The 57,364-nt window shown below is 71.9% G+C and carries 51 protein-coding genes and 1 tRNA gene (1 of these 52 cut by a window edge); 16 read left to right on the forward strand and 36 right to left on the reverse strand.

The genetic code is table 11. The features are described 5' to 3' along the window. Positions 1-144: 144 nt before the first annotated feature. Complete coding sequence (locus tag DEJ09_RS08410; protein ID WP_110864494.1) at positions 145-711, forward strand: TIGR03086 family metal-binding protein; 567 nt, start codon at positions 145-147, stop codon at positions 709-711. After that, the gene (locus DEJ09_RS08415) at positions 708-1,697 is read left to right on the forward strand and encodes an aldo/keto reductase (protein WP_110864493.1); all 990 of its coding nucleotides are present in this window, start codon (positions 708-710) and stop codon (positions 1,695-1,697) included. The genes DEJ09_RS08410 and DEJ09_RS08415 overlap by 4 nt, the downstream gene beginning before the upstream one ends. Positions 1,698-1,779: 82 nt before the next feature. Here DEJ09_RS08415 and DEJ09_RS08420 read toward each other — a convergent pair whose 3' ends face one another. Further along, positions 1,780-2,706: an oxygenase MpaB family protein gene (locus tag DEJ09_RS08420; protein WP_111088182.1), complete on the reverse strand. Its 927-nt coding sequence runs from the start codon at positions 2,704-2,706 to the stop codon at positions 1,780-1,782. Positions 2,707-2,801: 95 nt separating this feature from the next. On the opposite strand from DEJ09_RS08420, the gene DEJ09_RS08425 reads away from it, so the two are divergent. Next, entirely contained in the window at positions 2,802-4,484 is a 1,683-nt protein-coding gene (locus DEJ09_RS08425) for a long-chain-fatty-acid--CoA ligase (RefSeq protein WP_111022668.1), read from the forward strand. Positions 4,485-4,557: 73 nt separating this feature from the next. On the opposite strand, the gene DEJ09_RS08430 is transcribed toward DEJ09_RS08425, so the two are convergent. The 4 genes from DEJ09_RS08430 to DEJ09_RS08445 form a co-directional block, all read right to left on the reverse strand. After that, positions 4,558-5,565 carry a DMT family transporter gene (locus tag DEJ09_RS08430; protein WP_111046350.1) on the reverse strand — a complete coding sequence of 336 codons (1,008 nt, stop codon included), beginning with the start codon at positions 5,563-5,565 and terminating at the stop codon, positions 4,558-4,560. After that, complete coding sequence (locus DEJ09_RS08435) at positions 5,562-7,463, reverse strand: amino acid transporter (RefSeq protein WP_250897460.1); 1,902 nt, start codon at positions 7,461-7,463, stop codon at positions 5,562-5,564. Before DEJ09_RS08435 ends, DEJ09_RS08430 begins: the two co-directional genes overlap by 4 nt. A gap of 154 nt (positions 7,464-7,617) precedes the next feature. Continuing rightward, the gene (locus tag DEJ09_RS08440) at positions 7,618-7,896 is read right to left on the reverse strand and encodes a hypothetical protein (protein ID WP_111031136.1); all 279 of its coding nucleotides are present in this window, start codon (positions 7,894-7,896) and stop codon (positions 7,618-7,620) included. A gap of 11 nt (positions 7,897-7,907) precedes the next feature. Further along, positions 7,908-9,302, reverse strand: coding sequence for a PspC domain-containing protein (locus DEJ09_RS08445; RefSeq protein WP_181433312.1), 1,395 nt, complete (start codon positions 9,300-9,302; stop codon positions 7,908-7,910). 114 nt (positions 9,303-9,416) lie between these two features. On the opposite strand from DEJ09_RS08445, the gene DEJ09_RS08450 reads away from it, so the two are divergent. Both DEJ09_RS08450 and DEJ09_RS08455 read left to right on the forward strand, forming a co-directional pair. Continuing rightward, positions 9,417-10,652, forward strand: coding sequence for an ATP-binding protein (locus DEJ09_RS08450; protein WP_111088184.1), 1,236 nt, complete (start codon positions 9,417-9,419; stop codon positions 10,650-10,652). Beyond that, positions 10,649-11,311, forward strand: a complete 663-nt coding sequence (locus DEJ09_RS08455) for a response regulator transcription factor (protein ID WP_110864486.1) — start codon at positions 10,649-10,651, stop codon at positions 11,309-11,311. The genes DEJ09_RS08450 and DEJ09_RS08455 overlap by 4 nt, the downstream gene beginning before the upstream one ends. 15 nt (positions 11,312-11,326) lie before the next feature. Here the strand turns inward: DEJ09_RS08455 and DEJ09_RS08460 are convergent, their stop codons facing one another. The 9 genes from DEJ09_RS08460 to DEJ09_RS08500 form a co-directional block, all read right to left on the reverse strand. Further along, positions 11,327-12,175: an ABC transporter permease gene (locus DEJ09_RS08460; protein ID WP_051596514.1), complete on the reverse strand. Its 849-nt coding sequence runs from the start codon at positions 12,173-12,175 to the stop codon at positions 11,327-11,329. Then, complete coding sequence (locus DEJ09_RS08465; protein ID WP_111088185.1) at positions 12,172-13,173, reverse strand: ATP-binding cassette domain-containing protein; 1,002 nt, start codon at positions 13,171-13,173, stop codon at positions 12,172-12,174. The genes DEJ09_RS08460 and DEJ09_RS08465 overlap by 4 nt, the downstream gene beginning before the upstream one ends. A gap of 59 nt (positions 13,174-13,232) precedes the next feature. Further along, on the reverse strand, positions 13,233-14,030 hold the full coding sequence (locus tag DEJ09_RS08470; protein ID WP_258373834.1) for a hypothetical protein: 798 nt from the start codon (positions 14,028-14,030) through the stop codon (positions 13,233-13,235). A gap of 801 nt (positions 14,031-14,831) precedes the next feature. Further along, complete coding sequence (locus DEJ09_RS08475; protein ID WP_111088186.1) at positions 14,832-16,451, reverse strand: inositol monophosphatase family protein; 1,620 nt, start codon at positions 16,449-16,451, stop codon at positions 14,832-14,834. Next, the gene (locus DEJ09_RS08480) at positions 16,448-17,521 is read right to left on the reverse strand and encodes an ABC transporter ATP-binding protein (RefSeq protein WP_258373835.1); all 1,074 of its coding nucleotides are present in this window, start codon (positions 17,519-17,521) and stop codon (positions 16,448-16,450) included. The genes DEJ09_RS08475 and DEJ09_RS08480 overlap by 4 nt, the downstream gene beginning before the upstream one ends. An 83-nt stretch (positions 17,522-17,604) precedes the next feature. Next, positions 17,605-18,417 (reverse strand): ABC transporter permease, encoded by an 813-nt coding sequence (locus tag DEJ09_RS08485; protein ID WP_017886992.1) that lies wholly within the window; start codon positions 18,415-18,417, stop codon positions 17,605-17,607. Next, the gene (locus DEJ09_RS08490; protein ID WP_111088188.1) at positions 18,414-19,448 is read right to left on the reverse strand and encodes an ABC transporter permease; all 1,035 of its coding nucleotides are present in this window, start codon (positions 19,446-19,448) and stop codon (positions 18,414-18,416) included. Before DEJ09_RS08490 ends, DEJ09_RS08485 begins: the two co-directional genes overlap by 4 nt. Further along, a complete protein-coding gene (locus DEJ09_RS08495) occupies positions 19,445-20,599 on the reverse strand; it encodes an extracellular solute-binding protein (RefSeq protein ID WP_111088189.1) in 1,155 nt (384 codons plus the stop codon). The genes DEJ09_RS08490 and DEJ09_RS08495 overlap by 4 nt, the downstream gene beginning before the upstream one ends. A gap of 494 nt (positions 20,600-21,093) precedes the next feature. Continuing rightward, complete coding sequence (locus DEJ09_RS08500) at positions 21,094-22,044, reverse strand: hypothetical protein (RefSeq protein ID WP_111088190.1); 951 nt, start codon at positions 22,042-22,044, stop codon at positions 21,094-21,096. Between the two features lie 126 nt (positions 22,045-22,170). Between DEJ09_RS08500 and DEJ09_RS08505 the strand changes: the two genes are divergently transcribed. Together DEJ09_RS08505 and DEJ09_RS08510 are read left to right on the forward strand one after the other, a co-directional pair. Continuing rightward, positions 22,171-22,593 carry a DUF3054 domain-containing protein gene (locus DEJ09_RS08505; RefSeq protein WP_111088191.1) on the forward strand — a complete coding sequence of 141 codons (423 nt, stop codon included), beginning with the start codon at positions 22,171-22,173 and terminating at the stop codon, positions 22,591-22,593. Beyond that, complete coding sequence (locus DEJ09_RS08510) at positions 22,590-23,603, forward strand: LacI family DNA-binding transcriptional regulator (protein ID WP_111022654.1); 1,014 nt, start codon at positions 22,590-22,592, stop codon at positions 23,601-23,603. Before DEJ09_RS08505 ends, DEJ09_RS08510 begins: the two co-directional genes overlap by 4 nt. A 298-nt stretch (positions 23,604-23,901) precedes the next feature. Here DEJ09_RS08510 and DEJ09_RS08515 read toward each other — a convergent pair whose 3' ends face one another. After that, positions 23,902-24,555 carry a hypothetical protein gene (locus tag DEJ09_RS08515; protein ID WP_017886998.1) on the reverse strand — a complete coding sequence of 218 codons (654 nt, stop codon included), beginning with the start codon at positions 24,553-24,555 and terminating at the stop codon, positions 23,902-23,904. 70 nt (positions 24,556-24,625) lie between these two features. Then, complete coding sequence (locus DEJ09_RS08520; RefSeq protein WP_111088192.1) at positions 24,626-25,570, reverse strand: DUF3097 domain-containing protein; 945 nt, start codon at positions 25,568-25,570, stop codon at positions 24,626-24,628. Between the two features lie 80 nt (positions 25,571-25,650). On the opposite strand from DEJ09_RS08520, the gene DEJ09_RS08525 reads away from it, so the two are divergent. Continuing rightward, positions 25,651-26,700 (forward strand): zinc-dependent alcohol dehydrogenase family protein, encoded by a 1,050-nt coding sequence (locus DEJ09_RS08525; RefSeq protein WP_111088193.1) that lies wholly within the window; start codon positions 25,651-25,653, stop codon positions 26,698-26,700. Between the two features lie 108 nt (positions 26,701-26,808). Here the strand turns inward: DEJ09_RS08525 and DEJ09_RS08530 are convergent, their stop codons facing one another. The 9 genes from DEJ09_RS08530 to mnmA form a co-directional block, all read right to left on the reverse strand. Further along, on the reverse strand, positions 26,809-27,531 hold the full coding sequence (locus DEJ09_RS08530; protein WP_111038782.1) for a methyltransferase domain-containing protein: 723 nt from the start codon (positions 27,529-27,531) through the stop codon (positions 26,809-26,811). Beyond that, positions 27,528-28,715, reverse strand: coding sequence for a type III polyketide synthase (locus DEJ09_RS08535; protein ID WP_111088194.1), 1,188 nt, complete (start codon positions 28,713-28,715; stop codon positions 27,528-27,530). The genes DEJ09_RS08530 and DEJ09_RS08535 overlap by 4 nt, the downstream gene beginning before the upstream one ends. Before the next feature lie 123 nt (positions 28,716-28,838). After that, complete coding sequence (gene gatB, locus DEJ09_RS08540) at positions 28,839-30,344, reverse strand: Asp-tRNA(Asn)/Glu-tRNA(Gln) amidotransferase subunit GatB (protein WP_035807593.1); 1,506 nt, start codon at positions 30,342-30,344, stop codon at positions 28,839-28,841. Beyond that, positions 30,344-31,891, reverse strand: coding sequence for an Asp-tRNA(Asn)/Glu-tRNA(Gln) amidotransferase subunit GatA (gatA, locus tag DEJ09_RS08545; protein WP_027464607.1), 1,548 nt, complete (start codon positions 31,889-31,891; stop codon positions 30,344-30,346). The genes gatB and gatA overlap by 1 nt, the downstream gene beginning before the upstream one ends. A gap of 11 nt (positions 31,892-31,902) precedes the next feature. Beyond that, positions 31,903-32,202, reverse strand: a complete 300-nt coding sequence (gene gatC / locus DEJ09_RS08550) for an Asp-tRNA(Asn)/Glu-tRNA(Gln) amidotransferase subunit GatC (RefSeq protein WP_017887005.1) — start codon at positions 32,200-32,202, stop codon at positions 31,903-31,905. Between the two features lie 138 nt (positions 32,203-32,340). Beyond that, positions 32,341-34,701, reverse strand: coding sequence for a transglycosylase domain-containing protein (locus DEJ09_RS08555; protein ID WP_111088195.1), 2,361 nt, complete (start codon positions 34,699-34,701; stop codon positions 32,341-32,343). A gap of 260 nt (positions 34,702-34,961) precedes the next feature. Continuing rightward, positions 34,962-36,386, reverse strand: a complete 1,425-nt coding sequence (locus DEJ09_RS08560; RefSeq protein WP_111088196.1) for an alpha/beta hydrolase — start codon at positions 36,384-36,386, stop codon at positions 34,962-34,964. 192 nt (positions 36,387-36,578) lie between these two features. Continuing rightward, positions 36,579-38,909, reverse strand: coding sequence for an NAD-dependent DNA ligase LigA (ligA, locus tag DEJ09_RS08565; protein WP_111088197.1), 2,331 nt, complete (start codon positions 38,907-38,909; stop codon positions 36,579-36,581). A 66-nt stretch (positions 38,910-38,975) separates the two neighbouring features. After that, positions 38,976-40,082 carry a tRNA 2-thiouridine(34) synthase MnmA gene (gene mnmA, locus DEJ09_RS08570; protein WP_031259645.1) on the reverse strand — a complete coding sequence of 369 codons (1,107 nt, stop codon included), beginning with the start codon at positions 40,080-40,082 and terminating at the stop codon, positions 38,976-38,978. A 56-nt stretch (positions 40,083-40,138) separates the two neighbouring features. Here mnmA and DEJ09_RS08575 point away from each other — a divergent pair, with 56 nt between their 5' ends. From DEJ09_RS08575 to DEJ09_RS08585, 3 genes are all read left to right on the forward strand, one after another. Beyond that, positions 40,139-41,446 carry an MFS transporter gene (locus tag DEJ09_RS08575; RefSeq protein WP_111088198.1) on the forward strand — a complete coding sequence of 436 codons (1,308 nt, stop codon included), beginning with the start codon at positions 40,139-40,141 and terminating at the stop codon, positions 41,444-41,446. Positions 41,447-41,620: 174 nt separating this feature from the next. After that, a tRNA-Leu gene (locus DEJ09_RS08580) sits at positions 41,621-41,701 on the forward strand. Positions 41,702-41,845: 144 nt separating this feature from the next. Next, positions 41,846-42,553, forward strand: a complete 708-nt coding sequence (locus DEJ09_RS08585; protein ID WP_111088199.1) for a DedA family protein — start codon at positions 41,846-41,848, stop codon at positions 42,551-42,553. 88 nt (positions 42,554-42,641) lie between these two features. On the opposite strand, the gene rdgB is transcribed toward DEJ09_RS08585, so the two are convergent. The 3 genes from rdgB to murI are packed head-to-tail and all read right to left on the reverse strand — an operon-like array spanning position 42,642 to position 44,811. Continuing rightward, entirely contained in the window at positions 42,642-43,235 is a 594-nt protein-coding gene (gene rdgB / locus DEJ09_RS08590; protein WP_027464602.1) for an RdgB/HAM1 family non-canonical purine NTP pyrophosphatase, read from the reverse strand. Next, positions 43,232-43,969 (reverse strand): ribonuclease PH, encoded by a 738-nt coding sequence (gene rph / locus DEJ09_RS08595; RefSeq protein WP_027464601.1) that lies wholly within the window; start codon positions 43,967-43,969, stop codon positions 43,232-43,234. The genes rdgB and rph overlap by 4 nt, the downstream gene beginning before the upstream one ends. After that, positions 43,966-44,811, reverse strand: coding sequence for a glutamate racemase (murI, locus tag DEJ09_RS08600; RefSeq protein WP_027464600.1), 846 nt, complete (start codon positions 44,809-44,811; stop codon positions 43,966-43,968). Before murI ends, rph begins: the two co-directional genes overlap by 4 nt. A gap of 111 nt (positions 44,812-44,922) precedes the next feature. Here murI and DEJ09_RS08605 point away from each other — a divergent pair, with 111 nt between their 5' ends. Then, positions 44,923-46,212: a nicotinate phosphoribosyltransferase gene (locus tag DEJ09_RS08605; RefSeq protein ID WP_111088200.1), complete on the forward strand. Its 1,290-nt coding sequence runs from the start codon at positions 44,923-44,925 to the stop codon at positions 46,210-46,212. Between the two features lie 156 nt (positions 46,213-46,368). Here DEJ09_RS08605 and DEJ09_RS08610 read toward each other — a convergent pair whose 3' ends face one another. The 3 genes from DEJ09_RS08610 to DEJ09_RS08620 form a co-directional block, all read right to left on the reverse strand. Continuing rightward, the gene (locus DEJ09_RS08610) at positions 46,369-46,629 is read right to left on the reverse strand and encodes a DUF3039 domain-containing protein (RefSeq protein ID WP_111033217.1); all 261 of its coding nucleotides are present in this window, start codon (positions 46,627-46,629) and stop codon (positions 46,369-46,371) included. Between the two features lie 129 nt (positions 46,630-46,758). Further along, complete coding sequence (locus DEJ09_RS08615) at positions 46,759-48,330, reverse strand: ABC transporter permease (protein WP_111088201.1); 1,572 nt, start codon at positions 48,328-48,330, stop codon at positions 46,759-46,761. Continuing rightward, entirely contained in the window at positions 48,306-49,595 is a 1,290-nt protein-coding gene (locus DEJ09_RS08620) for an ABC transporter ATP-binding protein (RefSeq protein WP_246552106.1), read from the reverse strand. Before DEJ09_RS08620 ends, DEJ09_RS08615 begins: the two co-directional genes overlap by 25 nt. Before the next feature lie 297 nt (positions 49,596-49,892). Here DEJ09_RS08620 and DEJ09_RS08625 point away from each other — a divergent pair, with 297 nt between their 5' ends. The 4 genes from DEJ09_RS08625 (at position 49,893) to DEJ09_RS08640 (ending at position 52,646) form a co-directional block, all read left to right on the forward strand. After that, positions 49,893-50,588, forward strand: coding sequence for an NTP transferase domain-containing protein (locus DEJ09_RS08625; protein WP_110862735.1), 696 nt, complete (start codon positions 49,893-49,895; stop codon positions 50,586-50,588). 44 nt (positions 50,589-50,632) lie between these two features. Continuing rightward, positions 50,633-51,457: an ABC transporter permease gene (locus DEJ09_RS08630; protein WP_375537953.1), complete on the forward strand. Its 825-nt coding sequence runs from the start codon at positions 50,633-50,635 to the stop codon at positions 51,455-51,457. Then, the gene (locus DEJ09_RS08635) at positions 51,457-52,227 is read left to right on the forward strand and encodes an ABC transporter ATP-binding protein (protein ID WP_111029535.1); all 771 of its coding nucleotides are present in this window, start codon (positions 51,457-51,459) and stop codon (positions 52,225-52,227) included. The genes DEJ09_RS08630 and DEJ09_RS08635 overlap by 1 nt, the downstream gene beginning before the upstream one ends. A gap of 116 nt (positions 52,228-52,343) precedes the next feature. Then, positions 52,344-52,646 carry a hypothetical protein gene (locus tag DEJ09_RS08640; RefSeq protein WP_071405447.1) on the forward strand — a complete coding sequence of 101 codons (303 nt, stop codon included), beginning with the start codon at positions 52,344-52,346 and terminating at the stop codon, positions 52,644-52,646. A 47-nt stretch (positions 52,647-52,693) separates the two neighbouring features. Here the strand turns inward: DEJ09_RS08640 and DEJ09_RS08645 are convergent, their stop codons facing one another. The 5 genes from DEJ09_RS08645 to DEJ09_RS08665 form a co-directional block, all read right to left on the reverse strand. Next, the gene (locus DEJ09_RS08645; RefSeq protein ID WP_111088203.1) at positions 52,694-53,926 is read right to left on the reverse strand and encodes a CDP-glycerol glycerophosphotransferase family protein; all 1,233 of its coding nucleotides are present in this window, start codon (positions 53,924-53,926) and stop codon (positions 52,694-52,696) included. A gap of 42 nt (positions 53,927-53,968) precedes the next feature. Continuing rightward, positions 53,969-54,844: a glycosyltransferase family 2 protein gene (locus tag DEJ09_RS08650; RefSeq protein ID WP_111088257.1), complete on the reverse strand. Its 876-nt coding sequence runs from the start codon at positions 54,842-54,844 to the stop codon at positions 53,969-53,971. Between the two features lie 44 nt (positions 54,845-54,888). Continuing rightward, positions 54,889-55,710 (reverse strand): CDP-alcohol phosphatidyltransferase family protein, encoded by an 822-nt coding sequence (locus DEJ09_RS08655; RefSeq protein ID WP_110864465.1) that lies wholly within the window; start codon positions 55,708-55,710, stop codon positions 54,889-54,891. 4 nt (positions 55,711-55,714) lie between these two features. Continuing rightward, positions 55,715-56,758 carry a glycosyltransferase family 2 protein gene (locus DEJ09_RS08660; RefSeq protein ID WP_071405450.1) on the reverse strand — a complete coding sequence of 348 codons (1,044 nt, stop codon included), beginning with the start codon at positions 56,756-56,758 and terminating at the stop codon, positions 55,715-55,717. Positions 56,759-56,940: 182 nt separating this feature from the next. Next, positions 56,941-57,364: the final stretch of a S1C family serine protease gene (locus tag DEJ09_RS08665; protein ID WP_258373836.1), read on the reverse strand. 1,541 nt of this gene lie beyond the right edge of the window; only the last 424 of its 1,965 coding nucleotides appear in the window; its start codon lies beyond the right edge, outside the window — the gene reads right to left on this strand; the stop codon is at positions 56,941-56,943.

Here is a 57,364-nt window from a genome sequence, read left to right on the forward strand (position 1 = left end):
GTCAGATGTGTATAAGAGACAGCCCCCGCGCCCGCGTAGCGTTGGCACGTGCGACGGCACCGAGGGGAATCCGCACGCCGGACCCCGAGTTGCACGAGAAGCACCGACCACGAGCACGCCCGCACGACGAACAGGAGCACCACCATGGCCACCGACTGGATCGCGATGCAGGCCCTCGCGGCAGCCGAGTTCGGCCGCCGCGTCGCCGCCGTCGCCGACTGGGACGCCCCCACCCCCGACTCCGAGTGGACCACCCGCGACCTCGTCGCCCACGTCGTCGACGAGCAGCGCTGGATCCCGAAGCTCCTGACCGGGTGCGACTACGCCCAGGCCCAGGCCGACCTCGAGCCGATCGGCGACGACCTGGTGGCCGAGTGGCACCGGTTCGCCACCGCGGCGACCGACGCCTGGCGGAACGCCCCGCAGGACACCCCCGTGCACCTCAGCACCGACGTCGTCCCCGCCGCGCAGTACCTCACCGAGCAGACGAGCGACATCACGATCCACACGTGGGACCTCGCCCGGGCGACCGGCACCGAGGAGTCCCTGCCCGACGAGCTCGTCCGCGCCGTGTGGGAGTACTTCGAGCCGCAGATCGAGGACCTCGCCGCCACCGGCCTGTACGCGCCCCCGGTGGACGTCACCGAGGACTCCCCGCTCCAGGTCCGCCTGCTCGCCGTCACAGGTCGCGATGCCAGAGTGACGGCATGACCACCGACACGAAGCGCCTCGGCAACTCGGGGCTCGAGATCAGCAGCGTCGTCCTCGGCATGATGTCGTACGGCGACCCGGACCGCGGCTCGCACGCCTGGAGCGTCGGCATCGACGAGGCCCGCCCGTTCGTCCGCCGCGCGTTCGAGGCCGGCATCACGACCTTCGACACCGCGAACGTCTACTCGGACGGCAGCAGCGAGGAGATCACCGGCACGCTCCTCGCCGAGCTGGCTCCGCGCGAGGACGTCCAGGTCTTCACGAAGGTCTTCAACCGGATGCGTCCCGGCCGGAACGGCGCCGGGCTGTCCCGCGCGGCGATCATGCACGAGATCGACGCGTCCCTGACCCGCCTGGGCACGGACTACGTCGACCTGTACCAGATCCACCGCTTCGACCCGGTGACGCCGATCGAGGAGACCATGGAGGCCCTCCACGACGTCGTCAAGGCCGGCAAGGCGCGCTACATCGGCGCGAGCAGCATGTGGGCGTGGCAGTTCGCCGAGATGCAGCACACCGCCGAGCGCCACGGCTGGACGAAGTTCGTGAGCATGCAGGACCAGTACAACCTGCTCGAACGCGAGGAGGAGCGCGAGATGCTCCCCTTCTGCGAGCACACCGGCGTCGGCGTGATCCCGTGGAGCCCCCTCGCCCGCGGCCGCGTCACCCGCCCCTGGGACGCCTCCGGGTCCGGCTCGCGCGCGCAGACCGACGAGTTCGGCAAGACCCTGTACAAGCAGGACGAGGACGCCAACCGTGCGATCGTCGACGCGGTCGAGGCCGTCGCCACCGAGCGCGGCGTCCCGATGGCGCAGGTCGCCCTGGCCTGGGTCGCCGGCAAGCCCGCGGTCTCCGCGCCCATCGTCGGCGCGACGAAGGAGCACCACATCGACGACGCGGTGGCCGCAGCGTCGCTGACGCTCACCGACGACGAGGTCACGCGACTCGAGTCCGCCTACACGCCCCGGGTGCCGTCGGGTTTCTGACGCCCCCACGAGCGGACGGGAGGCACGGTGCCAGCTGGCACCGTGCCTCCCGTCCGTCAGGTGGTCACGGTGACCGCCGTGGTCAGGCGACCGCGCTGCCGTCGGCGCGCTGCAGGCGCGCGATGCGCCGCCGCGCGGCCCGTTCGGAACCGGTCTGGTCGTCGAGCACCGCACCGATCCCGTCGAGCACGAGCTTCGTGGTGCGGACCACCGGCAGCTCGACCGGGCCGACGATCGGCGCACGGAGGCCGAGGAGCGAGCGGTGCCGCGGGTCGAGCGTGGACACCGCTCCCTGGAACACCGCGCGGTAGCCGGGCCGCAGCAGACGGGAGAGCGGCGGGTCCTTGATGAACCGCACGACGTCACGGGTGCGCGAGTCGACCAGGAGTTCGCCGCGGTCGAGGTACCCGTTCATCTGGGCACGGAGCTCCGCCTCGGACTCGGGCGGGTCGACGATGCGCATGAGCCGCCCGGCCTCGGCCCACTCGCGGACGTAGGCGTCGGCGCCGCCGGGGATCGGGCCTCCCCAGCGCTGGGCGGCGCGGAGGAACGCATCCGTGAAGGCGAGGTGCACCCACCGCGCCAGGTCCGGGTCGTTCGCCGCGTAGGGGCGGGCGGTGCCGTGCGCGTCGACGTACTGCCCGCGGACCCGCTCGTGCAGCCGGAGCACCCAGTCGCTGCCGCTGCGGGCGGTCTGCCGGTCGCCGTACGTGACCGTCGCGATCCACCGGCTGGTGCCCGCCAGGCGACCGAACGGGTCCTCGCGGTACCGGGAGTGGTCGGCGACGCCGGCGAGCGCGCCGGGGTGCAGCGCCTGGACGAGCAGTGCCCGTACACCGGCGACGATGCCGTGGCTGCCGCCGTGCACCGCCCACGTGGCCGAGCCCGGACCGAAGAAGCCCGCGTCGGTGCCGTGTTCCAGGTCGTCCATCCAGGCTTCCGTGCCGGTCGAACCACCCGTGAACGTCCGGTTGAGGCGGGATCGGAAGACGTCGGAGACAGTGGACATGTCGTCATGTTCCGTCCGTCACCTGGGCGCGGGGGTGGCATCGCGCAAAGTGGCCCTCCCAGCGTGCACGGGGGTGGCCCACTAGGTTGGGTCGGGTGAGCATCGACACGCCTCGTCCCTGGCTTGCCTCGTACGCCCCGGGGGTCCCGCACGACATCGAGGAACAGAGTGGTTCCCTGTACGACCTGGTCGAGCAGTCGGCCCGGAAGTTCCCCAGGCAGGTCGCCCTCGAGTTCTTCAAGCGCACCACGAGCTACGCCGACCTCGAGGAGCAGATCCTCCGTGCGGCGAACGGCCTGCGGAAGCTGGGCGTGGGCGCGGGCGACCGCGTGGCCATCGTCCTGCCGAACTGCCCGCAGCACATCGTGGCGTTCTACGCGGTGCTGCGGCTCGGCGCGATCGTGGTCGAGCACAACCCGCTGTACACGCCGCGGGAACTCCGCCACCAGTTCGAGGACCACGGCGCCAAGGTCGCCATCGCGTGGGACAAGTCCGTCGCGACGCTGCAGGACTTCCCGGCCGACGTGCACCTCGACGCGATCGTCTCGGTCGACATCACCCGGGCCATGCCCCGGAGCACCCGGCTCGCCCTGTCGCTGCCGGTCGCGAAGGCCCGCGAGTCCCGCGCGAAGCTGACGGCGAAGGTCCGCGGCACGGTCAAGTGGGACGACCTCGCCGACACCCGCAAGCTGTCGAAGCGGCACCCGCGGCCGGCCACCGACGACGTCGCGCTGATCCAGTACACGTCCGGCACCACCGGGACGCCGAAGGGCGCGGTGCTGAGCCACCGGAACCTGCTGGCGAACGCCGCGCAGGCCCGGGCGTGGGTGCCGCAGATCCGCCGCGGCGACAACGTCGTGTACGCGGTGCTGCCGATGTTCCACGCCTACGGCCTGACGCTCTGCCTGACCTTCGCGATGAGCATGGCCTCGCGGCTCGTGCTCTTCCCCGCGTTCGACCCCGCCCTCGTCCTGACGGCGATCAAGCGCCACCCGCCGACGTTCCTGCCGGCCGTGCCGCCGATCTACGCCCGGCTGCAGCACGCGGCCGACTCGGCGAAGGTGTCGCTCAAGGGCATCGAGATCGGCATCTCCGGTGCCATGCCGCTGTCGCAGGACATCGTCGAACCGTGGGAGGCCCGGACCGACGGCTACCTGGTCGAGGGCTACGGCCTGTCCGAGTGCTCCCCGGTCCTGATGGCCAACCCGGTCTCCCCCGAGCGTCGACTCGGGTCGATCGGCCTGCCGCTGTCCTCCACCGAGGCGCGCGTGGTCGACCCCGACGACGACACGAAGGTGCTCGGCATCGACGAGCCCGGCGAGCTGCAGGTCCGTGGCCCGCAGGTGTTCCGCGGCTACTGGGGCAAGGCCGAGGCCACCGACGAGGTCTTCACGCCCGACGGCTGGTTCCGCACCGGTGACATCGTGGCCATCGACGCCGACGGGTACGTCCGGATCGTCGACCGCCTCAAGGAACTCATCATCACCGGCGGCTTCAACGTGTCACCGTCCGAGGTCGAGGACACCCTGCTCAAGCACCCCAGCGTCAAGGAGGTCGCAGTCGTCGGCATCACGCAGGGCGGCAACGAGCAGGTCGTCGCGGCCGTCGTGCCGAAGGACCCCTCGACGTTCGACGCGGCCGCGCTCCGGGCCTGGTCACGCGAGCACCTGGCGGCGTACAAGGTGCCGCGCCGGGTCGTCGTGGTCGAGGACCTGCCGCGCTCGATGATCGGCAAGGTGCTGCGGCGGAAGGTGCGGGACCAGATCCTGGACGGCTGACGGGCGCTCCCGGGGCGGCGGCGCTCCGGCTGACGCGCGGGCGCCGCTGCATATCAGCGGGCGCCGCCGCTGATCAGCGGGCGCGCCGCGCGGGCAGCGCCAGCACGGACAGCCCGGCGACCACCAGCACGATGCCGGCCCATCCGCCGACGCCCAGGCGCTCCCCCACCACGAGCACCGCGAGCACCGCGGCCACGACGGGCTCGAGCAGCGACAGCAGCGTCGCGACCGACGCCGTCACCGTCCGGAGGCCGAGCGCGTACAGCGAGTGCCCGATCACCGTCGGCACCAGCGCCAGGTACAGGAACACCGGCCAGTTGCCGGCGTCGGTCAGGAACGGCCCGCCCGCCACCACGGCGAGCACGACGAGCGGCACCGCGGCCACCCCGAACACCGCGCCGACGAGCCCGCGTTCGTTCGGCCCGCGGGCAGCCCGCGCGGCTGCGACCCCGACGTCCCCACCGACCGGCATGCTGTCGGACTCCGCGCGACCGACGGCGATCGGCATCCGGCTCGTCGCGGCGTGCATCCCCCGCGCCACCGCCCACGAGTACAGCGCGTACGTCAGACCGGCGACCAGGGCGCTGCCGACGCCGACCGCGAGTGACCGCCCGCCACCGTCGTGCTCGGAGCGCGCGAGGGTGACGACGACCATGCCGACCACGCTCACCAGGGTGGCGACGACCCACCGCCGGGTGACGCGCCTCCGGTCGGCGACCCACTCGACCAGGCCGGCGAAGACGGGCGACGAGCCGATGGCCAGGGTCGTGCCGAGCGCGACCCCGGCGTCGGCGAGGGCCGCGTAGAACGCGACCGCGTAGACCACGAGCGACGCGGCGCCGAGCAGTGCCCAGCCGCGGGTCCGGCGCTGGGCGACGGCACGCAGCGTGCCCCGACCAGCGGTCGCGGCGAGCACGAGGCCGCCGAGCCCGAAGGTGACCGCACCGAACACGAACGCCGGCACACCGGGCGCGAAGTGCGTCGCGGTCCCGGTGGTGCCCCAGACCGCCGCGGCGACCGCGATCGCCGCCAGGCCGCCGACGGGCCTGGAGGCACGCCCCGCGCCCGGTCCGTGGCTCACGAGACGTGGACGCTCGGCCGTCGGTTCACTTCGGGTTCCGCTTCGCGCAGGACCTCGCGCGTGACGGGGGCGACGTCGCCGGCACCGGTGAACACGAAGCGCAGGGCGTTGCGGATGGGGCTGCCCTCGTTCCACTCGAAGTAGATGCTCGGCACCACCCCGGCGAGGTCGCGGATGGCGAGGAGCGTCGACGCGATGGTGTTCGGGACGTTGCCGGAACGGACCTTGAGCACGCGGAACCCGTGGATGACGTGGCCTTCGACCACCAGGTCCTCTTCGAAGTCGGAGGAGTCGGCGGGCAGGACCTCGAGGAACATCGTCGGCACGCGGGCCGGGATGCCGGAGTCGCGGCGTTCCTCGCGCCCCTTCGCCCGGTACGCCTCGGCCGTTCCGGCGCCGGGTTCGTTGGCGATGATGCAGACGGAGCTGAACTGGTCGGCGTCGGCCTCGACGAACTGGCGCGCGGTCGCGTCGAGCTCGATCGACGATGCCCGGAGCTCGAACGAACGCCGCACGCGCGAGATGAGCGACACCACGACGATCGCGATGATGAAGATCGCCGCGATCCGCACGCCGTCGGGCCGCTCGATCACGTTGGCGACGGTGGTGTAGACGAACACGACCGAGATCACGCCGAACGCGATGGTGCGCTTGCGCTGCTGCTTGCGGCGCGCGGACAGCGTCACCGCGACCGCGGCGCTCGTGATGAGCACGAGCACGCCGGTGGCGTAGGCGCCGCCCTGCGCGTCGACGTCGGCCTGGAAGATGATCGTGATGACGAACGCGATGAGCGTGAAGATGATCACGAGCGGACGCACCGCACGCGCCCACTGCGGTGCCATGCCGTAGCGCGGCAGGAACCGCGGCACCAGGTTGAGGAGCCCCGCCATCGCACTCGCGCCGGCGAACCACAGGATGGCGACGGTCGAGAAGTCGTAGATCGACCCGAACACGCCGCCCATGTACTCGTGCGCCAGGTACGCCAGGGCGCGCCCGTTCGCACCGCCGCCCGGCTGGAACTCGCGCTGCGGGATGAGGAACGTCGTCACGATCGACGACGTGATGAGGAACGAGCTCATGATGAGCGCCGCGACGGTCAGCAGGCGCTTGGTGCCACGGATCCGGCCCTCGGGTCGGTCGCTGGTGTCGTCGGTGGCGTCGCCGCGGACCTGCGGCATCACCGCGACACCGGTCTCGAACCCGGAGAGCCCGAGCGCGAGCTTCGGGAACACGATCAGGGCGATGCCGACCATCACGAGCGGGTTGCCGTGCTGTGCCGTCAGCCCGGACCACCAGTCGCTCGCCACCATCGGGTTCTCGAACACGTGCCAGAGGGCGACGATGATGACGACGGCGTTCAGGGCGAGGAACACCGCGACGAGGCCGACCGCGATGCCGATGGCCTCCTTGAACCCGCGCAGGAACACGATGCCGAGCAGGAGCAGCAGCGCCAGGGTGAGCGGCACCGGGATCTCGGTGAACCAGTGCGGCGTGTACGGGTTCTCGGCGATGTGCGCCGTGGCGTCGGCCGCCGACAGGGTCATCGTGATCATGAAGTCCGTCACGGCGAACCCGAGCAGCACCAGCACGAGCAGCTTGCCGGCCCACCACGGCAGGAGCTTCTCGAGCATCATGATCGACCCGGCGCCCCGGAAGCTGTCGTGCGCGATCCGGCGGTAGACCGGCAGCGCCCCGAACAGCGTGACGAGCACGAGGACGATCGTCGCGATGGGCGACAGCAGCCCCGCGGCGAGCGCGGCGATGGCGGGCTGGTACCCGAGGGTCGAGAAGTAGTCGACACCGGTCAGGCACATGACCCGCCACCACGGATGGGTCTTCTCGACCTCGACCTGGTGCGGGCCCTGGTGGGAGGCTCCCTGGTCGGCCCCGTGCAGCATCCACCGGCGCAGGCGGGTGCTGCGGTCGAGGGGCTGCTCGGTGGCGTCGCGCTGGGCGGCCCGCTCGGCGTCTGTCGCGGTCACGTGGATGATGCTAAGCCGTCCGGGTGACCCCCGTGCACACCCGGACGGTCCTGTGGACGGGGTGCTCCCCCTACCGCCGTGTGCGGGACAGTGTCGCCACGATCCCGGCCACGACCAGCAGCACGCCGGCGGCGATGCAGGCGGCGAGCAGCAGGGTCGTGGTGTCCACTGAGAACATCGGCAGCGCACTCACGGCCATCGCCCCGGCGAACACGAGCATCAGGACACCCCACAGGATCGTGCCGAAGCGCGCGCCACGGCGGGCGGGCCGCCGGACGGGCTCGTCGGGAGCCGCCGGTGGAGCCATCGGCGCAGTCGTCTCGTCGTTGGTCGTTCCGTCGTTCGTCATCGTCCCGTTCCTCACTCGCCGACCGTGATCGCCCGCGGCACGTCGACGCCGCCGCCGAGGATCCACAGGTGCACCGTCGTCGTCTCGTCCGCATCGGCCGTGCGTGCCGCACGGTTCTCGAGCGTGGTGGTCCGGAGCACTCCACCGGCGCCGTCGTCGTCGCCTCCGCCGGTGTCGACGCCGTAGCCGACGCCGCTCACCTCGACCCGCACCGGCACGTCGGTCGGCAGCAGCACGTCGGCCCCGCCGGCGCCCAGCCAGAGGTTCACGTCGCCCCCGACCGCCGACGGTTCGAGCTCGCGGAGGTCCAGCGTCGGACCGCCGGCCAGCATCGCGAAGTTCCGTTCGGTCCCCGGGGCGGCCCGTTCCACCTGCCACGTGGTGCCGCCGATCAGCGAGACCTGGGTGCCGGCGGGCAGGACCCCGGTGACCACCAGGGCCACCGCTGCGACCGTCGAGAACAGTCCGAGCACGTCGTCATCGCGGCCGCGGATCCCGGCGACGATCGTGGCGATCGCCAGCACCGCGAGCGCCGCGGCGATCCCGAGGACCGGGACGGACCACCCGGCCTGCTGCGCCCAGAACGCGACCCCGGCTCCGGCGACGAGCGCGAGTCCGAGGGACACGGCGACGTACGCCGCCCCGGGTCGCCGCTCCACCCGCTCGGCCCGCCGTTCGGCCGCCCGCTCGCGTTCGGCGCGCATCCGCTCCTCGTGCTGCCGTCGCCGGTCCTCGGGGCTCGCGGGTGCACCCCACTGCCAGGAGGCCCGTCCCGCGTCCGTCGCGCTGGTCGCCTCCGCGGTCCACGCGTTCCGGGCGGGGTGCGGCTCCTCGGGGCTGGTCCAGAAGTCCCCCCGCGGTGCAGCGGTCGGGTCATTGCCGGTGCCGGTGCTCGCTGTCCGATCGCCGTCCACCCCGCGTCGGGCCAGGACCACGATGAGCCAGACGATCCCGCCGACGAGCACGATGCTCCACGCGGTGGCCAGGGTCGCCTCGAGCCAGCCGGGCATCCCCCAGGCGTCCGGGACCCCCTGCCACCAGAGGCCGCGGGCGGCGGGCACGAAGGTGAGCGCCACGAAGGCGCCGATCGCGATGAGCGCCGGGTCCAGGACCCCGCGGATCATCCGCTCGACGTGGATGCGTCCGGCGGTGTCGGGCAGCAGCGCCCAGCCGACGGCGTAGGCGAGGAAGACCGGCCCGCCCAGCAGCGCGACGACGATCGTCACGCCGCGGACCACGAGCGGGTCGAGCCCGGCGCGGCGGGCGACGGCACCGCACACGCCGGCGAGCCAGCGGTCGTCGGTGCGCGCGATGCCGAGGCCGCGGACCCAGTCGAAGAACCGGGTCGTCGAGTCGGCGCTGCCGGCGGCGGTGCCGGGAGCGGAGTCGTGCTGGTGATCGGTCATGGCCACCAGCATCCCGGCAGCGGTGCGTCGGCACCATCGGGGTTCCCCCTGACCGGTCCCTGATCCCGGCCCCGAACACTGCTGCGGGGGCCGTCCGGATGCCAGGATTGCCCCATGGCCACCGCGACGATGACGCGCCCGACCCCCAGGGTCGTCGGCGGGGTCTGCAGCGGGTTCGCGGCGCACACCGGGTTGCCGGTCGGGGCCGTCCGGCTCGCGACCGCGGTCCTGGTGGTCTGCGGTGGCGCCGGGCTGCTGCTCTACGCCTGGCTCTGGGCGACCGTGCCGAGCGCCGCCGCCGGGGCAACCGCCGGACGTGCACCGCTCAAGTCCGTGCTGACCCCGGCCGCCGTCGTCGACCAGGACGAGACCACCGCGTCCGCCCAGCGTGCCCCGGTCGTCGAGATCCTGCTCGGCCTGGCCCTGCTCGCCGCCGCCGGCGCGGTGGTCGCAGCGCGGATGGGGGTGGACGTCCCCCTCGAGGTCATCGTCCCCGCCGTCGTGGTCGTCACCGGCGCCGCACTCGCCTGGCGGCAGTTCGACGCACTCCGCAACGTCCGCACGGCCGGGTCCTCCGCCCTCGTCGTCCGGGCGCTCGGGGCCCTGGTGCTCGTCGTCCTCGGCATCCTGCTGTTCTTCACGACGAGCAGCCGCCCGAACGTCTGGACCGTGCTCACCGCGGCGGTGGCCGTCCTGGTCGGGGTCGCCGTCGTGGTCGCCCCGTGGGTGGTCCGACTCGTCCGCGACCTCGCCGAGGAACGCGCCGCCCGCGTCCGCGACCTCGAGCGCGCCGAGTTCGCGGCGCACCTGCACGACTCGGTGCTGCAGACCCTCGCCCTCATCCAGCAGAAGGCCGAGCCGGGTTCGGACGCGGCACGGCTGGCGCGGGCGCAGGAGCGCGAACTGCGGTCCTGGCTCTTCACCGAGCGGGCGGAACCGGCGCGCGACCTCGGCGCGCAGCTGCAGGACGCCGCCGTGGACATCGAGGCCGAGTACCCCGCCCGCATCGAGGTCATCGCGGTCGGACCCGCCCGCAGCGACCTGCCGGACGGGCTCGTCGCCGCCGCCCGCGAGGCGATGCTCAACGCCGCCCGCCACGCCGGTGGGACCGTGAGCGTGTACGCGGAGACCGCCGGTGACCGGGTCGAACTCAGCATCCGCGACCGCGGCCCGGGCTTCGACGTCGACTCCGTGCCCGCGGGCCGGTACGGCGTCCGCGAGTCGATCATCGGCCGGATGCAGCGCCTCGGCGGCCACGCGACCATCGCGCCGGGGCCGGGGCACACCGGCACCGAGGTCCGGCTGACCCTGCCGCTCGCACCCGCGGCCCAGGACGAGGAGCACGCATGACCGAGCCCGCCCCGTTGACCGTCGCGATCGTCGACGACCACTCCATCTTCCGAGCCGGCGTGCGCGCCGGACTGCCACCGGGCCTCCAGGTCGTGGGTGAGGCGGCGACCGTCGACGAAGCCGTGACGCTCGTCGCGGCCACCCGCCCACGCGTCGTCCTGCTCGACGTGCACCTGCCGGGCGGCGCCGGCGGCGGCGGTGCCGAGGTCATCACGCGCTCTGCGCCGGAGAACCCGGACACCCGGTTCCTCGCGTTGAGCGTGTCGGACGCCGCCGACGACGTGGTGCGGGTCATCCGAGCCGGCGCCCGCGGGTACATCACGAAGAGCTCGTCGAGTGCCGAGGTCGCCGAGGCCGTGACCCGTGTGGCGGACGGGGACGCGGTGTTCTCGCCGCGCCTGGCGGGCTTCGTGCTCGACGCGTTCGGAGCGGTCAGCGGCGAGACGGCGCAGCACGACGCCGAGCTGGACCGCCTGTCCGCGCGCGAGCAGGAGGTCATGCGGCTCATCGCGCGGGGGTACGCCTACAAGGAGGTCGCGACGGAGCTGTTCATCTCGGTGAAGACCGTCGAGACACACGTGTCGAAGGTCCTGCGGAAGCTCCAGCTGTCGAACCGGCACGAGCTGACGGCGTGGGCGCTGCAGCGCAAGCTGCTCTGAGCGCCCACGCCGGCGTCACTTCGCGCTGATCCTGGTGTACTTGTTGACCGCCCACGGCACGAAGACCACGAGCATCACGGCGATCCCGATCAGCACGGTCAGCACGGGGTGCTGCATCGTCCAGATGTCCGGCACCGGGGCGGATCCGACGTTGCCGAAGAGCTCTCGCGCGGCCTGCACGAGCGACGACACCGGGTTCCACTCCGCGAACACGCGCAGCACCAGCGGCAGGGTGTCGCTCGGCACGAACGCGTTCGAGATGAACGTCAGCGGGAACAGGATCATGAACGAGGCGTTGTTGATGACCTCCGGCGTCTTGACGCTCATGCCGAGCAGCGCCATGACCCAGCTGAACGCGTAGCTGAACAGCAGCAGCAGGGCGATGCCGGCCAGGAACTCGAGCGGCGACGAGTTCACCCGCCACCCGACCGCGAGCCCGGTGAGCATCATGATCGCCATCGAGATCGAGTTCAGCACGAGGTCGGAGTTGGTCCGCCCGACCAGGACCGCGGACGCCGACATCGGCAGCGTCCGGAACCGGTCGATCAGCCCTTCCTTCAGGTCCTGCGCCATCGCCGACCCGGAGAACGTCGCACCGAACACCACGGTCTGCGCGAAGATCCCCGCCATCAGGAACTGCGTGTAGTCGGTCCCCTGCACCTGGATGGCACCGCCGTAGACCTGGCTGAACAGCAGCACGAACATGATCGGCTGCAGCACGGCGAACACGAGCATGTCCGGCGACCGCTTGAGCTTGATGAGGTTCCGCTTGGTGACGGTCCAGCCGTCCTCGACCCAGACGGCGAGCGGCGAGGTGACGACGACGGGCAGCTGGCGGCCCGGCGCGAGGGACGTGGTGGTCATCGTGCCGTCTCCTTCTGCTTGGTGGCCGCGGGTGCGGCGGCGTCGTCGTCCGTCGCGGCGTGTCCGGTCAGGCGGAGGAAGACGTCGTCGAGGGTCGGGCGTCGCATGCCGGCGTCGTGGAGTTCGATGCCGGCCTCGCCGAGGTCGGCGAGCACGCGCTGCAGGGCGGCCGGACCGGCCTCCACCGCGATGGCACGGGTGCGGCCGTCGCCCGAGGTCTCGACCTCGCCGACCCCGTAGCGGCGCAGCACCGTGGTCGCCGCGTCGCCGTCGGCCTCGTCGACCAGGGTCACGACCACGCGGTGCCCGCCGACCTGCGCCTTGAGATGGTCCGCGGTGCCCTCGGCGATGACGGCCCCGTCGTCGATGACCGCGATGTCGTCGGCGAGCCGATCGGCTTCTTCCAGGTACTGGGTGGTGAGGAGCACCGTCGCCCCCTCGGCCACGAGGTCCTCGATGATGCCCCAGAGCGCCAGACGGCTCCGGGGGTCGAGGCCCGTCGTCGGCTCGTCGAGGAACAGCACGCGCGGGTTCATCACCAGCGCCCCGGCGAGGTCGATGCGTCGCCGCATGCCGCCGGAGAAGCCCTTCACCGGACGGTCCCCCGCCTCGGACAGGTCGAAGACGTCGATGAGCTCCCGGGCACGATCGCGCGCTGTCCTGCGGCCCAGGTGGTAGAGCCGCCCGATCATCTCGAGGTTCTCGAACCCGGTCAGGTTCTCGTCCACCGCGGCGTACTGCCCGGACACCCCGATCGACCGCCGGGTGGCCTGCGGGTCGGCGATCACGTCGATGCCGTCGATCGTCGCGGTGCCCGAGTCGGGCGTGATGAGGGTGGTCAGCACCTTCACCACCGTGGTCTTGCCCGCGCCGTTCGGCCCGAGCAGCGCCTTCACGGTGCCCTGCGGCACCGACAGGTCGAGTCCGGCCAGCGCGTGCACCGGCCCGGACTTCGACTTGTAGGTCTTGGTCAGCCCGGAGGCTTCGATGATGGCCATGTCGCTCCTTCGTCGGACACGGTGGGTACCCGGGGGTCCGGTGGAGCGACGGACGTCACTCAGACGTCGAAGTCACCACCACCGAAGTCGCTGAAGCCACCGCCGAAGTCGGATCCGCTGTCGCCCCAGCCCGCATTGTCGAAGCCGCCGCCGTCGGATGCGCCGCCGTCGGACGCCCCGGCATCGCCGGATTCAGCACCAGTGTCCTCCGAACCACCGTCACCCGCAGCGTCGGTACCGCCATCGAACGAACCGGGGTCCGGCAGGAACGCGCTCATGATCGCCGAACCGATGACGTAGCCGGCCACCGTCCCGAGGATCGAGGCGCCGATCATGCTGCCGAACGACGGACCGCCGCGCTGGCCGCCGAAGCGTCCGCCGCCACCGCCGACGCCGCCGAGCGAGCGCTCCATGAAGCCCGGCTGGCGGATCTCGGAGCGGGTCGCCGACTGGGCGAGCGAGCGCGGGTCGTCACCACGGGGCGCCTCACCGGGAGGCGCGGTCCGGGTGAACTCGTCGTAGACCATGCGGCGCTGCTCGTCGGTCAGCTTGGCGAAGGCCTCGGCGTGGACCTCTTCGATGCGCTCCGGCGGTGCCGTGCGGAGCAGGTAGCGGTAGCGCTCGACCGCACGTTCGTCGTCGGTCGTCGCACCCTGCTGCTGCGTCGGCGCACCGCCCCACTGCGGGACGCCGTACTGGTCGTCTGCGCCCTGCGGTGCGGACGGCGCCGGCTGCTGGTAGGACTGCTGGCCGTACCGGTAGCCCTGCTGCTGCGGCGGCTGCCCCCACTGGTTCTGCTGTGCGTCAGCGGATCGGTCACGCTCCGGACGTCCGAGCAGGCGGTCGAGGAATCCCATGGTCGATGCTCCTTCGGGTGCACGGTGGGCCCGGTCGGACCCGTCGTGGACTGCAACACTACGAACCCCCGGCGTCGACTGACTGAGCGCCCGCTCAGAGTCGGCCGGGAGGCATGTGCCGGTCTGACACCGCGCCTCCAGTCCGCACCGTGCGCACTTCCGCACCCCGTGCGCGGTTCCCAGCCCCGTGCGCGCTTGCAGCGCCGCACCCAGCAGCCAACCCCGCACCGTGCGCACCACCCACCGGCCGGGAGGCGCGTGCCGGGCTGGCACCGCGCCTCCAGCCCGCACCGTGCGCACCTGCGCACCCCGTGCCCGCTTGCAGCGCCGCACCCGGCAGCCAACCCCGCACCGGATCGCCGACCCCGCACCGTGCGCACCACCCGCCGGCCGGGAGGCGCGTGCCGGGCTGGCACCGCGCATCCAGCCCGCACCGTGCGCACCTGCACACCCCGTGCCCGCTTGCAGCGCCGCACCCGGCAGCCAGCACCGCACCCAGCAGCCAACCCCGCACCGGATCGCCATCCCCGCACCGTGCCCACCACCCACCGGCCGGGAGGCGCGTGCCGGGCTGGCACCGCGCCTCCAGCCCGCACCGCATCGCCAACCCCGCACCGTGCCCACCACCCACCGGCCGGGAGGCGCGTGCCGGTCTGACACCGCGCCTCCAGTCCGCACCGTGCCCACCTACGCACCCCGTGCGCGGTTCCCAGCCCCGTGCGCGCTTGCAGCACCGCACCCAGCAGCCAACCCCGCACCGGATTGCAGACCCCGCACCGTGCCTCCGGTCTGCGCCGCGGCTCACCCCGCGACGAGCGCCGCCGTCCACACCGCGTGCAGCTCGTCCGCGGCACCCGGGTGCGCCACGAGGAACGGCTCCCCCGCGGGTGGGAAGCCCTCGACGGGGCCGGACCGCGTCAGCACGACGCCCCCGGCCTCGTGCACGAGCAGCACCGCGGCGCCGTGGTCGACCGGGTTGAACGCCGAGACGCAGCCGCCGATGCCCCGCCCGGCCGCGACCTGGGCGATCGTCAACGTGCCCGATCCCTGCACCCGGAGCGTGCACGACCGGTCGGCCAGGGCGTCGAGGAACGCCCCGAACCCCGGCCACGGGCGGTGCCCGTCGAGCTCGGTGCCGACGACGGCACCGGCGAGCGGCCGGGGTGTGTCGTCGAGTCGGAGCTGGCGGTCGCGCAGGGTGGCGCCGCGGCCACGTCGGGCCTCGAGCACCTCACCGCGCCAGGGGTCAGCGACGACGCCGACGAGCGGACGGCCGCCACGGGTCAGGCAGAGCGACATCGAGGTCCACGGCACGCCGTTGGCAAGGTTGGTGGTGCCGTCGACGGGGTCGAGGAACCAGCGGTGCCGGTCGCCGGGGGCCTCGCCGTACTCCTCACCGGTGAACCCGTGCGTCGGGAACACCATCCGCACGCGGGAGCGGACGTGCTGCTCCACCAGGCGGTCGACGTCGGTGACCAGGTCGGCGGGGTTCGCCTTGGTGTGGACCTCGCTGACCGGGTGTTCACGCGTGTAGGCGATGACCTCGTGGGCGATGCGGTGGGCCAGGGCCTGGGCGCGCGAGGCGACCTCGGTCTCGGTGGGCTCGCGGTCGCGCTCGGGCCAGCCGTCGCGCTCGGCCGCCGACAGGGCCGCGCCGATGGACCCGACGTCGTTCGTGGTGATCGAGTCGACGCCGAGCCGGGCCGCCCAGATCGCGGGCTCGACGTCGTCGATGGTCCAGACGGCGACGCGCAGGCCCAGGGCGTGCGCGACCTCGACGGTGCGCGGGGTGAGGAACGCGACGTCGAGGTTGAGCGTCGACGGGTCGAGCGCCTCGAGGTCCGCAGCGACGGGCGGTTCGAGCGACTCCCACGCCAGCCAGACGTCGGCATCGGGCAGCACGGAGCGGACGGCCGCCATCGCCGCCGGCGCCCCGCACCAGGCCACCGCGGTGGAGCCGGTGAAGCCCGCGACGGTGCGGGCGGCGACCAGGGCGTCCTCGGCGTCGGTCAGGTCGACGAGCAGGGTCGACCGGCAGCCGTCGAGGCGTTCGAGCGCGCCGTCGAGCCGCGGGATCCGGTCGAGGCCGTTGCCGAGCCGGGCGACGTCGCACCAGTCGACGTCGGACACCCGGCGGGCGTCGCCCCACATCCGGCCGAGGGTCTCGTCGTGCAGCAGGACGGCGACGCCGTCGGCGGTGCGGCGGACGTCGACCTCGATCACCTCGGCGCCGAGCGCCTCCGCGACCGCGATGGCGGGCAGGGTGTTCTCACGCCGGACGCGCGGCGCACCGCGGTGGGCGACGAGGCGTGGCGGACGCACACCGGGCCTCCCGTCCGGGCTGGTGGCGACCACACGGTCGACCGCAGCCGCAGCGGACTGCGCAGTCGAGACCGTCGACGTCGGGACCCCCGCGCTCATCGGGCGACCTCGAGCAGCACGCCGTCGCGGTGGACGAGCACCTCGCCCAGGCGCACCCCGGTCTCGGTGCCGACTGCCGGCGGTGGCCCGGTGACGTAGGCGCGGAGCTCCGCGCCGTCGGTGCTGAGCACGACCTCGGCGAAGTGCCCCCGCATGAGCACCCGCGCGACCGTCGCGCGGATCGGCGAGTCCTCGGTGAGCACGACCTGCTCGGGGCGGATCACCACCGTGTCGGCCGCCGTCGGGCTGACCGAGGTGCCGGCGAGGAACCGGCCGGTGACGACGCTCGTCGACCCGATGAACGACGCGACGAAGCCCGTGGCGGGGCGGGCGTAGAGCTCGGTCGGGGTCGCGATCTGCTCGATGCGGCCGTCGTGCATCACGGCGATCCGGTCCGAGATGCTGAGCGCTTCGTCCTGGTCGTGCGTGACGATCACGGTCGTGATGCCGAGGCGCTGCTGGATGCGGCGGATCTCGTCGCGGACGCTCACGCGGAGCTTCGCGTCGAGGTTCGACAGCGGCTCGTCGAGGAGCAGGACGTCCGGCTCCTGCACGATGGCGCGGGCCAGGGCCACGCGCTGCTGCTCACCGCCCGAGATCGCGGTCGGCTTCGAGCCGGCGTGGTGGCTCAGGCCGACGAGCTCGAGCGCGTCGCGCACCCGCTCGGCGACCCACGCCTTCGGCACCCGTCGGGTCCGCAGCGGGAACGCGACGTTCTGCGTCACCGTCATGTGCGGCCAGAGCGCGTAGTTCTGGAACACCATCGCGCTCGGCCGGCGCTCCGGACCGAGCGACGTGACGTCGCGGTCCCCCATGGTCACGACGCCGCCGTCGGCGGGCAGGAACCCCGCCACCATCCGGAGCGTCGTGGTCTTGCCGCAGCCGGACGGCCCGAGGAGCGAGACGAGCTCGCCCTTCGCGACGTCGAGGTCGATGCCGGCGACGACGTCGCGCCCGCCGAGCGTCTTGCGCAGTCCGCGGATGGTGAGGCCGCCGGATCGGGTCCGGTCCGTCGTGCTGCCGGCCTGGAGGCCCGGTGCGCGTTCCGCGACGAGCGTTGCGTCCGTCATCTGGTCGCCTTTCGTGCTGGTGTGGGTCATCGGTGTCGGTCCGGGTGTCTGTCCGGGTGTCGGCCCGGTCGGTTGCGGCCGGGTCATCGGATCTGGAAGCCGTCCGCCAGTCGGCCGCCCATGATGTGCTTCCGGGCGAGCAGCAGCAGGACCACGGACGGGATGCTCAGCGCGATCGCGAACACCGCCGAGACCTGGCGCGGGGAGTTCAGGACGAGCGAGTACATCGCCGTCGGCATCGTCATGTACGTCGGGGCGCCGACCAGGTACGTGCCCTGCGCCTCGTCGAAGGACGCCAGGAACGACATCACCATCGCGACGAGGATCCCGGGCCAGGCGATCGGGAACGTCACCTTCCAGAAGGTGCGCCAGCGGCTGGCCCCGGCGTCGCGGGCGGCTTCCTCGAGGGACCGCGGCACGGCCGAGAACGCTGCGGCGGGCAGCCACGTCATGAACACGACGCAGCCCAGGACGTGGACGATCAGGATGCCGGTGACCGTGTTCATGAGGTTCAGCGCGGTGAACATCGCCGACATCGTGACGAAGAGGCCCATCTTCGGGAACGCGTTCGTGGCGAACAGCCCGACGAGCACGAGGCGCCGCCCCGGGAACTCGATGCGGCTGATCGCCCACGCGGCGGGCAGGCAGACCACCGCGGCGATGAGGACCGTGAGCGGGGCGAGGACGAGCGAGTTCTGCACGGCGACGGCCAGACTGCGGTCCTCGAACACGGTGCCCCACCACTGCAGGGTCCAGCCGTCGGGCAGCAGGTTCGGGTAGGTCCACGTCGTCGCGAAGGCCCGGGCGGCCAGCCAGACGAGCGGCCCGAGGATGAACACGGCCAGCACGATCGCGGTCGCCCAGACGAGGGCGTTGCCGGTCAGACGCTTGATCACTGCTGCTCCTGACGCTTCTTGTCGAGCTCGCCCGCGTTCGAGCGGACCGTCGAGCGGAGGTAGAAGACACTCGCGGCCGCGGCGAACGCGAACACGATGAACGCCATCGCCGTCGACTGCTGTGGACGGTTGTAGGCCTGGAAGTACTTCGAGATGTCGACGCCGAGCATCGTCGGCGCGTTCGGACCGGTGAAGTACGGCACGGTGAACGAACCGAGCACCCCGATCACGGTGAACGTCGTCGCGATGACGAGCGGGGTCGCGGCCATCGGCAGGAGCACCTGCCAGACGACGCGCCAGGTGCTCGCCCCGGCGTCCTTCGCGGCCTCGACCAGGGCGTCCGGAGTGCCCTGCAGCGCCCCGGCGATCATCAGCACCGCGAACGGCAGGCTGGTCCAGACGCTGCCGAACACCACGGCGACGAGGGTGTAGCCCCACACCGGGACGTCGAGGCCGAACTGCGCACCGAGGCTCCGGAGGAACCCCTGCGCGTCGGTGAAGGTCAGGATCGACCAGCTCGCGATGACCACCGGCACGAAGATCGGCACCACGGCCAGGACGCTGAGGGTCTTGCCGAGGAAGCCGCCGCGGAGCCGCAGGATCACCGCGACGACGACGGCGAGCCCCACCGTCAGGCCGGTCGACAGTGCCGTCACCCCGAGGGTCGCGACCAGGTCACGCAGGAACGTGGCGTTGCCGAGCAGGGTCGCGTAGACCGCGAACGAGAAGCCGCGCACGGTGTCGCCACCGATGTCGGCGAGCGCCTCGTTCAGGCCGCCGGTGAACCCGAGGCTGAACAGCGCGGCGTTCACCACCGGGACGCCGACGAACAGGACGACGACCAGCACCGGGGCGGCGACGAGGGCGAGGCCCTGCCACCGGCGGCGGCGGGCCAGTCGCTCCTGCGCCGTGCGCCCGCTGGCGGGGTGCGCCGGGCCCTGGGCGTGGGGCGGGACGGGCGGGAGGCCCCTGGCGGAGTCGCCACGGGCCTCCCGGCCGGTTGCCGGGCCGTCCTGGACGGTCTGGGTCACTGCGGGACCTTCGCGTCCCACGCCGCGTTCATGTCGGCGGCGAAGTCGCTCTGGAACCCGAGGCGGAGCTGCGAGGGGTTCGCGTCGGCGAACTGCTCGGCGACCGACTTGGGCAGGCTGTCGAGCGGGATCACCGGGTAGCCGGAGACGGCGCTCGCGACGAGCTGCTGCCCCTTCGCGCTGAGCACGAAGTCGGCGAGCTTCTCGGCCGCCGCCTTCTTGGCCTTCGGCTCGGTCTTGGGGATGCCGAGGAAGCTCGCGCTGCCGGTGAACGACGGGTCCTCGATCTGCACGGCCTTGGTGGTCTTCGGGATGATGCCGGTCTTCTGCGAGGTGATGAACTGGTCGCTCCAGACCGGGGCCATCGCGATCTGGCCACTGCCGAGCAGCTGCACGACCTGGTCGTTGCCGTTCGGGTAGACGCCCTTCTGGTACGTCGACGGACCGAGGTCCTTCAGGGCCGCGAAGCCCTTGTCCCACTTCGACTCGAGCGCCTTGTCGTACTTCGTCTGCATCGTCTCCTGCTCGGCGGGCGTCAGGTACTTCGCGAGCACCGTGGCCACGAACGAACCACCCGAACCGCCGGACGACGGGGAGTTGTAGGCGAACTCGCCCGGGTTGGCCTTGATCCAGGCGAGCAGGTCGTCGAGGGTCTTCGGCGGGTCCGTGACCTTCTTCGCGTCGTACGCCAGGAGCACGCTCGAGGCGCGGTACGGGATGGCGCTGTCGCCGCCCTGCTGCTTCGTGGCGTCCGGGACGTCCTTCAGGTTCGGGATCGAGCTGTCGCTGACCGGTGCCATCAACCCGGCCTTGCCGGCGGTGGTGACGAAGCCGGCGTCGACGAGGTCGTACGCGACGGACTTGCCGGCCTTGACCGCGGTGGCGAGGTTCGCCTGGGTCTGGGCGTCGTGCTCGCCGTGCAGGTCGATGCTCGTGCTGACGTGGATCTTCGGGTTCGCCTTCTCGAAGGCGGGGATGAGCGACTTGTCCCAGAGGTCCTGGACGTTGGTGTCGCCGCTGATGAACACGGTGAGGTCGGTGGTGCCGTCGGTGTCGGAGGCGTTCGAGGCGTTGGCGCTCTGGACGCAGCCGGAGAGTGCGACGGTCGCGGCTGCCGCGATGGCGAGGCCGGCGAGGACTCGGGTCTTCACGTGGGTTCTCCCTGTTCCGTGGTGCGTGGGGTGTGCGGGGTGGGGGCGTGCGGGGTCGTGCGGGTGTGTGGGGGCGTGCGGGGGTTGTGCGGGCGGGACGTGTGGGAACGTTCCCGCGCCGGGGTCGAGTGTGGCGCTGCCGGGTGAACTCCGGGTGCCTCCGGCGTCGCCGCCGGGTGAACTCCGGGTGCGGTGGGGCGCGGTGCAGGGGCGGCGGGGGCGGGCGCGGTGCTGCGGTGCTGCGCGTCGGATGCGGTGACGGCGCACGGTGCGAGTTCCGCTGACCCGTGCGAGGTTGACCGCTTCGTGCCCGGCTACAACCCTGCACGGAGCGGTCTGCTCGCCCCAGACCGGCGAAGGATGCACCGTGCGCAGCCCCGTTCGCTGCCGACGACCCCGCACCGAGCAGCCAGGTCGGCCCTGGGCGACGAACCGCGCACCGTGCGCACCGGCAAGAGGCCGAACAATCTCGCACGGTGCGTGGCTGAAGCCCCTCAGCGCGACATGCGGACTCCGGCCTGGCGGAGCTTCGCGCGGAGGACCCACTCGTTGCGCAGGTCCGACCAGGTGAGCCGCACCACGGTTCGTACCTCGGGGAACGCGCGGAGTCGGTCTTCTCGGATCTTCTCGTCGAACAGCGCTTCCTCCGGCGTCCGTCCCCGCAGGTACGCACTGCTCCGGTACTTCACGGCTCCGTCGAACTCGACCACGACCCCGGCGTCCGGGAACCAGAAGTCCACGACGATGTCCGGCTCGCCGGGCGCTCGGAAGCGGTGCTGGAGGACCGGCGGCGGTGTCCCGAACTGGTCGAACCGCGCTCGTGCGTACGACTCCCCCGGTGAGTCCGATGCGGGATCGGCGAACCCGATCGCCCGGAGCGCCCGACGTCGTCCCTTCTGCCCGCGCCGCTCGATCGCCGACCGGACGTCTTCGCGCTCGACCTCGCGACGGAGGAGCGCATCGAGGGACACGACTGCGTCGGTGAACGGCAGCGTGAGTGCGAGATCAGTCGCCAGCCGATCGAGTCCACACACCAGCAACCCGTCGGGCGTGGCGACCGGACGCTCGTTCCGTTCGGCGTCGAGGTCGGCATGCACCACGAAGGTCGCGTTCGTGGTGCGCCGGTCGGCACCGCGTGAGGTCACGTGGATCCGTGTCGGTGGTGGGGTGAGCAGGGGCACACCGAAGACGACGGCGGCCGAGACGTGTGAGATCAGGTCTCCGGGGCGGATCCGGTCGGCGAACGAGCGCAGCCGAACGTGGTGCTGCTCGCTGGGGCGGAGTGCGGCCCATCCCGCGGACTCCGCGTACAGTCCGCGTGCTACCCGTGTGAGCTCCCCCGCAGCGGCCCGACGTCTGATGACATCGGACTCGTCGGGGCGCTGGGCGGACGTTCGGAAGGTGAGGACTTCGGGGACCGGTGCGAGCTTGAGGTTCATCGACATACTCGTGATGCTCCGGATCCTCCGCCTTCAGAGCAGCACCGCATGGGAGTGCTGTGGAGGACCAGCCCCGTCGACCACCTTGTGGAGGAATGAGCGGGCAGCCCGGGGGCCTGCGAGAATGAGCGGGTGAACGCACGCACCTGGGGTTGGCTCGCAGCCGTCATCGACGTCGTCCTCATCGTCGTCTTCGCGCTCATCGGGCGCTCGTCGCACGGTGAGGCCAACACGGCACTCGCGCTCTGGACCACCGCCTACCCGTTCCTGGCCGGTTGGGCGATCGGGTACGTGACGAGCGGTGCCTGGGCTCGACCGCTGCGCTTCTGGCCGACCGGTGTCGTGGTCTGGGTCCTCACGGTCTTCGTCGGTCTGGCCATCCGCGTCGCCACCGGGCAGGGGGACGTCGACGGCAACCCGCTGCCGATCTCGTTCGTCATCGTCGCGACCATCGTGCTCGGGGTGTTCCTGCTCGGCTGGCGTGCGATCGCCCGCGGTGTGATCCGGTTCACCGCGTCGCGGTCGGGACGGGACGCCGCAGCGTCCGACGCGTGAACGGCAGCCGCGGTTCCCAACCGACGATCCTCGACGTCGCCGCACGTGCGGGGGTCTCGAAGTCGGCGGTGAGCCGCGTGCTCTCCGGGACCGGACGGTTCTCGGACGAGACCCGCGAACGCGTCGAACGAGCGGCAGCCGAGCTCGGGTACGTCGCGAACGCGATGGCTCGCGGGCTGGTCAGCGGTCGCACGAACACGATCGGGATGCTCGTCCGGGATGCATCGTCGATGGTCTACACCGCACTGCACGCCGTGATGGAGCGCCGCGCATCGGAGCTCGGCTACCGCGTCGTCACCACGACGGGCGTCGGTCGGGTCGAGGACGAGAAGTCCGCCCTCGCCGCACTCGTGTCCATGCGCGTCGACGGGCTCGTCGTGTGCAGCGGCCTGATGCCGTCCGCCGACATCGCCGAGTTCGCGCCCCGCATCGCCACCGTCGTCGCGGGTCGGCCCGAGCTGCACCCGGCGCTCTCGAGCGTCTACTGCGACGAGGTCGACGGTGGGGCCTCCATCGCGGACGCCGTCGCCGATGCCGGCCACACCACCGCCGTGGTGTTCACCGTCCCGCTCGACAACGCGATCACGCAGCACGCGCGGTCGTCGGCGATGCTCGAGCGACTCCGAGCACGTGGCATCCGGGTGATCGACATCGACGCGAGCTTCGTGCGGCCACCCGACGACCTCGCCGCCGACCTGGTGGACGCCGTGCAGGAGTCGGGCGTGACCGCGGTGATGTGCCCGACCGACCGGCTCATGCTCGACGTGTGCGAGGCGCTGGCCCGCCGCGGTGTGGAGGTCCCGCGCGACCTCTCCGTCACCGGGTTCGACGGCGTCTACCCGCTGGCGAGCGACTGGATCGGCTTCACGACCCTCGAGCAACCGATCGAGCGCATCGGCCGCGAGGCCATCGACCTGGTCATCGGCCGCATCGACGACCCCACGCGCCCGGTCGAGCACCGCTCACTGCGCGGCACCGTGATCCCCGGCCGCACCCTGCTCCCCCGCTGACGCCGATCCCCCGACCCGCCGACCTCGCACGGTGCGCGTCGACTCGACCCGTGCAGGCTCCGGGCCTGGCGCACGGTGCGAGGTCGCTCAAACCGCGCACGGTTCGTGTTGCGGTGCGAGGCTCGAGAAGCACGCACGGTGCGAGGTTCGTCAAGCAGTACCACCGTGGTGGCTCGGTGCGGCGCTACAAGCGTGCACCGAGCGGACAACCTCGCACGGGCCGACACAGACAGCACCGTGCGGCTTCGGCCCACGGCCGCAGCCACCCGCAGCCGCGCACGCGCACCCGCGCCCGCACCTAGAACAGCCCGCTGCGCGGCCCGTCCTCCGGCCCGTCGAACCCGCGGAACATGTCCGACACCAGCGCCTCGATCTGCGGCTCCACCAGGCGTTCCACGGCCTCGGCGATCCGCGGCCGGTGGTCGATGAGCGCCAGGCACACCGCGGTGCCGGTCGACCGCGCACACTCGTCGGACAGCGCGATCTCGTGCCGGAGCGCGGCCTTCGCCTCGTCGGACAGCGGCTCGCGCGGCGTCTGCTCCCCCGCACCGGTGCCGGCCAGCTCGCCGAGGGTGAACAGGAACGGCGATCCCGGCGACGGCTCGGGGTCCACGTCGAGGCCCTGGAACTCCGGCGACAACCCCTCGGCCGGCTGGTACCCGGCATGCCGCTTCCGCGCCGCCGCCCGCTCGAGTTCGCGCTGCAGCAGCGGCAGGTTCTTCGCCGTGTAGTCGTCGACGGCGTCCTCGACGATCGTCGAGATCCGCCCGATCAGCGCGTGCTGGACGGCGTGCGGCACGTCGGGTCCGAACCCCGCGGCCGCGGCGATCGGGGACCCGGTGCACTTCCGGCAGATGCGCGTGCGCGGGCGGGCGGTCCCGATCTGCCAGCGTGGCAGCCAGCGCAGCCACAGGTCGACCGCGCCCCGCACGCGACCGTCGATGCCGTCCATCCCTCAACAGTAGGCCTGGAGGCGCGGATCACCCCCGGCACACCGCGCCGGCCGGGCAATCCGCCGGTTCTCAGCCCTGTGGTTCCGTCACGAAGTCGATCAGCTCCTCGACACGGCCGAGCAGCTCCGGCTCGAGGTCGGCGAAGGTGCGCACCTGCCCGAGGATCCGCTGCCATGCCCGGGCGATGTCGGCCTGCTCGGCGTGCGGCCAGCCGAGTGCCTGGCAGATGCCCGCCTTCCACTCGATCGAGCGCGGGATCGTCGGCCACGCCCGCAGCCCGACCCGCGCCGGCTTGACCGACTGCCAGACGTCGACGAACGGGTGCCCGACGACGAGCACGTGTGCGCCCCACTTGCCGCGCATCACCGCGTTGGCGAAGCGGGACTCCTTCGACCCGGGCACCAGGTGGTCGACCAGGACCCCGACCCGGCGCTCCCGCGTCGGCTGGAACTCGTCGAGCACCGCGGCCAGGTTGTCGACGCCGGAGAGTTCCTCGACCACGACGCCCTCGACGCGCAGGTCGGCACCCCAGACCTTCTCGACGAGTTCCGCGTCGTGCTTGCCCTCGACCATGATGCGGCTCGGCAGCGCAACCCGAGCTCGCTGCGACTCCACGGCGAACGATCCGGACGCGGTGCGGAGGCGACCACCGTCGGACGCCTGCCGCACGGCGGGCGTGCCCCCGGGCCTCCAGTCCGAGTGAACGGAACCCAGCGAACCCGGCGAGCCGGCAGCGGCTGCGGCCGACCGCCCGACCGGCGCCGACGGCCGCCCCAGCGTCACCAGCTCACCCTCGAGCAGGAACTGCCCGGTGAAGGGGAAGGAGCGCGTGCGGCCCTTCCAGTCCTCGAGCGCGATGTTGCCCGCCTCGAGCCCCACCACGGCACCGGCCCACCCGGAGTCCGGGTCCTCGAGCACCATGTCCCGTTCGAGCGGCACCTGCCGCACCTTCTTCACCCCGCGCGAGCGCCAGTCCCCCGAGAGCACATCGCCGCCGTACCGGTCGTCGTCCACCCGCACGAGGGTACTGTCGACGACGGCCCGGACGACGTCGACCGCGCCGGTTCCCCATCATCTCGACGGAAGGCCCGCCCGTGCGCGCAGCGATCATCCACGCCCCGAACGACATCCGCGTCGAGGAGCGCGACCGACCCGGGCTCCTGTCCGGCAAGGACGTCGTCGTCAAGGTCCTCGCGGCCTGTGTCTGCGGATCGGACCTCTGGCCCTACCGCGGCGTCACCGAGACGAAGCAGCCCCGGCCGATCGGCCACGAGCTCGTCGGCGAGGTCGTCGCCGTCGGTGACGACGTCACCGGCCTGCACGAGGGCGACTTCGTCATCTCCCCCTTCACCATGAACGACGGCACCTGCCAGGCCTGCCGCAACGGCATGACCACCGGCTGCGACCACCTGTCCGGGTTCGGCAGCACGGACGCGTACGGCGACCCCGTCGGTGGCGCACAGGCCGAGTACGTGCGGATCCCGGACGCCGACGCCACGCTCGTCGCGGTCCCCGGCCCGGTCGACCCGGCCCTGGTGCCGTCGCTGCTCACCCTGTCCGACGTCTTCTCGACCGGTCACCACGCCGCCGTGTCGGCAGCGGTCGGCCCCGGCAAGACCGTCGTCGTGGTCGGCGACGGCGCGGTCGGCCTGTCCGCCGTGCTCGCCTCGAAGCGGCTCGGGGCGGAGCGCATCATCGCGATGAGCCGCCACGCCGACCGGCAGGCACTCGCCCGCGAGTTCGGTGCCACCGACATCGTGGCGGAGCGCGGCGACGAGGGCGTCGCGGCGGTCCGCGCGCTGCTCGGCGGCGACCTGGCCGACTGCGGGGTCGAGGCCGTCGGCACCGAGGAGAGCATGGACCAGGCGCTGCACTCGGTGCGCCCCGGTGGCAACGTCGGCTTCGTCGGGGTCCCGCACGGGGTGCCGACCATCGGCACGCGCTACCTGTTCGACACGAACATCGCGATCGCGGGCGGCATGGCCCCGGCACGGAAGTACATCCCGGAGCTGCTGCCCGACGTGCTGGCCGGCGCGATCGACCCCGGTCGCGTCTTCGACCTGGAGCTGCCGCTCGACGAGGCCGCCGAGGCCTACCGCGCGATGGACGAGCGCCGGGCCATCAAGGTGCTGCTGCGCCCGTAGCGGCGCGCGTCGTGGACGCACCGGCAGACGGACGGGAGGCCCGTGGCGGCGTCGCCACGGGCCTCCCGTCCGTCGTCCGGTCGCGTCGACAACCGGCGGCCCGCCCGCTCAGGCGTCGCGGATCGCCAGCACCCGGTGCGGCGCCGCTGCCTCGGCCCGCCACCCGCCGGGCAGCACGTCGCGGAGTTCGGGCACGGTGAAGCTCCGGCGGATCGACCGCAGGCCGTCGACGCGGATGAACGTCCCCGCCGCCACGAGCGGTGACGCCAGCGCGTACGCCCGGTAGGCCGCCGGCGACCGACGGATGTCCGAGTGCAGGCTGCGCCCGCTCGCGAGCAGTTCGGAGTCGGCCAGGAACCCCCGCCGTTCCTCGTCGCCCAGGTGGTGCAGCACGTGGTTCGACACGACGACGTCGAACCGCTCACCCGCCGCGACCAGGTCACCGCTCGACTGCTGCCGGAACGTCACGCCGGTCGGGGACGACCGCCGTGCCGCGGCGATGGCACGTTCGTCCGGGTCGACCCCGACGACCTCGAGGTCGAATCCGTCGCTCGCCGCCCAGCGCACCAGCGAGCGGGCCAGGTCGCCGCCGCCGCACCCCAGGTCGAGCACCCGGCCGCGGCCGCTGGCGGGCAGGGCCGGCACGACGTGGGACCGCCAGGCCGCGCGCCAGCCGCTCACGAGCGCGTTCACGACGGCGAAGCGCCGGAAGGTGCGCGCGAGCGCACGCGGGTCGCAGTCCGGGTCGTCCATCAGTTCGGTCAGGTCGAGCGCGCGGGTGCGCAGGTCGACGGCCGGGAGGCCCGTGGTGCCGCCGTCCTGACGGCTCACGCCGTGCCCGTGGTCGCGACGGGCACGCGGGCGGGCGCGACAGCGGGATCCGCCACGGGTTCCGCCACGGGCTCTGCCGCGGGTTCTGCCGCGGGCGACGCCTCGGTCCGCACCGCGGTGAGCCGTGCGCTCTCGACGGTGAGGCCGGGGCCGAAGGCGAGCGCGACGACGGCACTGCCGTCCTCGAGACCGGCGTCGACGGCGTCGCGCAGCACGAAGAGCACGGTGGCGCTCGACATGTTCCCGTGTTCCCGCAGCACCCGTCGGCTCGACTCCATGGCGCTGTCGGGCAGGCCGAGCGACTCCTGCGTGCGGTCGAGGATGGCCCGGCCGCCCGGGTGCACCGCCCACACCGGCACGTCCGACGCCGGCCCGCCGTCGAGCAGCGGTTGCACGGCGCTCGGGACGTGCAGGCCGACGAGCTTCGGCACGGCGGTGGACAGGACCATCTCGAAGCCCTCGTCCCCGATGTTCCACGCCATCTCGGACGCCCCCTCGGGCACCACGGCCGTCGTGAAGTCGTCGAAGCGCAGACCGGCTCCGTCCCGGGCGACGACCGCGGCGGCCGCACCGTCGCCGAAGACGCTGTTCGCGACGATCTGGTCGGGGTCGTTCGAGGCGCGGACGTGCAGGGTGCAGAGTTCACCGCAGACCACGAGCACGACCGCGTCCGGGTCCTGGTCGACGAACGCCGCGGCGATCCGGAGCGCGGGGAACGCGGCGCAGCAACCCATGAAGCCGATGTGGTGCCGGAAGACGCCCCCGGGGAGCCCGAGCTGCTCGACGACGTCGATGTCGGGCCCAGGCTGCGTGAACCCGGTGCAGGACACGGTCACCAGGTGCGTGACGGCCTCCGGCGCGATGCCGGCACGTTCGACGGCGTCGCGGGCGGCCGCGACGAACAGCGGCGGGGCGAGTTCGCGGTACCGGTCGTTCCGCGAGCCGGTGGACGGCGAGCGCAGGGTGCCGTCGTCGTCACGGAAGGCCCCACCGGCACGCGCGGAGTCGAGTTCCTCGAGGACGGTGTGCCGCTGGTCGACCGCCGACCCGTCGAACGCGGCCGGGACGAGCCGTTTGCCGAGCCGCCCGAGGTCGGGTTGGGCGGAGAACAGGTCACGCACCCGGGGCTGGTCGAGGGTCGTCTCGGGGACGGCGGTTCCGATGGCGCGGATCGTTGCGGACACGACTCATCCTGTCACCGGATCGCTGACGCGTCCCCAGGATGCACACGGCAACGGGACCCACGGCGACGGGACGCACGGAGGGCACGGCACCGACCGGTACCGTGCCCTCCGAGGTGGAACTGCCTAGGACTGCTGTGCGCGCTCCAGCACGAGTTCCCGCACGCGGGCGGCGTCGGCCTGGCCCTTCATGGCCTTCATGACCGCACCGATGATCGCGCCGGCCGCCTGGACCTTGCCGTCCTGGATCTTCGCCAGCACGTCGGGCTGCGCCGCGAGTGCTTCGTCGACCGCGGCCGTCAGGGCGGAGTCGTCCGAGACGACCTTGAGCCCACGGGCCTCGACGACCTGCGCCGGCGAACCCTCGCCCGCGATGACGCCCTCGAGCACCTGGCGTGCCAGGCGGTCGGTCAGGTCGCCGGACTCGACGAGCGCGATGACCTCGGCGACGTGCTTCGGCGACACCAGGTCACCGGGAGCGGCGTCCTGCGCGTTGGCGACGCGGCTGATCTCACCGGTCCACCACTTGCGGGCGGCCTGCGGTGCGGCGCCGGCGGCGACGGTGCCCTCGACCTCGTCGAGCAGCCCGCCGTTCACGACGTCCTGGAACTCCAGGTCGGCGAAGCCCCAGTCACCCTTCAGACGACGGCGACGTGCGACCGGTGCCTCGGGCAGCGAGGCACGGAGCTCCGCGATGACGGCCGGGTCCGGCACGACGGGCAGCAGGTCGGGCTCCGGGAAGTACCGGTAGTCGTCGGCGTCCGACTTCGGACGACCGGCCGAGGTGCGACCGGTGTCCTCGTGCCAGTGGCGGGTCTCCTGCGTGATCGTGCCACCGGCGGCGAGGATCGCGGCCTGGCGCTGGATCTCGTAGCGGATCGCACGCTCGACGGCGCGGAACGAGTTGACGTTCTTGGTCTCGGTGCGGGTGCCGAGCTTCTCCTGCCCGCGAGGGCGCAGCGAGATGTTCGCGTCGCACCGCAGGTTGCCGCGCTCCATGCGCGCCTCGGAGACACCGAGCGCCCGGACGAGGTCGCGGATGACCTGCACGTAGGCGGCTCCGAGCTCGGGGGCACGGTGCTCGGCGCCGAAGATCGGCTTCGTGACGATCTCGACCAGGGGCACGCCGGCACGGTTGTAGTCGACGAGCGAGTACTCGGCACCCTGGATGCGGCCGGTGGCACCGCCGACGTGCGTCAGCTTGCCGGCGTCCTCTTCCATGTGGGCGCGCTCGATCGGGATGTTGTAGATCGTCCCGTCGGCGAGCTCGACCTCGACCTCGCCCTCGTAGGCGATGGGCTCGTCGTACTGCGAGACCTGGTAGTTCTTCGGGTTGTCCGGGTAGAAGTAGTTCTTCCGGGCGAACCGCGAGGACTCGGCGATCGAGCAGCCGAGCGCGAGCCCGAGCTGGATCGAGTACCGCACGGCCTGTGCGTTCACGACCGGCAGCGACCCGGGCAGCCCGAGGTCGACCGGGGTGACGTTCGTGTTGGGTTCGCCGCCGAAGAAGTTCGGGGCGTCCGAGAACATCTTGGTCTTCGTCGCGAGTTCGACGTGGACCTCGAAGCCGAGCACCGGCTCGTAGCGCTCGAGCGCCTCGTCGAAGTCCATCAGCGCGTCCTTCTGCGCCATCAGATCACACCTTCCTGCGCAGCGGACTGCTGACTCTGGTCGAGGTCCGGGACGGACGCGATGAGCGGCGCGCCCCACTGCTGTTCGAGCAGACGCTCGAGGGCGGCACCGTAGCGGTACAGCCGGGCGTCCTCACGCTGGGGCGCCATCAGCTGCACGCCGACGGGCAGGCCGTCCTCGGGCGCGAGGCCGTTCGGGATGCTCATGCCGGGGACGCCGGCGAGGTTCGCCGGGATCGTCGTGAGGTCGTTGAGGTACATCGCCAGCGGGTCGTCGATGCGCTCACCGATCGGGAACGCGGTCGTCGGGGCCGACGGGCTGACGAGCAGGTCGACCTGCTCGAAGGCGGCCTGGAAGTCCCGCTGCACGAGCGTGCGGACCTTCTGCGCCGAGCCGTAGTAGGCGTCGTAGTAGCCGGCGCTCAGGGCGTAGGTGCCGAGGATGATGCGCCGCTTGACCTCGGGGCCGAAGCCGGCTTCACGCGTGGCGGCCATGACGTCCTCGACGGTGGCACCGTTCTCGGGCGTGACCCGGAGGCCGAAGCGCACCGAGTCGAACTTGGCGAGGTTCGACGACGCCTCGGCCGGGAGGATCAGGTAGTACGCGCTGATCGCGTACGCGAACGACGGGGCGTCGATCTCGACGACGACCGCACCGGCCGACTCGAGCAGCGCGACCGTCTCCTGGAAGCGCTGGGTGACACCGGCCTGGAACCCGTCGCCCCCGGCGAGTTCCTTCACCACGCCGACGCGCAGGCCGCGGAGCGTGTCCGCCTGCAGCCCTTCGCGTGCGGCCGCGGCCATCGAGGGCCAGGCGTCCGGGATGGACGTGGAGTCCTTCGGGTCGTGCCCGCCGATGACGTCGTGCAGGAGCGCGGCGTCGAGGACGGTGCGGGACACCGGGCCGATCTGGTCGAGGCTGGACGCCAGGGCGATGGCGCCGTAACGGCTCACCCCGCCGTAGGTCGGCTTCACACCGACCGTGCCCGTCACCGCACCCGGCTGACGGATGGAGCCACCCGTGTCCGAACCGAGGGCGAAGGGTGCTTCGTGCGCGGCGACCGCAGCGGCCGAGCCACCGCCGGAGCCGCCGGGGATCCGGTCGAGGTCCCACGGGTTGCGGGTCGGCCCGTAGGCAGAGAACTCGGTGGTCGAGCCCATCGCGAACTCGTCCATGTTGGTCTTGCCGAGCGGCACGAGGCCGGCGGCGCGGAGCTTCGCGACGGGGGTGGCGTCGTACGGCGGCACCCAGCCCTCGAGGATCCTGGACCCGGCGGTCGTGGGCATGTCCTGCGTGCACAGGACGTCCTTGACGGCGATCGGCACACCGGCGAGCGGCCCGAGGTCGTCGCCCGCGGCACGGCGGGAGTCGATCGACTTCGCCACCGCCAGGGCGTTCTGGTTGACGTGCAGGAACGCGTGCACGTCGCCGTCGACGGCGGCGATCCGGTCGAGGTGGGCCTGGGTGGCCTCGACGCTCGAGACGTCGCGCGCCACGAGGGCGTCGGCGAGCGCCGCGGCGCTCAGCTTCGTGATGTCGTCAGTCACTGTTCTTCGCCCTACTGTTCTTCGCCGAGGATGGCGGTCACGCGGAACCGTTCGCCGTCGGAGTCGGGCGCCCCGGAGAGCGCCTGCTCCTGCGTCAGCGTCGTGCCGACCACGTCGGGTCGGGTGACGTTGCCGAGCGGCACGGGGTGGCTCGTCGCCGGGACGTCGTCGGTCGCGACCTCGGCGACCTTGGCGACGCTCTCGACGATGTGCGACAGCTCCCCGGTCAGCTTCTCGATCTCGTCGGGCGTGAGTGCGATACGTGCGAGGTTCGCCAGGTGTGCGACCTGCTCGCTCGTGATGTCAGGCATGGTGCTCCGTCGATCGGTTCGTGGAATGCCCCACAGTCTATTGGCTGCGTCGGGCGCGCAGGCGCGGCTGTGGACAACCCCCTGGAGGCCCGGTGCCGGTCCGCCGGACCGGCACCGGGCCTCCAGGGGGTCAGCGGGTCACTTCCCGTTCTGGCCCCTCGCAGCCGGTGCCGCCGGGGCCACCGTCGCGGCGGGCGCCGGCGCAGCCGGGGCAGCGGGTGCGGCCGGAGCGGCAGGCGCAGCCGGAGCAGCCGTCGGCGTGGTCTGGTCGTCCTGCGCCGTTCCCTGCCCGGACGAGGACGAAGACGACGACGAAGACGACGACGAAGACGAAGACGACGACGAAGACGAAGACGACGACTTGCTCGCCTGCCCGATCATCTCCTGGCTCGGCGCCGGCAGCGCTCCCCCGCCGACGGTCTGGTCGAGGTACGCCATCATCGACTTCCCGACCCCGAACTTCGCGCTGTACCCGGTGGTGCCCTGCAGGAAGGGCCAGTTCGCCAGGCTCACGCTCCCCTGCACGTTGCCGACCCAGGTGGCGTTCGTGTACTTCGTCGACGACGCGACCAGCCAGTTCTGCACGTCGCCGTCGGTGGTGCCGGTCTTCGCGAACTTCGCCACGCTGTCCCCGGGGTTCGCGCTCGCGGCGGTCCCCGAACCGGACAGCACGCCCTGCAGCGCGTAGTCGACCGTGCCCGCGACGTCGGCGGAGACGCCCTGCGTGCAGGACGACGGCGTCGGGGTGATCTTCGTGCCGTCCGCCTCGGTCACCGAGTCGATCGCGGTGGGCGTGCACACGATGCCGCCGTTGGCGAAGCCCGCGTAGGCCTCGGCCAGGTCGATCGGCGACAACTCGTTCACGCCGAGGATCGACGACGGCGTCTGCGTCAGGTCACCGCCGTCGGCGCGGTGGATGCCCATCGACTGCGCGAGCTGGGCGATCTTGCACAGGTCGAGCTGCTTGCCCATCTGGGCGTACGCCGTGTTGATCGACTCGACCGTCGCCGCCTCGACCGACATCGACGACGGCACGCTCTCGGCGTTGGCGACGTTCCAGGTGCCGCCCGCGACGTTCTGGCAGGTGTTGGTGAACTCGGCGTTCGCGAACTGGTGCTCCGAGGTGGTGACCGAGTCGGACAGGGTGTGCCCGCTGGCGAGCCACTCGGCCAGGGTGAACACCTTGTAGGTCGAGCCGGTCTGGAACCCGCCCGAGTTGCCGTACCCGGAGTCGGCACTGTAGTTCACCGCCGTGGCCCCGGCCGCGGCGTTGTCCCCCTGCGTGTACGTGGTGTTCTGGACCATCGACATGATCCGGCCGGTGCCGGGTTCCACGGTGACGTTCGAGCCGCCGACGTCGACGCCCGCCATCGTGGCCGGCACGTAGGTGGACAGGGCGGACTGTGCCTGGCCCTGCAGGTCGAGGTCGAGCGAGGTGTGGATCTGCAGGCCCTTGGTGTCGAGCGTGGCGATGCGTGCCGCCGCGGTCTTGCCGAACGCGGGGTCCTGCAGCACCTGGTCGCGGACGTAGTCGCAGAAGTACCCGGCGTCGTGGTGCGTCGCGGCGGTCGAGCACCCGTTGGCGGTCTCGGTGATCTTCGGCGTGACCGGCGTCGCGATCGCCTTCGTCATCTGTGCCTTCGTGATCGACCCGTGCGCCTGCATCCGGCGGAGCACGTAGTCGCGGCGCTCCTTCGTCAGCTCGTACCCGTTGGCCTTGCCGTTGTCCTTGTCGCTCGGCACGTCGATGCGCAGGTTCGACGGGTTGTTGAGGATCGCGACGAGCGTGGCCGACTGCACGAGCGACAGGTCCTTCGCGTGCACGCCGAAGTAGTACTCGGCCCCGGCCTCGGCCCCGTAGACCCGCCCGCCGAGCCCGACGATGTTGAGGTACCCGGTCAGGATCTCGTCCTTCGAGTACTTCTTGTTCACCGCGATCGCGTACCGCATCTCCTGCAGCTTGCGCTGCGGCGTGACGCCGGCCGCGTCCTCGTAGCAGGCTTCGACCTTCTTCTCGGTGGCGGCCTGGTCCTTGCCCGTGAGCTCCTCGCACTGCTGCACCAGGACGTTCTTCACGTACTGCTGCGTGATGCTCGAGCCGCCCTGCACGTCCCCGCCGACGACGGTCGCGGCGACCCCGCGGAGCGTCCCGAGCACGTCGATGCCGCCCTCGTCGTAGTAGCGCGGGTCCTCGGTGTCGATCGCCGCCTGCTTGAGCGAGTCGGCCATCTGGTCGGCCGTCACGTTCGTGCGGTTCTCGGCGTAGAACGAGGCGATCTTGACCTGCTTCCCGCCCTGCTCCGCGTACACGGACGACACCTGCTGCGGGGTCTGCACGTCGAGGTAGGTCGGGAGGTCCTCGAAGAACGAGACCGCCCCGGACGTCCCCTCACCCGCGACGGCGACCGCCGGGGTCACCGCGACGGCGACGAGCATGCCGGCGAGCACGGACATCACCACGAACATCAGGAGAGCACCAGGCCATCGCACCACACGCATGACGGCACCGTAGGCAGCAGGGCTGTACTGGTTCTGCCCTGGAACGAGTGCAGGCTGCGGTCGCGCTCAGGTTGCCACCCAGGCGGTTCCGAGGACGCGTCGCGATCCGCGCGGGCGCACCGATCCGGCCGGGAGGCCCGCATCGGCTCCGCCACGTCGGCCGCCGGTCACGATCGGGTCACGTCCACCGCGTCGCCACGACCGGCGGGTCCGCCCGGTCGGTCAGGGCCGGCCGCCCACCGCCCGTCGGTCACGGCCCGTCAGTCACGGGGCTGCAGGTCCTGCGGGCGCACGAGGTACATGTCCGGCGAGGCGCCGACGATGCCGTCACCACCCGACTTGCCGCGTCGGACCTGCTCGCGCACCAGGTCGCCGCGTCCGATGCCGATCAGGGCGACGTCGTGCAGCGATGCCGTGCCCGGCTTGAGGTAGTCGTTGTGCCCCACGGGTCGCCGGAACACGTCACCGGCCGACAGCGCGTCGGCGCCCCCGGCGAGGTCGAGCACGGTCGACCCGAACGACGCCCCGCCCGGGTCGGTGCCGAAGTACCCGGAACCCGCGATGGGATCGCTGTGCGCACCGCCGACGAAGACCTGCCCGGTGGCGACTGCGAGGTCGTCCGCCGTCCGGACGTCGCTGCCCGGCGATCCGAGCACGGTCAGGGTGTCGGCGGCCATCCGCCCCGACGCCAGGGCCGTCATCGCCGTGGTCGACCCGTACGAGTGCGCGACGATGTTCACGCGCGGTTGGTCGCCCGCCCGGATCACGCGAAGCCCTGCGACGGTCCGTTCGAGCCGCTCGGCCCCGGTCCGTGCGAGCCCGAGCGACAGGATGTTGGACAGGTCCGGCGTCCGGTACCCCATCCACGCGACGACGGCGGCTCCCGACCCGTTGCCCGTGGCGGCGAGCGGCGCCAGGGTGGCCTGCTCGCGGGACAGGTCGTTGGCGGTGTTCGTGAAGTCGGTCATCTGCCCGGTGACCGTGAAGAACATGCCCGGCACCACGACGGTGACGTCGGCCGCGGTGTCGAGGTCGCCGATGCTGATCGCCGCACGCCCGGACCCCCGGGTGTCGAGCGCCACCAGGAAGCGCCGCGGGTCGCCGGCTTGCTGCACCAGGGAGTCCCGGACCTGCCCGAGCATCGCGGCCCGGGCTGCACCGAGGTGGGCGTCGGCGAGGCCGGACGTCAGCGTCGCACGGTTCGCCCGGTCACGGACGGCGTACGGCACGCCCTCGAGGTTCCCGACCAGGGCGGGCGCGTGCGCGAGGAGTCGGTCCTGCTCGTCGGCGGGCAGGTGCGACCACCACTGCGCGACGGTCTGCGCGGGCGGCGGGTCGTCCTGCACCGTCGCCACGACGCCGCGGTCGGTGGCCGCGCTCCGCAGGTCGGCGGCACCGAGCGCACCGAGGTCCTCGACGAAGGCTCGTCCGTGTGCGGCGGCGAGGTCGTCCACCCGCACCGCGGTCGTCGACGACGCCGCTGCCGCCACCGGCGTCGCCACGGGAGCCGACACGGATGCCGACGCCGACACGGACGCCGACGAGAGCACGTCGTCGACCGGGACGATGCGGGTCGTGGCGGTGCTGGCGACCGTGACCTGGTGCGCCGGGGGCATGCCTGGGGCCTCGATCACTCCGAGCGAGTGCACCGAGGCGGTGAGCAGAGCCGCAGCGATGAGCAGCATTCGGGTCTCCCCCGGGAAGGCCGTCCCGACGTCCCCCTGCAGACGACGGGTGATGCTCGGTCGAGTCTATGGAGATGTCCGCGGATCATCCATGCGCGATGCAACTTGTCCCCCGAACTGGGCGCGTTCGGCGGCGCGCCGCGCTCAGCGGATGCGACCGGGCGTGCTGCGCGCCCGGTCGGTCCTCGGTCCTCAGTCCTCGGTCGTGGGCGCTTCCGGTTCGGCGAGCGCCGCGGGCCCCTCGGTCACGAGCAGGTGGAACTGCTCGGCGTCGATGATCCGGACGCCCAACTGCTCAGCCTTCGTGAGCTTCGAACCGGCACCCGGACCGGCCGCCACGAAGTCGGTCTTCTTGCTCACGCTCGAGGCAGCCTTGCCGCCGGCGGTGATGATCGCCTCCTGTGCACCTTCGCGCGTGTAGCCCTCGAGTGACCCGGTGGCGACGACGGTGACGCCGCTCAGCACGCCGCCCTCGACGTCGGCGCTGCCCGGGCCGGGGTGGCCCGGGGTGGTGAACTGCACGCCGGCCGTGGTCCAGCGGTCGATGATCTCGCGGTGCCAGTCGACGTCGAACCAGGCGAGCAGGGCGTCGGCGATGATCCCGCCGACCCCGTCGACGGCGGCGAGGTCCTCGCGCGATGCCGACCGGATCGCGTCGAGGGACCCGAAGTGGTTCGCCAGGGCCCGGGCGGCGACGGGTCCGACGTGGCGGATGCTCAGGCCGACCAGGATCCGCCACAGGGGCTTCGTCCTGGCGGCGTCGATGTTCGCGAGCATCTCGAACGCGTTCTTCGACGGGTAGCGGCTCGGCTCACCGGTGTAGTCGGCACCGCGTGCCTCGGGGTCGAACGGCGGGTCGGTCTTCTTGCGCGCCCGGCTGAACGGTGTGACGCGCTTCGGGGTGCCGTCGTCGTCGACCTTCTCCATGCCGGTCTCGGCGTCGCGGACGATGACCTCGATCGGGACGATGTCCTGCATCGTCAGGTCGAACAGTCCGGCCTCGGTGACGAGCGGCGGGGTCTCCGGGCGGAGCGGCTGCGTGAGTGCTGCGGCCGCGACCTCGCCGAGCCCCTCGATGTCGAGCGACCCGCGCGAGGCGATGTGCTCGACCCGACCGCGCACCTGCGCCGGGCAGCTCTTCGCGTTCGGGCAGCGCAGGTCGATGTCGCCTTCCTTCGCGGGGGCGAGCTCGGTGCCGCACTCGGGGCAGTTGGTCGGCATCACGAACTCGCGCTCGGAGCCGTCCCGGAGCTCGACCACCGGGCCGAGCACCTCGGGGATGACGTCGCCGGCCTTCCGCAGCACCACCGTGTCGCCGATCAGCACGCCCTTCGCCTTGACGACCTGCTGGTTGTGCAGCGTGGCCTGGCGGACGACGGACCCGGCGACCTCGGCCGGGGCCATCACCGCGAACGGGGTGGCACGGCCGGTGCGGCCGACGCTGACCACGATGTCGGTGAGCGTCGTGTGCACTTCTTCCGGCGGGTACTTGTACGCGATCGCCCACCGCGGCGCCCGCGACGTCGACCCGAGTTCCTCGTGCAGGGCGAGGTCGTCGACCTTCACCACGACGCCGTCGATCTGGTGCTCGACCGACGAACGGCGCTCCCCCGTGGTCCGGACGAAGCCGTTGACCTCGTCGATGGTGTCGAACACCCGGTAGTGGCTGCTCGTCGGGAGTCCCCAGGTCTGCAGCAGCTCGTAGACCTCGGACTGGCTGCGGACGTCGGTGCCCTGCTCGAGTTCACGGACGGGCCACGCGCCGATGCCGTGCACGAGCATCCGCAGACGCCGCAGCCGGTCGACCATCAGGGCACGCTTCGCCTCGGACTTGCCCTCTTCCTTCTGGCGGAGGGACCCGGCGGCGGCGTTGCGCGGGTTGGCGAACACGCGCTCCCCTGCCTCGCGCTGGTTGGCGTTGAGCTCGTCGAACTCGGCGACCGGGAAGAAGATCTCGCCCCGGACCTCGACCAGGGGCGGGTGACCGGTGCCGGACAGGCGGTCCGGGATCGTGCCCATCGTGCGGACGTTGCCGGTGACGTCCTCGCCGACCACGCCGTCACCGCGGGTGGCGGCCGAGACGAGCCGACCGTGCTCGTACCGCAGGTTGATGGCCAGGCCGTCGATCTTCAGCTCGGTCAGGAACCGCACCCGCTCGGCACCGGCGTCCCGCTGCACCTTGAGGGCCCACTCGGTCAGCTCGTCGGGGCTGAAGACGTTGTCGAGCGAGAGCATGCGCTCGGCGTGCTCGACCGGCGCGAACTGCGTCGTCTGCGCCTGCCCGCCCACGGTCTGCGTCGGGCTGTCGGGCGTCAGGAGTTCCGGGAACCGCCGTTCGATCGCGTCGAGGCGGTGCACCAGGGCGTCGTAGTCGGCGTCCGACAGGGGCGAGGCATTGCCCTCGTAGTAGTCGTGGCGCAGCTCGGTGACGCGGGCGCGCAACCGGTCGACCTCGCGCGCGGCCTGGGCGGCGTCGAGCCCGTCGGAGTCGATGGTCTCGAACGTCGCGTCGGTCTCGCTCATGGCATCAGTTCTACCGTGCACCACCGACGCGGCGTGCAGCGAGCGTGTGCCCCGGGAGCGGCGGGTTCAGGCGTCGACGGGGACGGCGCTGACCGTGGTGTCGATCGTGCACTGGCCGAGCACCCGCGTGCCGACGTAGACCACAGCCGTCTGGCCGGGAGCGACCCCGTGCAGCGGCTCGTCGACGTCGATCACGAGCACGTCGTCCTGCACGCGGGCCGTCGCGGGCACCGGGTCGGCGTGCGCGCGGATCTGCACGTCGCAGGCAAAGGGCGTCGCCGGGTCGGCCGGGGCCGTGCCCGCCCAGGTGAACCGCGAGCCGGACATCGAGGTGACGGCGAGGGCCTCCTTCGGGCCGACGACGACGGTGTTGTCCTTCGGGCGGATCTCGAGCACGAACCGGGGCTTGCCGTCCGGTGCCGGGCGCCCGAGGGCCAGGCCGCGGCGCTGTCCGACGGTGTAGCCGGTGGCGCCCTCGTGCGAGCCGACGACCGTGCCGTCACGCTCGACGACCTCGCCGGGCGCGGTGCCGACGCGGTCCGCCAGCCAGCCGCGGGTGTCGCCGTCCGGGATGAAGCAGATGTCGTAGGAGTCCGGCTTCTGGGCGACCGTCAGCCCGCGCTCGGCGGCCTCGGCCCGGACCTCGTCCTTCGACGGCGTCGCGCCGAGCGGGAACATCGCGTGCTGCAGCTGCTCGGCGGTCAGGACGCCGAGCACGTACGACTGGTCCTTCGCCCACGCGGCCGACCGGTGCAGCTCGCGGGAGCCGTCCGGACCGGTGACGATCGACGCGTAGTGCCCGGTCGCGACGGCGTCGAAGCCCAGGGCCAGTGCCTTCTCGAGCAGCGCCGCGAACTTGATCCGCTCGTTGCAGCGCATGCAGGGGTTCGGGGTGCGGCCGGCCTGGTACTCGGCCACGAAGTCGTCGACGACGTCCTCCTTGAACCGGGCCGAGAAGTCCCACACGTAGTACGGGATCCCGAGGGCCGACGCGGCGCGCTGGGCGTCCATCGAGTCCTCGATGGTGCAGCACCCGCGGCTGCCGGTGCGCAGGGTGCCGGGCATCCGGCTCAGGGCCAGGTGCACACCCACCACGTCGTGGCCGGCGTCGACCGCCCGGGCTGCGGCCACCGCCGAGTCGACACCACCGCTCATCGCCGCAAGAACACGCATGCCTCCAGGGTAACCCGCCGACGAAGCGGTACCGCTGGCGTACCGTTGGTCGGGCGATGGCCACGACGGGGAACGACTCATTCGACTTCCGGTCCGTCCTGCTGTCCGGGTTCCTGCCGGCCGCGCTCTTCGCGATCGGCGAGGGCGCGATCATCCCGATCATCCCGATCGCGGCCGACTCGCTCGGTGCCAGCCTGGCGTTCGCGGGCTTCGTCGCCTCACTCATCCTGGTCGGGGAGCTCATCGGCGACGTGCCGTCCGGCATCGTCGTCGCCCGCATCGGCGAGCGGAACGCCATGATCGGCGCCGCGCTGGTGTCGGTGGTCGGGCTCGTCGTCGCCACGACGGCCGCGAACGCCTGGGTCCTGGCACTCGGGGTGTTCCTGGTCGGCGTCTCCACCGCGGTGTTCGCCCTCGCCCGGCACGCCTACATGACCACCGCGATCCCCCTGCGGATCCGGGCCCGGGCGCTGTCGAGCCTGGGCGGCGTCTTCCGCTTCGGCTACTTCGTCGGCCCGTTCATCGCCGCCGGCGTCATCCACCTGACCGGGACCACCAGCAGCGCCTTCTGGATCCACGTCGTCTGCTGCCTGGCGGCGGCGACCGTGCTCCTGGTGCTGCGCGACCCCGCGACGGGCACACGCGGTCTGCGGTTGCCGCCACGGGCCTCCCGGCTGTCGGCCGACCACGCGACGGACGCAAGCGACCACGCGACCGAACCGCCCGCCGACACCGGCGCGCAGTTCGTCCAGCAGGAGGCGCAGGGGCTCTTCCGCACCATCCGCGCGAACGGGGCGGTCCTGCTGCGGCTCGGCAGCGGCGCCGGCCTGATCGGTGCGATGCGCGCCGGGCGGCAGGTGATCCTGCCGCTCTGGGCGGTGAGCGTCGGCCTCGACGACTCGACCGCGGCACTCGTGATCGGCATCGCCGGAGCCGTCGACTTCGCGCTGTTCTACACGAGCGGGCAGATCATGGACCGGTGGGGACGCCTCGCGAGCGCCCTGCCCTGCATGCTCGGCCTGAGCATCAGCTACTTCCTGCTCGCCTGGAGCGGCCACCTGGACGCACGGGTCGGCTGGTTCGTCGCGATCGCGATGGGCATGTCCCTGGCCAACGGGGTCGGCTCCGGCATCCTCATGACGCTCGGCGCGGACCTCGCACCGCGCGACGCCCCGGCACCGTTCCTGGGGGCCTGGCGGTTCACCGGCGACTTCGGGTCGGCGGCCGCACCGCTCCTCATCTCCGGCGTGACCGCCGTCGCGTCCATCGCCGTCGCGAGCGGGGTGATGGGCGTGCTCGGCCTGGTCGGCGCGGGCATCCTGCTCCGGTACGTGCCCCGGTACCTGCCGCGCCCGCTGCGCTGACGCGCTGCTGCGCTGGCGCACCGTGCGAGGTTCCGTACTCGGTGGCACTCGGCCCACCCCGCACCACGTCCGGTTCCTCGCACCGGGTCGCGGACCGCGCACGGTGCGTCCCACGGCCTGGAGGCCCGGCGCACGTCCGCCCCGCACCCCGCGCTCGGTAGACTGCCGCTGCTCGCGGGAGTGGTGGAATCGGTAGACACGCAGGATTTAGGTTCCTGTGCCCCAGGCGTGAGGGTTCGAGTCCCTCCTTCCGCACCGAGTCCCTCCTGGCGCACCGTTGCGGTCATCCGCACGCCTCGTGCAGGTCAACCCTGCGAGGGATGGCCCGGTCACTTCCGGGCGGTACCCTCATCCCGCGGGAGTCCTCCCCGTGACTCCCGCTCCACGACCGGAAGAACCATGCACTCCGTCGCACTCGCCCTGATCCCGTGGCTCGATCCGCAGTACATCCTCGACCACTTCGGGGCCATCGCCGTGCTCGTGGTCTGCGCGATCGTGTTCGCCGAGACCGGTCTGCTCATCGGCTTCATCTTCCCCGGCGACAGCCTGCTGGTCATCACCGGCCTGTTCGCCTTCGACCGCGGTGGCGAGATCGGTGGCATCCCGATCTGGGTCGCAGCGCTGATGATCGGCGCCGCCGCGTTCCTCGGCGGCGAGCTGGGGTACTACATCGGCAAGAAGGCCGGGCCCCCGATCTTCGAACGCAAGGACAGCGGGCTCTTCTCGAAGGCGAACGTCGAGCGTACCAACGCGTTCTTCCACCGCTTCGGCCCCCTGGCCGTGATCCTGGCGCGCTTCGTGCCGGTCGTCCGCACCTTCGCCCCGATCGCGGCGGGCGTCGGCCGGATGGACTACAAGAAGTACTCGCTCTACAACGCGATCGGGGCCGTGGTCTGGGGCGTCGGCGTGACGTTCCTCGGGTACTTCATCGGGCACATCCCGTTCGTGGCGCACATCGTCCGCGAGTACATCGACATCATCCTGCTCGCCGCGGTCGTCGTGACCGTCGTACCGATGGCGCTGACGTACCTGCGCAACGCCCGCAAGGCGAAGCACACGAACGAGGCCGAGGCCGCCACGGCCCCGACCGTCGACCCGACGCTCTAGCGCCCTGCACAACCAAAGTCGCCCCGGACCACGCGATCACGTGGTTCGGGGCGACTTCGGTTGTGCGGAACGGAACGAGCGGCGGCGCTCAGACGCCGAAGTGCTCCCGCACGATCGGTGCGATCCCGCGGAACGCCTTGCTGCGGTGCGACAGGGCGTTCTTCTCGTCGCGGGTCAGCTCCGCCGACGAGCGGTCGGCGTCGTCCGGCCGGAACACCGGGTCGTAGCCGTGCCCGCCGTCACCGACGGGCTCGGTCAGCACCTCGCCGTTCCAGACGGCCTCGACGACGTGCTCCTGACCGTCGGGCGTCACGAAGGCCGCTGCGCACACGAACGCGGCGGTCCGCTCGACGACGCCCTGCAGGTTCGTGAGCAGCAGCGCGATGTTGTCCGCGTCCGAGCGGGTACCGGCGTAGCGGGCCGAGTGGATGCCCGGTGCCCCGCCGAGGGCGTCGACGGCGATCCCGGAGTCGTCGGCGAGCGCCGGCAGCCCCGTGTGCGCGACGGCGGCACGCGCCTTGATCAGGGCGTTCGCGGCGTAGCTGTCGCCGTCCTCGACCGGCTCGGGGCCGTCGTACCCGACGAGTTCGACACCCTCGCCCAGCGCCGACCCGAGGATCTCACGCAGTTCGACGACCTTGCCCTGGTTGTGGGTGGCCAGCACCACCTCGCGGGACGTCACGCCAGACCCAGGACCGAACGCTGAATCGCCGCGAGCGACTGGTTGCCGGCCAGGCCGAGGTCGAGCAGGACGTTCAGCTCGTCACGGTCGAACGGCGCGTGCTCGGCGGTGCCCTGCACCTCGATGAACTTGCCCGACCCCGTCGTGACGATGTTCATGTCGGTGTCCGCAGCGGAGTCCTCGGTGTAGGCCAGGTCGAGCATCGGCTCCCCCTTGACGATGCCGACCGAGATCGCCTGCACGCTGTCGGTGAGCGGGGTGGCCTTCTTCGCGATGAAGCCCTTGGCGCGGCCCCACTCGATCGCGTCGGCCATCGCCACGTACGCGCCCGTGATCGACGCCGTGCGGGTACCACCGTCGGCCTGCAGCACGTCGCAGTCGATGACGAGGGTGTTCTCGCCCAGGGCCTTCGTGTCGACGACGGCGCGGAGCGAACGACCGATGAGGCGGGAGATCTCGTGGGTGCGGCCGCCGACCTTGCCCTTGATGGACTCGCGCTGCATGCGCTCGTTCGTCGACCGCGGCAGCATCGAGTACTCGGCGGTGACCCAGCCGGTGCCCTTGCCTGCGAGCCAGCGGGGCACGCCGTTGGTGAACGACGCGGTGCAGAGCACCTTGGTGTTGCCGAAGGAGATGAGCGCGCTGCCCTCGGCCTGCGTGCTCCACCCCCGCTCGATGGTGACGGGACGGTGGTCGGTGGCGGTGCGGCCGTCGACGCGGAGGTTGTCGGTCATGGGGTCCTTTCGGTGCGGGGCAGCGTGATGGCCCCCGTCTGGAGGTGGCCGACGCTCGAGACCTCGGGACCGAGGAAGCGCCGGGCGAGCCGGATGAAGCCGTTCTTGTCATCGCCCGTCGCCTCGAACGAGTACGTCGGGGCGGTGGTCGCGGTGCGCTCGAGCCCGTGCTCCACGAGCCGGCGGTAGACGTCGTTCGCGGTCTCCTCGGCGCTGGAGACGAGCGTGACCTCCGGACCCATGACGAACTGGATCGCGGCGGACATGAGCGGGTAGTGGGTGCAGCCGAGCACGAGGGTGTCGACGTCGGCGGCACGGATCGGGTCGAGGTAGCCGGCCGCGATCTCGCGCAGCGACGGCGACGAGGTGTCCCCGGCCTCGACGAACTCGACGAACCGGGGGCACGCGGCTGTGGTCAGCGTGACGTCGGCGGCGACCGCGAAGGCGTCCTCGTAGGCGCGCGACGCGATGGTGCCGACGGTGCCGATGACCCCGATGCGGCCCGTTCGGGTCTGCTTGACGGCGGCGCGGGCCGCGGGCTGGATGACCTCGACGACGGGGATGCCGTACGCCTGCTCGTACCGTTCGCGGGCGTCGCGGAGCACGGCGGACGAGGCAGTGTTGCACGCGATCACCAGGGCCTTCACGCCCTGCTCGACCAGGTCGTCCATGACCTCGAGCGCGTAGCGGCGGACGTCGGCGATGGGCTTCGGGCCGTAGGGCGAGTGCACGGTGTCGCCGACGTACCGGATGCTCTCGCGCGGGAGCTGGTCGATGATGGCGCGGGCCACGGTGAGGCCGCCGACCCCGCTGTCGAAGACTCCGATCGGTGCATCCGTCACGGCACCAGCGTACCGACGCAGGCCGACCAGCACCGACGCACGCGCGCCACGCAGGCCGGGCGCACGGGGTGCTCCGGGCCTCCCCACCGGTACGTCACTAGTGTCGGAGACGTGACCAGCGCGCTCCTCACCGACCAGTACGAGCTCACCATGGTGGACGCCGCCCTGAAGGACGGCACCGCCGACCGCCGATGCGTCTTCGAGGTGTTCGCCCGGCGGCTGCCGGACGGCCGCCGCTACGGCGTCGCGGCCGGGCTCGGACGCTTCCTCACCGCCCTCGGCGACTTCCGCTTCGGCGACGAGGAGATCGGGTTCCTGCGCGACCGCGGTGTCATCGACGCCGGCACCGCCTCGTGGCTCGCCGACTACCGGTTCAGCGGTGACGTCCGCGCCTACCGGGAGGGCGAGGTCTACTTCCCGAACTCCCCCATCCTGCAGATCGAGGGCACCTTCGCCGAGGCCGTCGTGCTCGAGACCCTCGCCCTGAGCATCTTCAACGCGGACTCCGCGATCGCCTCGGCTGCCGCCCGGATGGTGTCCGCCGCCGACGGCCGCCCGCTCGCCGAGATGGGCTCCCGCCGCACCGGCGAGTGGAACGCCGTCGCCGCCGCTCGTGCCGCCTACGTCGCCGGCTTCGGTGCAACGAGCAACCTCGAGGCCGGGCGCACCTGGGGCATCCCCACGATGGGCACCGCCGCGCACGCCTTCACGCTGCTGCACGACTCCGAGGAGCAGGCGTTCCGGTCGCAGCTCGACGCGCTCGGCAGCGGCACGACCCTGCTCGTCGACACCTACGACATCGAGGCCGCGGTCGAGACGGCCGTCCGGCTCACCGACGGCAAGCTCGGCGGCGTCCGGATCGACAGCGGTGACCTGCCGTCCGTCGTCGCCGCCGTGCGTGCGCAGCTCGACCGCCTCGGCGCGACGGGAACGAAGATCACGGTGACGAACGACCTCGACGAGTACACGATCGCCGCGCTCCGAGCCGCCCCGGTCGACTCGTACGGCGTCGGCACCTCGGTCGTCTCCGGCTCGGGGCACCCGGCCGCCGGCATGGTGTTCAAGCTCGTCGCGCACCGGGACGCGGACGGCGGCGACTGGGTCCCCGTCGCCAAGAAGTCGGCCGACAAGGCGTCGATCGGGGGCCGGAAGGAGGCGGGCCGACGACTCCGCAACGGCGTCGCCACCGCCGAGATCGTGCTCACCGGTGCGCAGGTCGGCCCGGACGAGCGGCCGCTGCTGGTCCCCGTGGTCACCGGCGGCGAGGTCGACCCGGCGTTCCTCGGCACGCAGGGCGTCGAGGCCGCACGCGCGCACCACAAGCGCGCGAAGGCGGAGCTGCCCGCAGACGCGTCGCGCATCGGGCGCGGCGACCCCGCCATCCCCACCCTGGTGATCTAGGGCACGCACGTCGCGCGTCGCGGCGCCGCTTCGTGAGCAGCAATGGTCGGGTCTGCGTGACGGACCCGACCATTGCTGCTCACGAAGCGACCTAAAGGCGGACGGGAGGCCCGTGGCGGCGTCGCCACGGGCCTCCCGTCCGTCTGCTGGTCGCGTCTACTCGGACTTCATCTTCTCGTAGATGGCCTTGCAGTCCGGGCAGACCGGGAACTTCTCCGGGTCGCGACCCGGGATCCACTTCTTGCCGCACAGGGCCTTGACCGGCTTGCCGGACAGCGCCGACTGCAGGATCTTGTCCTTCTTCACGTAGTGCGAGAACCGCTCGTGGTCACCGGGTTCGATCGCTTCGTCTTCGAGGAGCTTCTCGAGCTCCCGGTCCATCACGTCGAGGCCGCCGCCTGGTTCCGTCATGCTCATGGGTCCAGGGTACGACGGTCCGCCCTCGGGCGCGCCGCTCGTCCGCGCTGGGCGATCGTCGCGCGGAGTCGCTCGGTGCCCGATGCGCTGCGCCGCTCGTTGCGCTGTGCCGCTCGTTGCGCTGTGTCGCTAGTTGCGCTGTGCCGCGGCGAGCAGGTCGGGGCCGCGGCGGTCGAACAGGCGTCCGCCGGCGGAGACACCGATCACGAGCACGACGGCACCGACCCCGATGCCCACCAGGAGCGTCAGCACCGACCAGGGCTCCGGACCCTGCACGACGGCGAGCACCGCGAGACAGGCTGCGGGGACCGTGCAGAGCACGATGCCGATCACCATGGACGCCTGCGCGACCGTGGCGGTGACGCCGGCGGCCTGGGGCTGCTGGAACGGGTGGTCGCCCGGGCGCACCGTCGGGTAGGGCATGAGTACGGACAGGACGCTCGACAACCCGAGCCCGGACAGCAGCGCGCTCGCACTCACGCCGATGAGCAGCGGGAACGCCGACCAGTCTCCGAACAGCCGGGCGGACAGCGCGGCCCCGGCGACGATCGCGGGCGCCCCCACGACCAGCACGGGCACGACACGACCGAGCCGGTCGCTCCACCCGGGCGCACCCGAGGCGACGTGCAGCCACACGGCGGTGTTGTCGTACGAGACGTCGTTGTGCGGCAGGAACCCGGCGATCAACGCCATCAGCGGGAGCGGCACGAGCGCGGTCCACTGCCACGGCACCCCGGCGACACCGAGCGGGATGACGACGATCGGCACGAGCAGGATGATCAGGTACGACGTGCGGTACCGCGGGTCGCGCACCCAGTAGGTGAGCGCCCGGGCAGCGACGGCCGACACCGGGGCCGAACCGAACCGGTCGAACCAGCCCAGGCCCTGGTAGCGGCGGGTGCGGGCGCGGTCGTCGACGGTCTCGAGCGCACGGCCGACGAGTGCCCACCACGCCCAGGCGAGGAGCGCGACGACGACGACCGCGACGAGGAGCTTCAGGACACCGGCGCCGACGTGGCCGCTCGCGACCTCGGCGGGCACGGCCCACGCGGCACCCCACGGGGTCCACCCGGCGACGTCCGCGACGCGCTGCATCTCAGCACCCTGCGGGTCGAGCCAGTCGACGCGCAGCAGCAGCGCCACCGTCGGGATCGAGAGCGCGATGATGACGAGCGCCACCAGCCACCCGGCGTCGCGGGAGCGGTCCGGCCCGATCAGCCGGGAGCCGACGGTGCAGCAGACCCGGATGAGGAGCGCGCACGTGGCGACGCCGAGCAGCCCACCGAGCACCGCGAGCAGCCCGAGACCGGGGTCACGGGCCCAGGCGACGACCTGGCCGACCGCGACGACGACCACACCGATCACCGGGATGCCGACGAGGCCGGCGACGACGAGTCCGATCGCCAGGCGACGGCGCTCGATGCCGAAGACCGCGAAGCGCCGAGGGTGGAGCTGGTCGCTCCGGCCGACGACGAGCGGCACGACCGTGAAGCCGAAGGTGATCAGGGTGCCGACGGGCACGATGACGGCACGCGCGACCTCCGGGTCGGCGTCACCGAGTGCGATGGTCTGCGCCGCGACGAACACGGCGGCGAGGAGCCCGGCGAGGCTCCCGAGCACGACGGCGACGGACCGGCGGGCGGTGCCGCGGACCTCGCCCGCGAGCAGGTCCGCCCTCAGCCGGAGAAGCTGTGCAACCATTCCATGCTCTCCGCGACGACACGACCGCCGGCGAGTTCGACGAACTTGTCCTCGAGGCTCTTGCGCCCGCGGACCTGGGCCATGGTGCCGGACGCCAGGACCTTACCGCCGACGATGATGGCGACCGAGTCACAGGTGCGCTGCACGAGCTCCATCGAGTGGCTGGACAGCACGACCGTGCCGCCGCCCCGGGTGTACCGGCGCAGGATGTCCGTGATCGTCGCCGCACTCACCGGGTCGACCGACTCGAACGGTTCGTCGAGCACGAGCACCCGCGGCGAGTGGATCAGGGTCGCGGCCAGGGCGATCTTCTTCGCCATGCCGACGGAGTAGTCGGCGACCTGGCGGCCCAGCGCCTCGCCCAGCCCGAAGGCCTCCGCGAGGTCGGCACTGCGCTTCCGGGCGGTGGCCCCGTCGAGCCCGCGGAGCGTGGCCGAGTAGTAGAGGAGCTGCGCGCCGGTCAGCCGGTCGAACAGGCGGAGCCGGTCCGGCAGCACACCGAGACTGCGCTTCGCCGCCGTCGGGTCGGCCCAGACGTCGTGGTCGAGCACCGTCACCGAGCCGGCGTCGGGGCGCAGCAGTCCGGTGATCATGGAGAGGGTCGTCGTCTTGCCGGCGCCGTTCGGGCCGACCACGCCGAAGATGGAGCCCTGCCGGATCTCGAGGTCGACCTCGTCGACGGCCAGGGTCTGCCCGTACCGCTTGACCAGGCCGCTCGCTGCGAGCACGACGGGCTGGAGCGTCTGCGGCTGCTTCGGGGCGGCGGTGCGGGGCGCACGCTTCTTCGCCGCGGGCGCGGCGGTGCTCGCCCGGTCGGCGACGTCCGTCGCCTCGTCCGCGTCGGTCGGGACGGGAGGCGCGGCGTCGGTCCGCGGGGCGGCCTTCGTCGGGCGCTTGGTGCGTCCCTTGCCGTTGCGCGCCTTCGCGGGGCGGGGCGCTGCGGCCGTCGCGTCGTCGGTGCGGTTGTCCGTCGTCGTGTCGTCTGTGCGGGTCTCGGTCGTCGCGTCGGTGCCCGTTGTCGCGTCGGTGCCGGTCGTCGCGTCGTCCGGGTTGGTCGCCGTCGTCGCGTCGGTGCGGACGGCCGTCCCGTCGGTCATCGCGTCATCAGTGGCGGCGTCGTCCGCATCAGTGTCCCCCGTGTCGTCGTCGGCTGCGTCGTCCTCAGCAGCCGCGGCGGTGTCCGCGTCGTCGGCGTCCCCCGCCTCGGTCATCCAGGCAGCGTCGGCCGTGGCGTACACGTCCTCGTTCTCTGCTCGCGCTGGCATCGACCCACCGTACCAACGCTCTCCGATCGTCGGGAACCGTCTCGGCCAGGGTCACGAATTGAGTACGAAGCACGCAGACCCGTACCCCGCGAGGGGGTGTTTCCGTATCATTCACCAGGGCACGAAGGAGTGTTCACCACTTGGAAACCTGCTCCAGCAGGCGATCCCGGCAGCCTCCTCGCTGCGACGACCACGTCGACGCGACCGGTTCTCGGGCAACTCGGACGTTGGAAGCGCAGACTCGACGAGGCCCGCCCGTACCCCAGGGTGCGCGGGCGGACACCAGAAGGGACCAGCATGACCACGCAGATCGTGATCCTCGCAGCGGGGATGGGCAGCCGTCTCGGCCGCAGCCTGCCGAAGCCGCTCACGGAGCTCAGTGACGGCCGCACCATCATGCAGCAGCAGTTCGACAACATCCGCGCCGCGTTCGGTTCGAGCGCCCGCGTGACCATCGTCGTCGGCTACAAGTCGGAGCACATCGTCGAGGCGTTCCCCGACGCGAACTTCGTCTACAACGAGTCCTACGACTCCACCAACACCTCGAAGAGCCTGCTGCGTGCCCTCAAGGCGACCGGCAAGAGCGGTGTCCTCTGGATGAACGGCGACGTGGTCTTCGACCCGATGGCGCTCGTCCGTGCGGCCGACATGATCGACGAGGGCCGTTCCTTCGTCAGCGTCAACACCGACAAGGTCTCCGACGAAGAGGTCAAGTACACCGTCGACGCCGAGGGCTTCATCCACAAGCTCTCCAAGCAGGTCGTCGGGGGTCTCGGCGAAGCCGTCGGCATCAACTACGTCTCCGCCGCCGACAAGCAGGCCCTCATCCGCCAGCTCGGGCGCGTCGACGACCAGGAGTACTTCGAGGGCGGCATCGAGGCTGCCATCGCCGAGGACGGGCTACGCTGGACGCCGATCGACATCTCCGACCTGTACGCGGTCGAGATCGACTTCGCCGAGGACCTCGAGCGCGCGAACAACCTGTTCGCCTGAACCACCGTCAGGACCCCCTCGGCGGTTCCGCCCGGAGGGAAACCGTGACCACAGCGAGTGCGCCGACCGCGCCCGTGGCTCCCGTACCCGCGAAGGCCCGGAGCGCCGGTCGGCGCTATCGTCAGGCCCTGTGGTTGCTGACCGTCCGCGACCTCCGGGTCCGCTACTCGACGTCGGCGCTCGGCTACGTGTGGTCGATCCTCGACCCGCTCGTGATGTCGGGGATCTACTGGTTCGTCTTCACGCAGGTCTTCCACCGCGGCTCGGTCGGTGAGGATCCGTACATCGTGTTCCTGCTGTCCGCGCTGCTGCCGTGGATGTGGTTCACCGGCGGCGTCTCGGACTCCACCCGGGCGTTCATCAAGGAATCGAAGCTCATCCGCTCGACCACCATCCCCCGCACCATCTGGGTGGCACGGATCATCGCGTCGAAGGGCATCGAGTTCCTGCTGAGCCTGCCGGTCCTGGCGGCCTTCGCGATCGCGACGGGTGCCCACCTGCACTGGCAGGTCGTGTTCTTCCCGCTGGCGATCGTGCTGCAGTGCGCGCTGGTCTACGGCCTGGGCCTCATCGTCGCCCCGCTGGTGGTCTTCTTCCGCGACCTCGAGCGCGCCACCAAGCTCGTGCTGCGGTTCCTGTTCTACGCGTCCCCGATCATCTACGGCACGCACGCGCTGCCCTCCGCCCTGCGCGACATCGCCGCGATCAACCCGCTCACGGGCATCTTCGGCATGTACCGCGCGGCGTTCTTCCCCGGCCAGCTCGACTGGCTCGAGGTCGGCGCCTCGGTGGTCGTGACCGGCATCGTCCTGGTGATCGGGTTCGCGGTGTTCCGCCGCAGCGAGCACCGCGTGCTGAAGGAGCTGTGATGACCGCGACCGACCAGACCAGTCGCACCGAGACCGTCGCACCGGTCATCTCGGTGCGCGACGCCGGCATCTGCTTCAAGCGCAACCGTCGCGCGAGCCGGAACTTCAAGGACCTGTTCGCCGGACGCGGGCGCCGCAAGCGTGCCGATGAGTTCTGGGCGCTCCGCAACGTGTCGTTCGACGTCCGCCCGGGCGAGGCGATCGGCGTCGTGGGACGGAACGGCCAGGGCAAGTCGACCCTGCTGAAGCTCGTGGCCCAGGTCATGCTGCCCGACGAGGGCCGCGTCGACGTGGGTGCCGGTGTCGCCCCCCTCATCGAGATCACCGGTGGCTTCGTCGGGGACCTCACGGTGCGCGACAACGTGTACCTGACGGCGGGTCTGCACGGCATGTCGCGGGCCGAGATCCGCGACGCCTTCGACGAGATCATCGACTTCGCCGAGATCGCCGACTTCGTGGACACCCCCTACAAGCACCTGTCGAGCGGCATGAAGGTCCGTATCGCGTTCGCGGTGATCTCGCGGCTCGACGAACCGGTCATCCTGGTCGACGAGGTGCTGGCGGTGGGCGACAAGGCCTTCCGCGAGAAGTGCTACAAGCGGATCGAGCAGCTCCTGGCCGGCGGCCGGACGCTGTTCTTCGTCTCGCACAGCGACAAGGACCTCCGCCGCTTCTGCGACCGGGGGCTGTACCTCGACAAGGGTCGTCTGCAGCTCGACGGCACCATCGAGGCCGCGCTGGCCCGGTACGCGGCCGACTACGGCTCCTGACCGGCCGGGGTACTCCCCCTGCACCAACACCGGTATCGCTGGCTCCCTCCACAGCCCCGGTCCTCGTGAGCGCCCCCGGGGTCCCGCCGTCGGACCCTCCCCCTAACGTTCCACCCATGCACCACCCACCAACCGCGTACGCCGTCCCGTTCGCCGTCGACCGATCGCACGCACCGCGTCGGTACGACCTCGTCAACACCGGCCCCGAGCCGGTCGACGGGCTCTCCCTCACCCATCTGGGCAACGGCTACTGCCCGCCGCTCGCGGTGCGCCGCCTCGACCCGGGCAGGTCGTTGTCGCTGGCGGTGTTCGGCGCCGACCCCGAGGACACGGGGGTCGTCATCGTGCGGTGGCGTCGGCCCGACCGGTCCGAGTACCTCTGGCGGATGTCACTCGTCGGGCCGGGGCTCCAGCCGTGACCCTGCGCCGACCTGCGCCACGGAGCACCCGGGGTGACGATCGGCCGTCAGCGCCCGTCGCGTTCGGCCGCGACGGTCTGCCACCGCTCGAGCAGCCACTCCACGGCCTCGTGGAACCGCTCCGTGGCGGCACCCGGGGTCGTGTCGCCGAAGTACCGTGCGACCCAGTGCTGCAGGCGCGCGAGCTCCTCGGCGTCGCTCGCGGCCGCGTCGACACGGGCGAGCACCGACGGAGCATCGGCCGCGGTCAGCCAGTTCGCGTCGCTCAGGTAGCCCCGCTCGTCGACGTCGGCCTCCGGCGAGACCGGCCGCGTGACGATGAGGGGCTTGCCGACCGCCAGCCGGTCGTAGATCATCGCGCTGATGTCCGTGATCGCGACGTCAGCGTCCGCCAGCTGCCAGCCGAGGTCACCGCCGTCGTCGTACAGGTGGTGCGCGGCGGGATCGGCGGCGTTGGCCGCGCTGATCGCCGCCACGATGCGCTCGTGCGCCGCGCGGTACGCCGGGTCGAGCACACCACTGCGCGGGTGCGGGCGGTAGACCAGGCGGTGGCGGGGCGATGCCAGCACCTGCTCGGCGATGACCGTGCCGTGCGACGCGATCGACCCGTACGCTGCGGCACCGCGGTCGCCCTCCCACGTCGGGGCGTAGAGCACGACGGTCCGGTCGTCGTCCGGGTACGGGGCCGCTCCGGCGAAGTGGTCGGCCTGCGGGCGTCCGATCGCGATGGTCCGGGCGTCCAGGTCGTAGTCCCACAGCGCCTCGGCCAGACGATCGCGTGCTGCGTCCCCCGCGATCAGGGCGTAGTCGTACGCCTTGAACTGGTTCGTGGTCATGTACATCTTGTCGCTCTCGCCGTGGTTGACGAAGACGTGCCACATCCGCCCGTACCGCATCATCTGGAAGTTGCGGGCGTTCTGGTTGACGTACAGCACCACCTTCGGCGCCTGGGTGTCGACGAAGTGCTCGAGGTCGACCACCTGCCGGGCGTAGACCGCGGGCACGGGCGACTCGTCGAGCAGGGTCAGCATGGTGCCCGGACTCCGCGAGACGATCGCCACCGGGTGCGTCTTCGCGAGTTCGGCCAGCGGCGCGTACCACTGGCGCACCTGGTACATGTTGACCGGACCGTCGGCGAAGTACACGGCGATCTCGACCGAACCGGGCGTCGGCTTCGGCGCGGACGGCAGTCGCTGTGCGAGCTGCCGCCGGCTCCGGCGCGACGTCAGGAGTCGCTCGACGAGCCGCAGTGCGGTCCGCAGGTCGCTGATGATCGACATGGTCGTTCTCCGGGTCTGCTCGGGCGGTACGGGGCGGGCGGGTCAGACGACCGGCGGCCGCCCTGCGATGGTCATCCGTGCGACTGTGAGCCAGCCCATCGGGCGGACCGGACCGCAGTCGGTCGTCCATCCTTCACGGATCCCACCGAACCAGGTGGCCAGTCGGCGGGGGTGACGCGACCAGCGCGCGATCTGGATCGCGGCCCACGACCCCACGTACAGCGGTCGCAGCACCGCCGGCAGGTTGCGTCGAGCGAGCCACACCCGGTTCCGGGCGTTCAACCGGTAGTACTCGGTGTGCCGCGCCGGGTCGATCGCGGGGTGGTGCGCGACGAGGTCCCCGGCGTACCAGGTCCGACGGCCGGCGTCCCAGACGCGCCAGGCGAGCTCGATGCCCTCGTGGGCGTAGAAGTACTCGGCACCCCAGCCGCCGACGGCCCGGTACACGTCCATCGGCAGCACGACGGCGCCTTCCCAGACCGAGAAGACCGGCGACGAGTGATCCGGCTCGCCCTTCCGGATCCGCGGGACCCACCGGCGGGGGTTCGCGGCGCCCGTGGGGTCGACGACCCGTGGCTGCACGAGGCCGAGCGACGGATCGTGCTCGAACACCGCGATCGCGTCGCGCAGGAACGTCGGCGACGGCACCCACGCATCGTCGTCGAGGAAGAACACGTAGTCGCCGTCGACGACCTCGGCCCCGGCGTTGCGCCCGGCCGGGATCCCGACGTTCTCGGGCAGGGCCAGCGCCCGAACGCCGTCCGGCAGCCCGGTCGGCGCCCAGCCGTTGCCGACGCAGACGACGTCGAGCTCGACGTCCTGCTGCGCGAGCACGCTGTCCAGCCCGCGGCGCAGGTCGTCCGGCCGGGTGCCCTGCGACAGGCTCACGACGGCGACGCGCGGTCGTCCGCGGCGCACCACCGCGTGGCGGCGCAGCGTTCCGGGCACGGTCGTGTCCTCGGTCACGCCTTGACCCGCTTCGAGGCGATGATCGCCAGGAAGTGCCCGACCGTCGCGAGCACCGCGAGCGGCAACAGCGCACCGACCAGAATCCGGCTGGCGAGCGGGTCGCCGATCACCAGGGCGAGCAGGGCGAAGACGAACGCGAGCATGCTCAGCTCGACCGAGTGGTACAGGCGGTGGAACGGCAGGAACTTCGCCAGACGGCGGAGCGAGGCGAGCTTCCGACCCGACGGCGCGGTGGAGGCGTCCCGCCGGTCGACGAGCTTGTCGAGCCCGGCGTTCGCGCGGGCCACGTGCACCATGTCGTTGAGGGCCTTGTTCAGCACGATGACCAGTCCGAGTGCGCAGCCGATCGTGGTCCACATCCAGTCGGCGTCGTGGATCGGCCAGGTGGCTGCCCGGATGCCGAGCGCGACCGGGATCAGGCCCTCGGTCGTGTAGTGCCCCACCTTGTCGAGGAACACCCCGGCGGGCGACTTGGTGCCGCGCCACCGGGCGACCTCGCCGTCGGAGCAGTCGACGAGCATCTGCAGCTGGCCGAGCACGAGCGCCAGCGCGGCGCCCCAGATGCCGGGGATGAGGAGGGCGGCAGCGACGCTCCAGCCCACCAGGATCATCAGGCCGGTGACCTGGTTCGCGCTGACACGGGTCTTCAGGAGCACCCAGGTCAGGTACGGCGAGACGTCGCGCAGGTACAGCGAGGCCGTCCAGTGCTCGGCGTTGGCGCGGGCACGGACCTCGTCCGGCTGGGCGACGGCCCGGAGCTCGGCGATCGAGGTCGGCCGTGCGGATCCGCGGCCGGTCGTGGGCTGGTCGGTCATTCGGTCACCGTCCCGTGTGGGTGGTCAGCTCGGACGTGCGGGTCAGGAACCCGATGATGAACCCGAGCCCCCAGCCCACGTGGATGCAGGGCAGCACGACGAGCAGCCAGAGGAGCGTCGGCAGCCCGGAGCGGCGCGCCACGGCGATCGACCCCAGGACGACGAAGAGCAGGTAGACGACGGGCACCACGAACCCGAGCAGCGCCCAGGCGAGCGGGGTACCGAGCACGGCGCCGACGATGCCGACGAGCCCGGCGACGATGCCCAGTGCCATCGCCGCCACCATGGCCGGCGGCACGAAGTAGCGCAGGCCGTTGTTGGCCGGGAACCGACGGGCGAGCTCGCCGCGCCAGAGCCCGGTGGCGACGAACTGCCGCACCAGGCGCTTCAGGCTCGGCCGCGGGCGGTACGTGACGACGAGTTCCGGCGTGAACCAGACGGTCCCGCCGGTCTGGCGCAGCCGCCGGTTGAGTTCCCAGTCCTGTCCGCGCTTGATGCCCTCGTCGAAGAGTCCGACGTCGAACAGCCGCTCGCGTCGGAACACGCCGAGGTAGGCGGTCTCGGCCGGGCCCGCGGTGCCGCCGACGTGGTGCGGGGTGCCACCGAGCCCGACACGGCTGCCGTAGGCCAGGGCGACGGCCCGCTCGAAGGGGGTCCGGCCCTCGGCGCGCATGATGCCGCCGACGTTGTCCGCACCGGACTCGAGGAGCGTGTGCACCGCGATCCGCGTGTAGTCGGTCGGCAGGACCGAGTGCGCGTCGACCCGGATGACGACGGGGTGCACGGACGCACGGATCGCGACGTTCAGCCCGGCGGGCGTCGACCCGACGGGGTTGTCGATCGCGCGGATCCGGGGGTCGGCAGCGCTCATCTCGGCGACGAGCTCGTTCGTGCCGTCGATCGACGGCCCGAGCGCGAGGATGACCTCGAACGGGCCCGTGTAGTCCTGGTCGAGCAGGCTGCCGACGGCGGCCCGGACCTCGGTGACCTCGTTGAGCACGGGCATCACGTACGAGACGCCCGGCAGGGGCTGTCCGTCTGACTGCATGCGTACCTCGGGGTGCTGGCTGGCGGCACGGGACGCACCGGGGCGGTGCCGCCCCGCAGAGCGACCATGAGCCTATCAAGAGGCCGAACCGCCCACCTGCGTCGGCGCGGGACGCGCCGCGTGACGGACTGGAGGCCCGGCGCACGTCGTGCCCCGGGCCTCCTGTCCGTCGTGTGGTGGCGTCAGCCCTTGCTGTCGAACGTCCCCAGCTTCACGTCGGCCTGGCGGGTCTGGCCGTCCCGGACGTAGCTGATCGTCGTCGAGGCGCCGCCCGCGAAGAAGCGCACCTGCGCGGTCAGGTCGGTGGCGTCGGAGACCGACGCCGAACCGATCTTCGTGACGACGTCGCCCTTCTGCAGACCGGCCTTCGCCGCGGCACCGCCGTTGGACACCGACTTGATGAGGGCGCCGACCTGGGTGGCGCTGGCGTCCTCGGTGGCGTCGCCGACCGTTGCGCCGAGGAGCCCGTGGGTCGCCGACCCGTTGTCCTTGATCTCGTTCGCGACCCGCTTGACCAGGTTAGCCGGGATCGAGAAGCCGACGCCGATGCTGCCGGCGGCCGACTCCGACGACGACGAGCTGCCGGCCGAGGCGATGGCCACGTTG

It is taken from the genome of Curtobacterium sp. MCLR17_055, assembly GCF_003234305.1.
In the GTDB taxonomy this organism is placed as follows: Bacteria; Actinomycetota; Actinomycetes; order Actinomycetales; family Microbacteriaceae; genus Curtobacterium; species Curtobacterium flaccumfaciens.

Coding starts and splice junctions, on each gene's coding strand:
- DEJ09_RS08440 (WP_111031136.1), bottom strand. CDS start 7,896: ATGACGAACGACGGAACGACCAACGACGAGACGACTGCGCCGATGGCT.
- DEJ09_RS08645 (WP_111088203.1), bottom strand. CDS start 53,926: ATGTCGATCATCAGCGACCTGCGGACCGCACTGCGGCTCGTCGAGCGA.
- DEJ09_RS08610 (WP_111033217.1), bottom strand. CDS start 46,629: ATGAGCATGACGGAACCAGGCGGCGGCCTCGACGTGATGGACCGGGAG.
- DEJ09_RS08450 (WP_111088184.1), top strand. CDS start 9,417: ATGGCCACCGCGACGATGACGCGCCCGACCCCCAGGGTCGTCGGCGGG.
- DEJ09_RS08470 (WP_258373834.1), bottom strand. CDS start 14,030: ATGGGATTCCTCGACCGCCTGCTCGGACGTCCGGAGCGTGACCGATCC.
- DEJ09_RS08465 (WP_111088185.1), bottom strand. CDS start 13,173: ATGGCCATCATCGAAGCCTCCGGGCTGACCAAGACCTACAAGTCGAAG.
- rph (WP_027464601.1), bottom strand. CDS start 43,969: ATGACCGACAACCTCCGCGTCGACGGCCGCACCGCCACCGACCACCGT.
- DEJ09_RS08415 (WP_110864493.1), top strand. CDS start 708: ATGACCACCGACACGAAGCGCCTCGGCAACTCGGGGCTCGAGATCAGC.
- mnmA (WP_031259645.1), bottom strand. CDS start 40,082: ATGCGTGTTCTTGCGGCGATGAGCGGTGGTGTCGACTCGGCGGTGGCC.
- DEJ09_RS08475 (WP_111088186.1), bottom strand. CDS start 16,451: ATGAGCGCGGGGGTCCCGACGTCGACGGTCTCGACTGCGCAGTCCGCT.
- DEJ09_RS08435 (WP_250897460.1), bottom strand. CDS start 7,463: ATGCTGCACGGGGCCGACCAGGGAGCCTCCCACCAGGGCCCGCACCAG.
- DEJ09_RS08555 (WP_111088195.1), bottom strand. CDS start 34,701: ATGCGTGTGGTGCGATGGCCTGGTGCTCTCCTGATGTTCGTGGTGATG.
- DEJ09_RS08460 (WP_051596514.1), bottom strand. CDS start 12,175: ATGACCACCACGTCCCTCGCGCCGGGCCGCCAGCTGCCCGTCGTCGTC.
- DEJ09_RS08625 (WP_110862735.1), top strand. CDS start 49,893: ATGACCACGCAGATCGTGATCCTCGCAGCGGGGATGGGCAGCCGTCTC.
- DEJ09_RS08455 (WP_110864486.1), top strand. CDS start 10,649: ATGACCGAGCCCGCCCCGTTGACCGTCGCGATCGTCGACGACCACTCC.
- DEJ09_RS08620 (WP_246552106.1), bottom strand. CDS start 49,595: ATGCCAGCGCGAGCAGAGAACGAGGACGTGTACGCCACGGCCGACGCT.
- ligA (WP_111088197.1), bottom strand. CDS start 38,909: ATGAGCGAGACCGACGCGACGTTCGAGACCATCGACTCCGACGGGCTC.
- DEJ09_RS08420 (WP_111088182.1), bottom strand. CDS start 2,706: ATGTCCACTGTCTCCGACGTCTTCCGATCCCGCCTCAACCGGACGTTC.
- DEJ09_RS08660 (WP_071405450.1), bottom strand. CDS start 56,758: ATGCAGTCAGACGGACAGCCCCTGCCGGGCGTCTCGTACGTGATGCCC.
- DEJ09_RS08640 (WP_071405447.1), top strand. CDS start 52,344: ATGCACCACCCACCAACCGCGTACGCCGTCCCGTTCGCCGTCGACCGA.
- gatB (WP_035807593.1), bottom strand. CDS start 30,344: ATGGCGCAGAAGGACGCGCTGATGGACTTCGACGAGGCGCTCGAGCGC.
- DEJ09_RS08585 (WP_111088199.1), top strand. CDS start 41,846: ATGCACTCCGTCGCACTCGCCCTGATCCCGTGGCTCGATCCGCAGTAC.
- gatC (WP_017887005.1), bottom strand. CDS start 32,202: ATGCCTGACATCACGAGCGAGCAGGTCGCACACCTGGCGAACCTCGCA.
- DEJ09_RS08560 (WP_111088196.1), bottom strand. CDS start 36,386: ATGCTGCTCATCGCTGCGGCTCTGCTCACCGCCTCGGTGCACTCGCTC.
- DEJ09_RS08445 (WP_181433312.1), bottom strand. CDS start 9,302: ATGACCGATCACCAGCACGACTCCGCTCCCGGCACCGCCGCCGGCAGC.
- DEJ09_RS08480 (WP_258373835.1), bottom strand. CDS start 17,521: ATGACGGACGCAACGCTCGTCGCGGAACGCGCACCGGGCCTCCAGGCC.
- DEJ09_RS08575 (WP_111088198.1), top strand. CDS start 40,139: ATGGCCACGACGGGGAACGACTCATTCGACTTCCGGTCCGTCCTGCTG.
- DEJ09_RS08410 (WP_110864494.1), top strand. CDS start 145: ATGGCCACCGACTGGATCGCGATGCAGGCCCTCGCGGCAGCCGAGTTC.
- DEJ09_RS08500 (WP_111088190.1), bottom strand. CDS start 22,044: ATGTCGATGAACCTCAAGCTCGCACCGGTCCCCGAAGTCCTCACCTTC.
- DEJ09_RS08655 (WP_110864465.1), bottom strand. CDS start 55,710: ATGACCGACCAGCCCACGACCGGCCGCGGATCCGCACGGCCGACCTCG.
- DEJ09_RS08635 (WP_111029535.1), top strand. CDS start 51,457: ATGACCGCGACCGACCAGACCAGTCGCACCGAGACCGTCGCACCGGTC.
- DEJ09_RS08515 (WP_017886998.1), bottom strand. CDS start 24,555: ATGGACGGCATCGACGGTCGCGTGCGGGGCGCGGTCGACCTGTGGCTG.
- DEJ09_RS08615 (WP_111088201.1), bottom strand. CDS start 48,330: ATGGTTGCACAGCTTCTCCGGCTGAGGGCGGACCTGCTCGCGGGCGAG.